Genomic DNA, 57,671 nt, shown 5'->3' on the forward strand with positions numbered 1-57,671 from the left:
GAAAGCGCGCAGGCCAGCAAGGGCTATCTTGCCCCCTCGGTGCCGGGCACGGTTGCGGGGCTGTTCAAGGCCCATCAGCGCTTCGGCAAGCTGCCCTGGGCCAAAGTTGTCACCCCCGCAATTGCGCTTGCCCGCAGCGGTGTGGCGTTGTCCCCGGACGAAGCCTTTGTGTTCAGCTGGGGCCAGGAACGCCTGTCGAGCAATGTCTCGGCGCGGGCAACCTACTACAAGGCTGACGGATCACTCTACCGCGCGGGCGAAGTGATGAAACTGCCCGATCTGGCCTGGACTCTGACCCAGATCGCGCAGCGCGGCGCTGACGGGTTCTACAAAGGGCCGGTGGCGCAGCGCTTTGCCGCAGACATGAAAGCTAACGGCGGGCTGATCACGCTTGAGGATCTGGCCGCCTACCGCGCGGTTGAACGCCAGCCGCTGAAGGGCAGCTATCGCGGGCTGGAAGTGGTGACTGCACCCCCGGCCAGCGCGGGCGGCGCAACCTTGCTCAACATGCTCAACATCCTTGAGAATTTTGACCTCAAGGCCAGCGGCTTGGGCTCGGCCAAGAGTCTGCATCTGATGGCCGAGACGATGAAACTGGGCTATGCTGATCGCTACAAGGTGCTGGGCGATACCGATTTTGCGAAAGTCCCGCTCAACGGTTTCATCGCCAAACCCTATGCCGCAGAGCGTGCGCGGCTGATCGATCCGGACAAGGCCAAGCCGGCGGAAGCTCTGGGCACGGGCGATCCGTGGCGGTTCGAAAGTCCTTCCACCACCCATTTTTCGGTCGCCGATGCGCAGGGCAATGTTGTGTCCACCACCTATACCCTGGGGGCGGACTTCGGGTCGGGGGTGATGATCAAGGGCACCGGGATACTGCTCAACAACCAGATGAACAATTTCGATCATGGCGGCGCGGCCCGCGCGCTGCGGGACGGGCTTGCCCCGCCGCCCAATGCCATGGCTCCTGGCAAGCGAATGCTGTCTACCATGATGCCGACGATCGTGATGAAACAGGGCAAGCCGTGGCTGATCACCGGATCACCGGGCGGCAGCACGATTATCGACACGGTCTTGCAGGTCGTAGTCAACGTGGTGGACTTCAAACTCAATGTCGAGGAAGCAACCCACCAACCGCGGATTTTCCAGGATGCTGGCGACAAGTTGCGGGTCGAGCCCAATTTCAACCCCGATACGGTGCGATTGCTTGGCACTATGGGTCACCCGATTACATCGGACGAGACCATGGGCAGTGCTCAGTCGATCATGATCGATGGCGGGCATTTTCTGGGCGCAGCGGACCCGCGACGGCCCGGCGCTTTGGCCGTGGCGCCATAACGAGCGAAGCTACTCTGCGCGGCAAATGCCCGCTGTCATAAGCAACCCCGAACCACTGGGCGCCTGCCGGTCACAGTGCGGCGCGCTTCACGGGCATCGTTGCCGGGCACAATGTCAGCAACCCCAGAATCCGCGATGCTCGGCCCGGAACCATTGGCACGCACCAGCAACACTTGGCGGGGTGAATCGCGCTCCCTTGACCAAGTGAACGTTATCATTTAGGTGAACGTTCACATCGGCCTGATCACGGCGCGAATCGTATAGGTAAAACGGGAGGAGTTTTGGGATGAAGGGATTGCGCGGGCCTGCGTTTGGCCGTTTCATGCTTGGGGCATCGGCAATTGCCATCGGCTGCGGGGCGCAACCCGCCCTGGCGCAGAATGCGGCTCCGGAGAGCGTCGACAGCCAGGAAATCGTGGTCTCCGGCATCCGAGCCAGTCTGCGTGCTTCGATGGACATCAAGCGTGATGCCCTGGGTGTCGTGGACGCAATCACCGCGGAAGACATCGGGAAATTCCCTGACACCAATCTGGCCGAATCGCTGCAGCGCATCACGGGCGTATCAATCGACCGGCAAAGTGGCGAAGGTTCGAAGGTTACGGTTCGCGGCTTTGGGCCCGACTACAACCTGGTCTTGCTCAACGGACGGCAGATGCCCGCGTCGGGCGTGGGTGATTGCTGTTCGGCCCCTGCTTCGCGCAGCTTTGACTTCGCAAACCTTGCGGCCGAAGGGATCGCCGGGGTCGAAGTTTACAAGTCAGGCCGTGCCACCCTGCCGACCGGCGGGATCGGTTCGGTTATCAACATCAAGACCCCGCGTCCGCTCGATCGGCCCGGCTTCAAGGCCAGCATCGGTGTAAAGGGCGTGATCGATCACACCTTTGAAGGTACCGAAGTGACCCCCGAGGTGTCTGGCATTGTCAGTCAGACCTTTGCTGATGACACGATCGGGATCCTGGTCAGCGGTTCTTACCAGAAGCGCCGGGCCAGCATGGCGCAGTTCAGCGCTGGTTGGCGCGAAGGTTATCTGGGGAACGAAAACAACTGGGGCTCGCTCCCGGTCGATGCCAATGACTGGCGCGTCCAGTTCGTCAATCCGAACCTGCTCAACCAGATCCAGAACAAGCCTGATGCGACCGATGTGTATCAAGTGACGCAGAACGCCGGTTACGATTTCACCGACATGGAACGTGAGCGCATCAACGGCCAACTGGTGCTTCAGTTCAAGCCGAGCGACTCGCTTTCTGCGGTGGTCGATTACACCTATTCGCAGAACACCATCGATGCGCGCACGAACAGCATCGGTGTGTGGTTCAACCACACCAACACCTCAAGCAGCTGGACCGATGGTCCGGCGGCGGGCCCGAACTTCTATGCTGAAGCATTCGGTGCCGGTGAAGGCAAGGATCTGGCAATCACCGGGGCCCTGGCGAAGAATCGCAACATCAACCAGTCGATTGGCGGCAACATTCGCTGGGATGGGCCGGGCGGACTGCGGCTTGAACTGGATGCCCATCACTCCACCGCTGAAAGCAAGCCGACTTCGCCCTATGGCAGCAACATCGCCGTTGGCAACGCGATCTTTGGCGTAGCCAGCCAGCGCACTGATTTTACCACCGAAATGCCGGTAATCTCGGTTGCGATGCATCCCGGTGCCGGGATTGCTGCGTCGAACATTCGCCCGGCCGGCAACGCTTTCCGCAACGGCTATATGAAGGATGAAATCAACCAGTACGCGCTGCGCGGCGGTTGGGATTTCGACACCTCGCTTATCGAAAGTCTCGACTTCGGGGTGACCTACACCGAAAACAAGGTTCGTTCGGCCTTTGGTGTGATCCAGAATGACAGCTGGGGTGGTACGCTGACCGCGGCGCAGACCCCGGATGATCTTTACGCGATCACTCCGCTCTCGGCTGATCTGGCAGGCATGAACGGGGCAGCGGATGCTGCGATCATCCCGAACTACTTCCGGATCAACACCAACGGATTGATCAATCTGCTGCAGTCGCAGCTTGGCATCTGCAACGGTGCGGCTGTTTCGGGCACCTGCCTCGCCAGTTTCACGACCGATCGTCGGATCAGCGAAAAGACCTTGTCACCGTATCTCCAGTCCACCCATGCCTTTGATCTCGGCGATGTCAGCGCCAAGCTGCGGCTGGGTCTGCGCTATGAGAAGACCAAGATCGATTCATCGGCGCTGGTGCCGATCCCGACCGGCACAAAGTGGGTGGCGGACAACGAGGTCACGGCGGTGTTCGGTACCGCTCAGGACTTTACCACGCTCAAAGGTGAATACGAAAACTGGCTGCCGGCCTTCGATCTTGACATCACGCCGATGGCGGACGTGAAGCTGCGCGCATCCTACAGCCACACGATCACCCGGCCCGACTATGGCCGGATGCAAGGCGGTATCACCATTGGTCAGCCGCTGCGTCCCAATGGCGGCAGCACTGCTAGCAGCGGTAACCCAGGGTTGCTTCCTTACCTGTCGAAGAACATCGATGTCTCGGCTGAGTGGTACTATGGCAGGGAAAGCTACATTTCGGTGGGCTTCTTCCACAAGCGGGTCAGCAACTACATTGCTGATGCCACCACGCAGGGCCCCTTGTTCAACCTGACCAATCCGGCGCAAGGCGCGGCCGTGCAAGCGGCTCGTGCGGCTTTGGGGGGCAATCCGTCCTTCGCGCAAATCCGCGATTGGGTCATGGTCAATCGCCCCGCGTTGTATGTTCCGGGTTCTCCGGCTGGCATATCCGGTGCAGCAAGTGACCCGGCCATGGTCTTCACCATCACCGCGCCAAGCAACAGCAATCAGGTTGCCAACCTGCATGGCTGGGAATTCGCCTTGCAGCACAGCTTCTGGGATACTGGTTTCGGCGCCCAACTGAACTATACGGTTGTGCGTAGCAATACGGATTACGACAACACACTGCGCTATACCGCAACGCAGTTCGCGGTTACCGGGATCAGCGACAGCGCCAATGCGGTGCTGTTCTATGACAAGAACGGTGTGCAGGCGCGCGTGGCCTATAACTGGCGTGACGGTTTCCTTTCGGGCTATGGCTTCGACCCGTTCTACATCAAGCCTTATGGCCAGTGGGATCTGAGCGCGAGCTATGAGTTCCGCAAGGGAATGACCCTGTTTGTCGAAGGCATCAACGTGACCAAGGCGGACCGCAAGGGTCATATGCGCAATGAACAGACCGTCTTCTTTGCGGCTCCTGGCTATGCCCGCTATTCGGCAGGTTTGCGCTGGAACTTCTGACGAACGGCTTGATCGTCGCAGCGTCGGGTGGAAAGGTCGCTCCGCAAGGGGCGGCTTTTTCCGCTTTAGGACAATGATGGATGCGCGGGATGCATGACGGGCAGATCAGGTCGGTCGTGGTGCTGGGCGGCGGGACGGCCGGCTGGCTTGCGGCAGCCTATCTGGCGGCAAGCGCGCGTGCGTCCGGGTCCGAAATTACCATCACTGTAATCGAGGCACCTGATATTCCCACCGTCGGTGTGGGTGAAGGGACCTGGCCGACGCTGCGCGCCACGCTGCAGGCGATTGGCATCGCTGAGGCCGATTTCATTCGCGCCTGCGATGCCACGTTCAAGCAGGGGTCGCGGTTCGACGGCTGGGTCGATGGCACAGTGGGGGATAGCTACCTCCATCCGTTTTCTCCGCCGCCGCAGGGTGATGCTTCCGGTTTGCTGGCCGCCTGGCGGTCTGGCGACCTGTCGTTCGGCGCAGCCATGACCCCGCAGCATGCGGTCTGCGCCGCCGGTTTGGCACCGCGCCAGCCTGGCATGCCTGACTATGCCGGGGCCTTGAACTATGCCTACCATTTCGATGCCACGAAGTTCGCTGTCTTGCTCGCGAGTCATGCGTCCGATTGCCTTGGCGTTCGCCATATTGCTGACCGGGTAACGGCCGTGATCCCGGCAGAATGCGGGGATATTGCAGCACTAGTCACCGCAGAGCATGGCGAGATTACCGGGGATATGTTCATCGATTGCTCTGGCCAATCGGCGCTGCTGATCGGTCAGCACTATGGGGTCCAATGGGTTGATCGGTCGGATGTGTTGTTCAATGATCGAGCCTTGGCGCTGCAGGTTCGAACCCTGCCGGGTTGCGAGATCGCATCCCAGACGGTCGGCACTGCTCACCGCGCGGGCTGGATCTGGGACATTGCCCTGCCTGAACGGCGGGGAATCGGTTGTGTCTATTCCTCGCGGTTTCTGGATGACGATGCCGCCCGGGCGATCCTGATCGATCATATCGCCAAGGCAGTTCCCGGCGTCGATCCGGCATTGCTTGAGCCGCGCCGTCTGTTGTTCCCGACCGGCTACCGCGGTGAATTGTGGCACCGCAATTGCCTGGCGATCGGGCAGGCTGCGGGGTTTATCGAGCCACTTGAAGCTTCGGCAATCGTGATGATCGAACTGTCGCTGCGTGCTCTTGCCGAGAATTTCCCGCGGAGACGTTCGACCGTGCCGTTTCTGGCAGAACGGTTCAACACGCTGTTCCATTATCGCTGGGAACGTGTCATCGAATTTCTCAAGTTGCACTATGTGTTGAGCCAACGGTCCGAACCATACTGGCAAGCGCACCGCGATCCGGCGACCGTCCCGGCACGTCTGGCAGCGCAGCTGGGCCTGTGGCGCGATCAGCCGCCCTCGATCTGGGATTTCATGCAGATTGACGAAGTGTTTCCCGCAGCCAGCCAGCAATTTGTGCTTTACGGCATGGGTTTTGCCGTTCCACCCGGCCTGCAACCAAGGCCGGATACGCAACACCAGCTGGCAGAGATAGCGCGGCGCGGGCGTGCGCTGACCACGTCTTTACCCACCAATCGCGCCTATGCGGACCGCCTGCGCGCCGTCACCCCTTGCCAAGGACAGGCCTGACATGAGCAATCACCAGATCGTCAACAATACCCAGCACCGTGACCTGCGGGTCCGCGCCGATCACGGCGTGGAGCTGGGGGATGGGGTAATGGCCTGTCTGACCGTGCCTTATGAATTTCGCAGAGTTCAGGCGGAATTCCCGATCGTGTTCCGGCGCGATCTGGAAAGCGGGACTTTTTCCGCCTTGGCCCTGTTCGGCTTTGAAGAAGGCGAAAACCTCTTCCTTGAAGGGGATCACTGGGACGCCACCTACAAGCCGCTGGCGCTCAGTATCCAGCCTTTCCTGGTCGGCCATGGTCCCGGGCCCGGTGCGCAGGTTCATGTTGATTTGGACCACCCCCGCGTAACCCGCGCGGGCAACGACGGCATTCTGTTGTTCGGCGCTGATGGTCAGCCCAGCCCCTATGTCGAAGCCGTGGCTGAACAGCTCGGTGATCTCGATCAAGGCTACCGCGCCGCCGGGGCCTTTTTTGCCACGCTGGAAAGCCATGCCCTGCTTGAGCCCTTTGCGCTCGAAGTGCCGCTGGCCGACGGTTCGCGGCATTCGCTGGTGGGGTTCCATACGATCGATGAGGCACGGTTGCAGTCGCTCGGGGGGGAGGCGCTGGATGAATTGCACCGTGCTGGACACCTGATGCCATTGTTCATGGCGCTGGCTTCACTTTCGAACTTCAGCGAACTGGTGGCGCGCCGCAACCGCAAGACCGGGCATGGCTGAACGGCCCAGCCCTTCTCTCGTGGCTGAAGCCACGCCGGCCGATCTGGCCGGGCTCGACGCACGGCTGCAGGGCGCCGTCACGCCTTTCGTGATACGCAGGCTGGCTGCGCACTGGCCGCTGGTCAATGCCGGGCTTGCGGGCCGGGAGGAAGCCTTTGCCTATCTGCGCGGGCATGCCCGGGACCGCGAATTTATCTATTCAGTCGGGGCCGCGGGCAGCGGTGCTTCATTGTTCTACGACGAAGCGATGGTGGTTAATTTTCGTACGGAAAGAGCCCGCGCGGGAGCGATGCTGGATGAGATCGCGGCAGCCGCGCAAGCGGGCGATGGACAGGTGGTCTATGCCGGATCGATCGACATTCCGGACTATTTCCCGACACTAGGCCAGACCAATGCAATCGATCTTGGCCTGCGGGAGCCCCTGGCCAGCATCTGGATCGGTACTGCTACCACGGTTGCCGCGCACAGTGATTTTCCGGACAACCTTGCGATCTGCGCGGTTGGCCGACGGCGGTTTACCCTGTTTCCACCCGATCAGTTCGCCAACCTCTATCTTGGGCCGCTTGACAACACGCCAGCTGGACGCGCGGTCAGCATGGTCGATCACCAGAATCCGGACTTTGTACGGCACCCCGGCTATCGGGAAGCTCTGGCAGCGGCCCAGATTGCCGATCTTGAACCTGGCGATGCTCTGTTTGTGCCATCGGGCTGGTATCACCGGGTTGAAGCGCAGGCGCCGCTCAATGTGTTGGTCAATTACTGGTGGCGTACCAGCCCGCGCTGGATGGGTGAACCGCAGGAAGCCATGCTCCACGCGCTGCTCTCGATCCGTGACCTGCCTGAACATCAGCGCGACGTTTGGCGCAAGATGTTCGAGCATTACGTTTTTTCGGGCGGCGCCAAGGCTGCTGAACATCTGCCCGAACCGGCCCGCGGCGTGCTGGCCCGATTGCGGACCGAAACCGCGGGCCGCTTGCGCTCGTTCCTTTTGCGGAGTCTCTCGCGATGAATGTCCCCATGCCACCTGCAACACCGCGCCGGATAGTGATCGCGGGCGGCGGCACCGCTGGTTGGATGACTGCAGCGGCGCTGGCGCGCACGCTTGGTGAAGTTATCCAACTGACACTGATCGAATCTGACGCGATCGGCACGATCGGAGTGGGAGAAAGCACGATCCCGCCGCTGGTGCTCTACAACCGCCTGCTTGGAATCGCCGAGGCTGATTTCATGCGGGCCACTCAGGCCACCTTCAAGCTCGGCATCAAGTTCGAAAACTGGAAGGATCTGGGCGAGACCTATTTTCATTCATTCGGCGCTGCGGGCAAGGACCATTGGTCGGCGGGATTTCAGCACTTCTGGCTCCATGGACTGGCCCAGGGGCATAGTCACAGCTACGATGACTATTGCCTTGAACTGAAGGCGGCACTGGAGAGCAAGTTTGCGCACCTTCCCGAAGAGCGGATGAACTATGCCTATCAGCTTGATGCCGGGCTCTATGCCGCATTCCTGCGCCGCATGGCTGAAGGCGATGGGGCGACGCGGATCGAAGGCAAGATTGGCGAAGTCGAACTTGACGGCGAAAGTGGCAACATCGCAGCGTTGCGCCTTGAAGACGGGCGGCGGATCGAAGGTGACCTGTTCATTGATTGCACCGGGTTTCGGGCACTAATGATTGAAGGCGCGCTCAAGGCAGGGTTCGACGACTGGCGATCATTCCTTGCCTGTGACAGTGCGATTGCGATCCAGACGTCCAGCGTTCGCCCGCCTGTGCCCTATACGCGCGCCATTGCACACGATGCCGGGTGGCAGTGGCGCATCCCGTTGCAACACCGTCAGGGCAACGGAATCGTCTATTGCAGTCGCTTCCTGGACCGCGATGCCGCGCTGCAGCGCCTGTTCGACTCGATCGAGGGTGAGCGCCTGGTGGTGCCCAATTTCATCAGTTATGTCACCGGCGTGCGGCGCAAGCAGTGGCATCGCAATTGCATTGCAGTAGGGCTTTCTGGTGGGTTCCTTGAGCCGCTTGAGTCAACCGCGATACATCTGATCCAGCGCGCGGTCCTCAGGATCATCCGGATGCTTCCAGCGGGCGCGATCAGCGAACGTGACATTGCTGAATTCAACGATCAGCAACTGACGGACATGGAGCAGATCCGGGACTTCCTGATCCTCCACTATAAGGTAACCAATCGCCGTGACAGCCCGTTCTGGCGTGAATGCGCCGATCGGGAAATCCCGCCAAGTCTTGAGCAGAAGATCGAACTGTTCCGCGAAACCGGGCGAGTGTTTCGCAAGAACGAAGAACTGTTTTCGGAAAACAGCTGGGCTCAGGTGATGATGGGGCAGGGCATCATCCCGCAAAGTTATCACCCGGTTGCGGCCAAGCTGCGTGCCGGAGAACTCGACAAATTTCTCTCATCCTTGCGCCACGGCATTGCCGATACTGTGGCCTCTTTGCCGGCGCATCACGATTATGTTGCCCGCTATTGCGGAGCCGTTCGCAGGTGAGGCCGGTGCTGCCCTTGATCCGGTTCGGACTTTTGGTCGGGCTATTACAGGCGGCAGTGCCGATTGCAGCCGCACCGCAAGATGACTGGAAGCTGGTTTGGTCGGATGAGTTTAATGCTGCGCGAATCGACCGGCGCAAGTGGCGGTTCGACGTGGATTGCTGGGGCGGGGGCAATGACGAGCGCCAGTGTTATACCAAGAGTGCGCGCAATGCCGGGATCGAAAACGGCAAGCTGGTGATCACGGCGCGGCATGAACGATCGTCTGGCCATGCCCTGCCCAAGCATTTGCGCGCAGCCTCCGCGGCATCCGGCGCACAGGCAACCCGGCAATTCTCCTCGGCACGGTTGAGCACCAGGGGCAAGGCTGCCTGGCGCTATGGCAAGATCGAAGTCCGGGCCAGATTGCCGCAAGGACAGGGCACCTGGCCAGCGATCTGGATGCTGCCACGCGCCGATACCTATGGCGCCTGGGCGGCATCCGGCGAAATCGATGTGCTTGAGACCGTGAACCTTGGGGTGGCGTGCCAATCCTGCTCAACCGGCCGCGAAGACACCATCCTGGGCACTCTTCATTTCGGGGATCGCTGGCCCAGGAATACTCTTAGGAGTGAAGAATTTCACGCTGCCGCGGTGCTTGAAGGTTTTCATACCTTTGCGGTTGAGTGGGAGCCTGGCCAGATCACCTGGCAACTGGACGGCCAGACCTATGCGAGGCGCGTGGCAAGTGAGTGGTGGTCAGCGGGCACGAAGAAGCCTGGGGCACCATTTGACCGTGAATTCTATCTGATCCTCAATCTGGCAATCGGCGGCAAGCTGGCCGAAGGGCGCGGGCTGGGCGGCGTGCACGCAGATGGCTATCCAAAGCGCTTCGAGATCGACTGGGTTCGGGTCTGGCAAAAACCCGCGCACGGCGTTACGCCACGGCGCAAAGGGGGAAACTGATCCATGGCGAGACGCCGCCAGGCCGTTACGATCAAGCATGTCGCTGCCGATGCCGGCGTCTCGTTGCAGACGGTCAGCCGGGTGATCAACAACGAACCCAGTGTCAGTTCGGATATGCAGCGGCGGGTCCAGGCCTCGATCGACAAGTTGGGCTACGTCCCTTCGATCGCAGCCCAGCGGATGAGCGGATCGCGCTCCTACCTGATTCTGGCGATCAACGACCGGGACCGCACGATCGCTGATTGGCGCGCGCGGCTGGGTACCGACTGGGTTGACCAGATGTTGCTGGGCGGCATGCTCAAATGTGCCGAACATGGCTATCGCATGATCTTCGAACTGGTCGATACCCATTCCGACCATGTTGAGCGTGAACTTTCCGCCGCAATCGCGGCGCTGCAACCAGACGGGATCATCCTCACCCCGCCACATTCCGACAACCCGCAGATTGTCCAGTTTCTGTCAGGCCAGAACATCCCCTTCGTGCGGATTGGCTCGATCCAGAACGGTGCCGGCATTTCTATTTCCATGGATGATGAAGGATCGGCGCGCACTGCAACCCGGCATTTGCTTGAGCTAGGCCATCGGCGGATCGGATTCATCGCTGGTGCATCGGAATATGAACTGAGTGGCTGGCGCGTCGATGGCTGGAGGCAGGCGATGGACGCGGCAGGGGCTGTCTGTGACGGCCTGCTGGAATACGGCAACTTCAGTTACGCATCGGGCGAAGCGGCGGCGCGGCGTTTGCTGATGGCGCCCGAACGCCCCAGCGCGATCATTGCCAGCAATGACCAGATGGCGCTTGCGACGCTGGAAGTCGCGCGCGAGCTTGGTCTGAACGTGCCAGTCGGCCTGTCGATCATCAGCTTTGACAATACCCCGATTGTGCGTTTCACCCAGCCTGCACTGACCGCAGTTGACCAACCGATCGCCGCAACCGCGTCGAAAGCGGTTGAATTGATCATTGCAGCGCAAAAGGGCGATCCTGCCCCAACCAGCCTGACTACGATCAGTGCACCGCTGATCGAGCGGGGATCGGTCGCCAAGCCTTCAGGCCGCTTTGGTGGCTGAACCGTCAGTCGGTGGGTCGCGGGCTCCACGGGCCTTTCTGATCGCCTATGCGCTCGCCTGGTGCGGGGGGGCCATTGCCTATGTTCCTTTCCTCACCATCCTGCTGCCGGTCCGGGTTGAGCTGCTTGCGGGGGCGCAGCATTCGATAACCTGGCTTGCCTATCTGGCTTTTGCCGGCGCGATCGCAGCCAGCCTGGGTCATATCGGGTTTGGATACCTCAGCGACATTACCCGCGTCAGGCGCCCCTGGATTGGTGCGGGCTTGATCTTGTCCAGCCTGCTCCTGGTTCTGGTCGGCAAGGCCGGCTCTCTTGCAGGATTGCTGACGGTGATTATCCTGTGGCAGCTTGCGCTTAACATGATGCTGGCACCGCTTGCCGCCTGGGCGGGCGATTGCGTGCCCGATGCGCAGAAGGGGCTGCTCGGCGGCCTGCTCGCCTTTGCTCCGGCACTTGGCGCTCTGTCGGGAGCTGCGGTGACATGGTCGGATCTTGCAACGGCTGACATCCGGCTTGGGGCCATCGCGGTCCTGGTCTGCCTGTGTGTCGCCCCGGTGCTGTTGATGAGGGGTGGATCACAACCTGCCGGAATTGCCGCGGCCGATGGCAAGTCAGCGGATGGCGGCAAATGGTTCCTTGCCAATCCACTCGTCCGCCGGATGTGGCTGGCGCGGCTAGCAGTGCAGATCGCTGAAGCCGCCCTGTTCGCCTATCTATATCTCTGGTTTCGCTCGATCGATCCGGCGATGGGCGATCATCGCACTGCCAGGGTATTCAGCACCGTCCTGCTGCTTTCTGCACCGCTGGCCCTGATGATCGGGCATTGGGCGGACCGCCATGCCAAGCCGATTTGGCCGCTGGCAATAGCCGCGATGGTCTCATCGCTAGGGCTGGTGACCATGGCCCTGGCAAGCGATCTTTTCTGGGCGATCGGCACTTACGCGTTGTTTGGACTTGCCAGTTCGGTCTTTCTGGCCTTGCATTCCGCGCAGACTCTGCGGGTTCTGCCCAGGCCCGACCGGCGCGGACGTGATCTGGGGCTGTTCAACCTTACCAACACGGTCCCGTCGCTTGTCATGCCTTGGCTGGTGCTGGCGATGGTGCCGCAGTTCGGTTTCGCTGGAGTGTTCGTGCTGCTTGCGGCCCTGGCCCTGAGCGCCGGACTGGTACTCATCCGGCTGCCTTCACATATCTGACAAGCCCGCTTGATCTTGATCGTTTCCCGTGCAAATGAAAGATTGAGAACGTTCACAATGCCAAGTTAGGAAGTGGGATCGATGCGGGTGCGGCGGTTTATTTTTGCGGCAGGAGTGGTGGTAGCGGCTCTGCCTGTTGCCGGGTTTGCCAGGCAGGTGCCGGTTTCGATTCCCCAGGAAGCGCGCGCCAATCCGGCCAACTGGCCGGACGCCCGCAGCCCTGCGGCGCTCAGCAGTGCGCGCGATGAAACACGGATCGACGCTATTCTGGCCGGAATGACGATCGAACAAAAGGTCGGTCAGATGATCCAGGCCGATATTGCATCGATCACGCCGGAAGATCTGGCCCGTTACCCGCTGGGTTCGATTCTGGCAGGCGGCAATTCCGGTCCCTATGGCGATGAGCGTGCAGATGCCGCAAAATGGGCGCGCCTGGTAGGAGAGTTCCGCCAGGCCTCGATCCGGTCTGGCGCTCGTATTCCGATTATTTTCGGGGTTGATGCGGTTCACGGCCACTCGAACTTGCCGGGGGCAACAATTTTTCCCCATAACATCGGGCTGGGCGCGGCGCGCGATCCTGACCTGATCCGCCGGATCGGGATGGCCACCGCCATGGAAGTTGCGGGCAGCGGGATCGAATGGACGTTTGCTCCAACCCTTGCGGTACCAAAGGATCTGCGCTGGGGCCGCAGCTACGAAGGCTATTCTTCAGACCCGGCGCTGGTAGCGCGCTATTCGCAAGCGATGACCGAAGGACTGCAGGGCACCTTGCGTCAAGGCAAGCGGCTGCCCGGTGATCGGGTTGCGGCAACGGCCAAGCACTTTCTGGCCGACGGCGGCACCCAGGGCGGAAAGGATCAGGGCGATGCCCGAATTTCCGAAGCCGAACTGATCGCCAGCCACGCCCGGGGTTATCCGGCCGCGATCAATGCCGGGGCGCTAACCGTGATGGCCAGCTTTTCCAGCTGGAATGGGGTCAAGAATCACGGCAATCCCACTTTGCTGACGGATGTGCTCAAAGGTCGGATGGGCTTTGCCGGGCTGGTGGTCGGCGATTGGAACGGTCATGGTCAAGTGCCCGGCTGCACCGTGACCGATTGTGCCGCAACCTTCAACGCGGGCCTCGATCTCGCCATGGCTTCGGACAGCTGGAAAGGGCTGTTTGAATCAACAGTTCGTGATGCGCGCGATGGGACAATTTCCCAGTCCCGGATTGATGATGCCGTTCGGCGGGTCCTGCGGGTCAAGCTCAAGCTTGGTCTGCTTGATGCCACGCCGGTGCTGCGGGGCAACCCGGGCGTGATTGGCGCTGCAAGCCACCTTGCGCTGGCCCGCGAAGCCGTGGCCAAATCGCTCGTACTGCTCAAGAACAACGGATCGGTCCTGCCGATCAAGGCCGGCGCAAAGGTTCTTGTGACCGGGCCGGGTGCCGATAATATGGCGATGCAGAACGGCGGCTGGACCATTACCTGGCAAGGCACCGACACGGGATCGGCTGATTTCCCCAACGGACAAACCATCGGCCGGGCGATTGCCAGCGCAGTGGAAGAAGCGGGCGGATCAGCAAGCATTTCCACTGGCGGAACCTGGACCGACAAGCCCGACGTGGCCGTGGTGGTCTTTGGCGAACAGCCCTATGCCGAGTTTCAAGGCGACGTGCCCGATCTGGCCTTTCGGGCCCTGCGCGGTGAAGAGGCGCTGGTTGCGCGCCTTAAGCAGGCCGGGGTTCCCGTTGTCTCGGTTTTCCTTTCAGGCCGGCCGCTGTTTGCCGGTTCACTGATCAACCAGTCGGATGCCTTTGTCGCGGCCTGGCTGCCAGGCACACAGGGGCGCGGTGTGGCCGACGTCCTGGTCGCAGGGCGCAATGGCAAATCGCCGCGCGGCTTCGTCGGGCGCTTGCCATTTGCCTGGCCCAATGATGCCCGCTCACCGGTTACTGAGCCCTTGTTTGCTGCCGGGTATGGCCTTGACTATCGCAAGGCAGCGATGCTCGCTCCGATCAACGAAGACCCGAAGGTCGAACTCGCGGCGACGGCCAGCGAGGAGAGGTACCTTTCGCTTGGCAAGACCGTCGGACCTTGGCGACTGGGGTTTGACAGCGTGGTCACTGCGCGGCCGGTCGATCTTGGTGCACAGGAAGATTCCCAGCAGTTCCGCTGGGAACAGAACGGCGCCATTGCGCTGGATGGTCCCGCCGTCAGCCTGCGGCGCCAGCTTGGAGGGAGCTTTGCCCTGGTGCTTGACTGGCGGATCGATGCCTTGCCAGCAGGCCCCATCCGGCTTGCCATGGCCGGCGGTGACGTTGACATTACGGCCCTGGTCCGCGCGCTGCCGATGGGTAAAGCCGTGCAGTCTCGTATCCCGCTAAGCTGCTTTGCTGCGAGTGGTGGGAATTTCGATCAGGTCGGCTCGCCGCTGCGATTGACGGGGGGGCAGGGCCTTGCCCTGACTCTGCGCAATGTCCTGATTGAATCGTCGTCGACCGCATTCGATTGCCCGGCCAAGCCATAAAAGCAGCATGGCTGGTCGCAGATTGGCTGGTATCCGGCTAAAGAATACCTCGCAGGATGATTGGGCGCAGAGGTGAGGCCTTGCAAGGCTTCCCGTCCTCCTCCGGTCAATCGATCACACCAAATCCGTAGGTCTCGTCAAAGCCGTTCCCGCCCAGATCGCGCGCCGATCGGCGCAATCGTTCACTGCATGTCGCAGCCGTTTCGCCCGAGGAACGGCAGCGCGCCAGCCAGCCGGTCACATGCGGCGTCGCGAATGAGGTGCCGGTGAAGCGGGCGTAGCCGCCTGGCGCATTGGCGGCGACAACATCAACACCCTGTGCCGCCACGGTGATGTAGCGGCCGCGGTTGGCATAGCGGTAAATCCGCAGGTTCTTGTCGACGGCCGTCACGGCCACCACGCCGGGCACGGCGGCAGGATAGGCAGGAGGCGCAGTGGGGCCGCCATTTCCCGCAGCAGCGACGATCGTGTGACCGCTGGCCAAGGCATCGCGGATCAGTCGGTCGAGTATCGCATTGCGCGGTCCGGCCAGGCTCATGTTGATGGTCGGCGCGCCTTGGGCCAGCGTCCATTCCAGCGCTTGTGCGATGACGTCGGCGGAAGTGAACGGTCGGCTGGCGGGGCCGCGAAAGATATTGGCTGAATAGATTGTCGCATTGCCTTCACCGGCGATCAACGAGGCGACCGCAGTCCCATGCGCCACCGGGGCACCAGGCTGGTTCCCGTCCCGCCAGGCAACCAGCCGCGAATTTCCCAAACCGGGGTGAGGGTGAACAGCCGTATCGATGACCCCAACGGCAAGCGCACCGGAATTGCGCCGAGCAGGCGCCCCTCCCTTGATCCGTTTGCCGTGGGCACCGGCAGTAAGGTTGAGGCCATAGTAGTGAACAAGATCAATCACCGCTTCGGGATCGATCGCACGCATCACTTCGCGGGCATCGCGCGAGGTCATTCCGGCCGGAGCCGATATCCTGATCACTTCACGCCTCAGGGACTCCAGCCGTTGACGCTCGATCACTCGAAAGCCCCGCGCTTGGGCAGCTTCGACGGTCGCCGGATTAAGATCAACGCCAACCAGTTCGCCGTGCCGCACCGGGAATCCGTGCTCATCATGTTCGGCGCCCTCGCTTTGCCCGAGATCGCGAAGCAGGTGGCTGGATCCGCTCGATCCGCCAGTATCACCTCGTTCGGCCAGTTCGGCGACCTCTTCCGCTGCGTCTTCCGCTGCGTCTTCGGCTTCCTTGGTAGACTCTTTGGCAAAGTCTTCCTGGATCTTGCCCAGATCTTCGGCTGACTTTTGCTGCTCTTTGGCGAAATCCGCATCGAGTTTGGCAAGATCTTCAGCAGCCTTGTCTGGTTCACGCACGGCGCTCTGTTCGATCCGGGCGCGCTCTTCAGCATAGCGGGTCGACGTTTCGTCGGAACGTTGCGCGGCGCGGGAAAGATCGCGGTCCAACCGGCCCTGCGCACGCGAACCGGTCTCCGGATCGCGTTCATGCGCGGCGAGCATCGCCGAGGCGCAGGATACGGCCAGAACCGCCGCGAGGGCCAGAACGCGCTTGGCTGTCATATCATTATCCTATCACACGGACGCACCCCGCGAAACCGGAGTGCGATCTGGCGGGAAAACGTTAGTCCCGGCGTAATATTCCCCGGGACTTGCATTTGTCGGCTGCAGGCTCGACAGAAAAGCGCCGGTACGCTGGAATAATACGGCAAACAGATCGTTATCGCGGGGAACTGATGGCTGCTGCAAGCGCCGACGAAGCCGATTTCAGGAACGCGGTGATTGCCGCGCTGCCTCGGCTGCGCCGGTTTTGCCAAGGCCTTGCGGGCAATGCCCAGGATGGAGACGATCTGATGCAAGCGACTGTGGAACGCGCGCTTTCCCGTGCGGACCAGTTTGAAACGGGCACCCGGATTGACAGCTGGATGTTTCGCATTGCGCAGAATCTGCGGATTGACGCAGCCCGTTCCACGCAGCGCCGCGGACAGCAGGTGCCGATTGAGGATCTGCCTGACACGATCGGAGAAGATGGGCGCACAACACTGGAGAACCGTTCGGATCTGGTCGCTGCCAACCGTGCCCTGCAGGCGGTGCCCGATGAGCAGCGCGCGGCCTTCCTGCTCGTGGTGGTCGAAGGGCTAAGCTATCGGGAGGCGGCCGAAGTGCTCGAAGTTCCGGTCGGTACGATCATGAGCCGCCTGGCCCGCGCACGCGGACGGATCGAGCATGCCATCGGGCGCGGCCCGGGAGGAATGCAATGAGTGACGTAAACGACGATCAGCTGGCTGCCTGGATCGACGGCGCGCTTTCGGCAAAGGAGGCTGCGGCTTTCGAAGCAGAGCTGGCGCGCGATCCCGTACTGGCGGCAAGAGCCGAAAAATGGAAAGCCAACGATGCCTTCATCGCGGGGGCGCTGCGGCCGATCGCGGATATGCCGATCGACGATGCCATGCTCGCCCGGCTAGGCCTCACCGAGGTCGCGCCGCTGCGGCTTGCCGCCAATGACAATCCGCCTTGGTGGCGCCGTCATGCCCTGCCACTGGGCGGAGCGATCGCGGCCAGCCTTGTTGCCGCTTTGCTGCTGACTGTGCCGCAGGCGTCGCCGCGTGACGGACTCAGCCTCGCGCTGGATACCACGCCTTCGCTGCAATCGGCCCGGCTTGCGGATGGACGGGTGATCGAACCCACGCTTACCGTGCGTGCCAGTGACGGGCGCTGGTGCCGTGAATTCCGGTCGGCGGGAGAAACCAGTCTGGCCTGCCGCGACAACAAGGCCTGGCAAGTCGAGGCGACCGGGAAGGGCAGCGGTCCGGCCGATAGTGGCGAGATCGGCCTTGCGGCCGGTGCGGACAGCGCGGCGCTGGAAGGCACCTATCGCCGGATCGGAGCAACCGATCCGGTCGGGGCTGATCAGGAAGCAAAGCTTATTGCTAACGGCTGGGATCAGCGCTGAAGCCACCTGCAAATGCTGCCGCGCAACTGCAGCGCCTCTAGAAATTCACCTGCATCCGTGCCACGCCAACATTGCTGGCGCGGTCCGGGGTCAGGCCGGAGAAATCCACCTTGGTGTGGGTGAAATCAGTCATCAGGCGCAAGTTCTTGCCGAAATAGAGGTTTGCGCCGCCGGTGATCGCTTGCCCGATCCCGCGATCAAAGGCCCCGTCGCGCAAATCGAGCCGGCTATAGCGCACCGCCAATTCAGCCGCGAACCTGCCTTTCCTCAGCTCCGCTCCGGAAAAGTTCCCGGTGCCGCGGGCATAGTCATAGCCTCGGCCAGTAACCAGCCAGCTGGCTTGCACGGTCTGGCCGTTGAAATGCAGGCTTGGCGCAAGATCGCGTGATACGGCGGTTCCCAGGGTTTGAGCCTGAACCAGCAGCGGTCCGTGCGAGATGCCCAGTTCCGCGCTCCAGCCGCTCAGGTGCCTGAGATTGCGCAAGGTTCCGCTTGCCATGACCGCTGGGGCAAGCGCGCTGCCCGGATCGGCAGACAGGCGCCAGGTCTCGCCGCTGCTGAATGTCCGGCGTTCTCCGGCCAGGCCAAGGTGCAGCCGCGTGCGGCCCTGACTGACCGGCAGGGCCGTGACCCGCCCGACAAAGCCGCGCCCGCGCTCGGCCGCGCGTCCGTCCTCGTCATCGAGGGCATCAGTGAACCAGCCTGCAGCCGCGGTCCAGCGCTTGCCACTGACGATCGCCATGCCGCCCAGCCCATAGCCCGGGGCCAGGCTTGAAGCGAGCGAGCGTTCGGCGAACGGAATCGAATTGGAGCTTTGCAGGTCCTCGGCGGAGAACGGCACCAGCATGTTTCCGCCGCGCAGTTCGATCTGGTCGGTCGGTGCGATACCCAGCCAGACATTGCGCCAGCCCTTTGATCCGCCAGCGAACTCGCGGTCGATCCGAAAGCGTACGGCATCGCCGGCCCTGCCAGACAGTTCCAGCCGGGCGCGGCGGAAAGCGGCATCGCTGATGCTGGTGGGTACTGCCGCCGGGTCATCGAACACGACGGCATCAAAGTGGAGCCGCCCACCCAGCTTGAGCGTCAGGTCGCCCTGCGCAAGAGTCAATCCGCGTTCATCCGCGTCAAGGCCATCGGCCAGGGCCGGGGTGGATGCGGCGCAAAGCAGCAGCGCTGCCAGTGGGATGGATTTCACTGGTTGGTTCCTTCGTATCCAAGCAATCGAAAAACGGTTTGAGTCAGCCCCTGACGGTGGGCGCTGGTGAAATTGTGCCTGGTGCGCGGCAGGATGGTCAGGCTGCTCGCTTCACACCAACCAGCCTTTCGCAAGGCGCGGTGCCATGCTTTGGCACGCGAACGGCGATCCCGGCCCTGGATTCGGTCAAGTTCGGGACTGTGCCGCAGGGCAGGATCGTCATGCCGGTCCCGCTGACCGACGATCAGATGAAAAGGCACGCGGCGCGCAGCCGGATCAAGCGGGCCATCGGGCAAGCCCGCCAGGCCCAGCGGCCAGAGCTGCTCTGGATCGGGCATGGTATACCACCCTGCCGAAGCCGGTATGCAAACGCGGACGCGGTTGGGATGGATCAGGCTGAACCGGTGGGCAAACTGGGCTCCGCCGGAAAAACCGAACAGCGCGATGCTGAGCGTAGCAAGGCCAAAGCGCCGCGCCGCGTCATCCAGCACTGTACACAGCGCCAGATCGCTGCGGATCCTGCACTTCGGATCGACTGCCTGTTGGTACTGACCAAAGCTTTCCTGCCGGAACAGCGGTGCGATCAGCGGCACTCCCGTGCGGTCGGCCTGCTCTGCAAAACGCAGCACGAGTTCGGCGGCGTTGCGCGATATGCCGTGAACCAGAACCAGCGGCTCTGCCCCTGCCTGCAGGCTTTCCGGCAGATAGACATAGTATTCAAGGCCGGGGGTTCCTGGTGCTTGCACGAAATGCGGGCGGGCAGTCCCCCCTGCTTGCAAGGGAACCATGGCAAGGGCAGCGGTCATGCGCCGCGATCCTTTGGGCAGGGTGTTTGGGAAAGTTCGGGCCAGACCCGATCGATCAGGCCGGCAGCAGTCAGGTGCCAGTGGCGCGTTGCCCGGTTTGTCAGCAAGGGGTGCCGCGTGGCCAGCAGGACTACCCCCGGCCAGCAGCCAATCGCATCGGCGAGGCGGGCGGCGTCGGCTGGTGCCAGGGTGCGATCATCGGGTGCCAGCAGCAGCAATGGCGGCTTGCCCAGCAGGGCGCGAACCAGTGCCAGCCGGTGGGGCTTTTCATCAGCGCCCAGCGGATCGATCCCCCAGGCCTGGGCCAGCTCCGCCAGTTCCTGCGGTGAAGCATCCGGGGCCCGGAACCGCAAGTTCAGACCGTTCCCACCGGGCAAGACCGGCAGATCCGCACCGGCTAGGCCGACTATCGTGCGCCGCTGTACGGGGCGCAGAGAGAACAGATCGTTACCGTTCCAGCGGCCCGTTCCGCCAAGCGGACTGGCCAGACCTGCAAGGGCCTTGAACAATGCGCTGGCCAGTTCCGCCTCGCCATCGATCAGGATCACTTCGCCCTTGCGGGTCGCTGCTGTAATCGGTGCCGCATTGGCCGCAATGACCAGCTGATCCAGCACCAGCTGCCGCGCCTCGCTGCGCACCCGCGGGGCTGGGGCAGGCTGGCGCAGGCGCGGCAAGGCCAGCAGCCTCGTAATACGCCGCCGTGAAATACGGCCGGGGACCGCAAGCTCTGCCGCGCGGGCCAGATCGCGCAAGGCCAGGCCGATTATTCCGATCACCAGCACCAGTCCAGCCATGCCGCCGCGCTGGGTGGCTTGGTCCACCAGCACCGCCGTAATCACCATTGCCGTGGCCGCCAGATGCGGCAAGGCCCGCAACAGACCGGTTAGCCACGCCCGCCGCAACGACGCGGCATTCAGGCGTTCCACCCGGCGGCCCAACCGGCGCGCCTCTGATCCGGTGCGGGCGCAGGCCAGCACTGCCGCGCTGGCGGCGAGCCGTTCGGAAGCAAAGGCCGAAACGCGCCCCCGCTCGCGCCGGACTTGCCGGACCGCGCGGGCCAGTGGGGTCAGCACGGCCGCTCCGCTTGCTCCGGCCAGTGCCACGATGGCAAGCGCCGCCATGCCAAGGCCCGGTGCGGCGAAGCACAACCAGATCAGCAGGCCGCTCAGCGCGATCACAGCCAGGATTGCCCGCATGATCCCTTCGGCCACCCATTGGCGCAGCGCGGTAAGATCACCGACGAAACTTTGCAGCATGGCACCGTGCCGCCGCCGCTCGATCACCGCCGGATCGATCGCCATAAGGTGCCGGAACAGGCCTTCCCGCACCGCCGTAACATAATCGAGGCCCAGCCCTTCGCTCAGGCGGCGCAGCAGTGCTTCGCAAGCGAAGCCCAGCACGGCAGCCGTGGCTGCCAAAGTCCAAGCAGACGGGCCCGGACCATGCAGCGCATGGGCCACGGCCACGGTCGCGCCAAGCTGGACCAGAGCAACCGCGATCACCCCGGCCAGCAGCCGGGTGCGCCGGGGGTTGAACAGGGCAATCATGCCTCGGCCGCGGCGGCTCCGGTGGCAAAACACAACTGCGGCGCACGGACCGGATCGCGCAGTTGATCGAGTGTGAGAACCGGCATCCCCATCGCAGCCTCGGCTTCGCGGGTTGCCAGCGGCGAAGCGCTGACCAGACCCGAAACGCCCGCTATCCGGTGCCCCTGAGCCACCAGCCAATCGCGCCCGCCCAGCGCCCCCAGCGCGTCGCCAGCTGCAAACAGGACCCCGTCAATCGCCGCGCGGAACACTGGTGAGGAAAGCAGATGAGCGGTTTCACGCTGCAGCACGCCATCGGCCACTTCAACTACGATCACATCCGGCGCATCGGCGGCGCAGTGAGCAATCAGCGACAGTGCGGTGCGCTCGATCAGGTCTAGGGGCAGGCCCGCAGTCGAAGCGTGGCCCATATCGGTGAAATCGATCACCCGGGCCGCTCCTGCATCGACCATTGACCAGACATCGCCGCCCGATCCTGTGCCTGTCACCTTGGTCGCCACGACCTTGAGTTCTGCCCGGCTGAGACCGTGAATCAGTCCGGCGGCGGTTGTGGTCTTGCCGGCGTTCATGGATGTTCCGGCAACCGCGATTACCTGGGGACGGCGTTCGCGCAGGGCGCGCTGGGGCAGCGCGTGGCGCGACAGGTTGACCGGGTGCCCAAAGCTGTCGGCAATCAGGCCGATCGGCTGGATACGGGTCGCGCGCTTCATCTTTGCATGGCGGCTCAGCACCTTGCCAGCTACGCCGCCACCGGCAACCAGATCGCACGGACCAAGATCGGCGGGAACTACGGCCTCGAACTGATCTGGGGCATAGCGTTCGCCAAAGGCAACGATGATCTCATCACTTTCATAAAGCTGGGCGCGGCGGCCATGGGGGGATTCCAGGCGCTGATGCTGGCCAAGCGTCTCGATCCGCGCCAACACCAGATCACCCGCGCAAGGCCGCGCGCTGCGCAGCAGCCGCATGCCCGACTGGAATTCCACCCGCCGCGTGGTGAATGCGCGCTTGGCTGCTTCTAGCCGGACAAGGGCGATCGGTTCGCCGCGATCACGCGGTTCGACATCGATCAGGCGCAGTTTGGTTTCGAAGGCATTCGGGTCCTGGTACACGGTTTCATCCTCCCCTTGCGGTGGTCTTGTGAGGAGAACGAAACCTGCGTGAACCTATTCCCTGGGTTTGAAAATTTTTCCGCGGCGCTTGGGCACTGGCCCTAGTTCAGCCGATAGCTGAGTGACAGGCCACCGGCAAAATCGGTGCTGTTGGTGTTGAAGCCGGTGGATGCGAACACCTGCATCCGCAGCCGCCGGTTGAGCGCGAAATTGACCCAGCCGGTCACTTCGCTGCTGGCCGTGCGGCCCGGGGTCGAGCTTTGCTGCCAGTCATAGTCGGCGCCAATAAAAGTCCCGCCAGGCAGACGATAGCTCGCACCTGCGCCCATCCCCCAGGTGTTGCGCAGGGTGGTGGCGGCGGGCTTGCCCAGGATCTTGTAGCGCGCGCCAGCGTAAAGGCTGGCGTTGCCGACATCCTGCACCAGATCCCCGCCAAAGGTGACATCGACCTTGCCCGTGCCGAGGCGCTTGGCAGTCGATGCGGTCGGCAACTTTACCCGACCGCTTAGATCGAAGTAGGTCGCCTGGCCCAGCGTGAACGAATAGGCCATGGTCACGGATACGTCGCCGATCCCGCTGCGCCGCCCGCCCGCCGCGCCGCCGCCAGCACCGCCCGTGACGGGCACGAAAGTGCTGCTGCTGGCCGAACTGAAATCGTCGGCCCCGCCGCCGCCTGACGAACCGGAAGAGCCTGAGGATCCAGAGGAACCCGAACCGGATGAACCCGAGCCGGATGAGCCCGAACCGGATGAGCCGGAGGAACCGGAGCCGGATGAGCCCGANTCCCGACGAGCCTGAACCTGATGACCCCGAACCCGAAGAACCCGAAGAGCCTGACGATCCGGAGCCGGAAGAGCCGGAACCGGAAGAGCCGGAACCGGAAGAGCCGGAATTCGACCCTGATGAATCGGAGCCTGAATTGCTGGTCGAGCCGGAATTGTCGGCAAATCCGCCATCGTCGCCAAAGCCTGCATCGCGGCCCTGCGGCGTGTCGAGCAAGCTGCCCGGACCATCAATGCTGACATATGGCACCGAAAACCGCACTGAAAATCCGCCTTTGCGATATTTCAACGAGACTGGCGCAGAAACCACTTTGGTTTTTTGCGGATCGCCATAATCGCCTTCGGAATAATTGATCCCCGCGCCCAGCCGCCAGACGCCCGGATCCTCTTCGGGCTGGTTGGGCCGGTCCTCGGCATAGGCAAAGGCCGGGATGGCCGCCATGGCGATAGCCCCCAGCAGGCAGGCTTTGCGGTTGGTTCTCATCTGTCCCCCTTGATCTTGGCAGGTTGGTTCAAGCATTAACGGGAATGGCCGGTTTCGCAAATTCCCATTGTCCCACAACGGCTGAACTGCACCGATATTCCCCAGGCCGGAATTTTTTCGAAGCGCGGGAATAGTCTGTCCACCGCAGCGTTATGGCCACGCTCGCGCACTTCATGCCGCGAGTTCAATCGGGAGAATACCCATGCGAAACAGCACACGCATTGCCCTTGCGCTTTCAGCATTGGCCGCCACTGTCACGCTGGCCCAGCCCGCCGCCGCCCGGCGCGGGGCTGACGATCCGGCGGGCCATGTTCGCCAGTGTCGCGGTTGCGATGATCCCCCGGGTCACATCCGCCAGGCGCGCGGGGCTGATGATCCGGCCGGCCATGTGCGGCGCGGCCGCGGCGCTGACGATGCCCCCGGCGATGATCGTGGCCGTGGCCGCGGCCGCGGGACGGACGACGGCCCAGGCCACACCTGACGTTATTGGCCCCCGGCAGGGTCGCACGAGCCCCGGTCACGGCAAAAGCCGGGCCGGGGTTTTGCGTGGGGCAAGCCGCAAGGCATTTTGGCAATCCATGTGGCCAATTGCCGGGTGCGCCAAAGGTTTGGCACCTATGCCGGTGCGAGGTCGGTCCGGCCTTGCGCGGGCTGGTTGCAACTTTCCTACATGTCCCGAATCTGCGATAAGCGGCGCGCTCTTTGACATTGTTGATCCCGCATCCAGGTCACTTTTGCGCCGCATCGCGCAAATTGACACTTGGAATCATCAATCTGTCACCTTTTTTGGCAGCAAGTTTCTGAAATAACACCTGAAATACAGGGTTACACTTTTGCCGGACTGTCACCTTTGTGACTCTCTGCGGCGAACCGGATGGCTCGCGGTTTCGCCGTTCGGCAAGAGCTTGATCAGCTGCCGAAAGTGAATTTGAACCGATTAATGCAATCGATTGTTGTTGTGTTTCGCAGATTGTGGCATGAGAGGCGAACCGGCCTGGCGAGGGCTGGCGGGGAGAGTGCAATGGAATCTGGCAAACCACACCTTTCGCTGCCGCGAATTTTGCAGATGAACCTGGGTTTTCTGGGCCTGCAGTTCAGCTTTGGGTTGCAGCAGGCCAATCCGATCTTCGCCTATCTCGGGGCCGATGAAAAAGACTTTCCCTGGCTGGGTATCGCCGGGCCGCTGACCGGCCTGATTGTCCAGCCGATCATCGGAGTGATGAGTGACCGCACGATGTCGCGGATGGGGCGGCGCACCCCCTATTTTCTGATTGGCGCGCTGATGTGCAGCGCCGGACTGTTTCTGATGCCCTTCGCGCAAAGCCTGTTGATGGCCTTTTCGATCCTGTTCCTGCTTGATGTTGGCAACAATGTGACGATGGAGCCTTACCGCGCCTATGTGAGCGATCGCCTGCGCGAAGAGCAGCGCGGGTTCGGTTTCCTCTCGCAAAGCGGCTTCACCGGGCTGGCACAGTGCCTGGCCTATGCCAGCCCGTTCCTGTTGGTCAGCCTGTTCGGAGTTTCGAAGGTGGCCGAACCGGGTGTGATCCCGGATTATACACGGCTGGCTTTCTTTATCGGCGCGGTCCTTTCGATCACCACGATCTTGTGGTCGATTCTGCGGGTGCCCGAACTGCCGCTGACTGAAGCGGAAAAGGTCAGGATCGCGGCGCTGCCCAAAGGCTTTGCTCCCACTTTTGCCGAGATTTTCTCTGCCATCCGGGAGATGCCCAATGCCATGCGGACCATGGCCTGGATGAGCCTGTTCCAGTGGTATGCGATGTGCTGCTATTGGGCCTACCGGGTACCGTCGATTTCCATGGCGCTGTTCGGCACGTCAGATGGCAGTACCGCGCAGTTCCGTGAAGCGGACTTGCTGTCGGGCCCGATGGGCGCCTTTTACAACGCGGTGGCCTTTGTGGCGGCCTTCTCGATGGCGCCGATTTCACGCCGATTTGGCGCGGGCCGGGTTCACGCGACCTGCCTGATGCTGACTGGCCTGGCGATGATTGCCATGCCCGCCATGAACAGCGAGCCACCGATGTGGCTGCTCATGGGGGTCATGGGTCTGGGCTGGGGCTCGATCATGGGCAACCCCTATATCATCCTGGCCAATGCGATCCCGGCCGAACGGACAGGCGTTTACATGGGCATCTTCAACATGATGATCTGTGCCCCAATGCTGGTTTTCGCCGGGACGATGACTTTCATCTATGAACCGGTATTGGGCGGCGACCCGCGCAACGCGTTGGCCTTTGGCGGTGTGCTGATGCTCTGCGCCGCGATGGCGGTAGTGCGGATGACGGGCAAGGGTGGCTCGGATTCGAAGCAGGTGGTTGCTGCCGTCTGATGGCGGGCTCGTTCGCCTTCTTGCACAGCGACCAGGCCAGCCTGGTGCTCGAATGCCGCGCTGACGGTCCGCCGCTTTGGCGGCACCTTGGTGCGCGGTTGGATCCGGGCATGCTCACTCCGCTGGCCTTGAGCAGGACCGCGGCTTCGTTCTCGCTCGACCGCGACGAGCCTGTGTCAACCGCACCGCGCGCTGGGCTCGGCTGGTTTGGTTCAGAGGCGCTGCGGCTGCGCCAAGCAGGATCGGCCCTGATCCCTGCGTTCGAAACTGCTGACGTGACGCAGAGCGATACGGCCATCCATATCGTCCTGAACGATCACCAGACTGGTATCGAATTGCGGCAATCGATCGAACTGCTTGCCGGCGGTGCATTCCGCTTCACTGCGGAACTGGTCAATGCCGCAAGCCACCCGGTCGAGGTCGATTGGCTGGCAAGCGCGCTGATACCACTGCCGCCGTATAGCGCAGCGTTGCTCTCGTGGCGCGGCCGCCACAATGCCGAACTGGTCGAGCAGGTCGAACCGATGCCGCAGCAGGCCTGGCTGCGGGAAGGGCGGCGTGGAATTTCCGGCCATGGCGGGCCGCCGGGCGTGGTCGTGCTGGGCGAAGGAGCCGGGCATCACAGCGGGTTGGTCCACGCACTGCAACTCGCCTGGTCGGGCGACAGCAGCATCGCGGTAGAACGTGACGATGAAGGGTTCTGGATACTGAACGCCGGGGCCCGCTTTGATCCGGGCGAAATCGTGCTTGGCCCTGGTGAACGGATCGCAACGCCTGCGGCGATCCTGGCGGTCTCCACCGCAGGCCGCAATGGCGCGCTGGCTCAGCACCATGCTGCCATCCGCGCGGCGGTGGATTGGCCGGGCGGCACGATGCGCCGGCGCCCGGTGCATCTCAATTCGTGGGAAGCCTGCTATTTCGATCACGATGAAACGCGGATCGGTGCCCTGGCAGAAGCAGCGGCGGCGATTGGGGTGGAACGGTTCATTCTTGACGACGGCTGGTTCCGCGGCCGCAACAATGATGACGCCGGATTGGGTGACTGGACTGCCGATCCGGTCAAATATCCGGCTGGTCTGACCCCCCTGGCTCAGCGGGTCCGCGCGATGGGAATGGAATTTGGGCTGTGGGTCGAACCCGAAATGGTCAATCCCGACAGCGACCTTTACCGCGCGCATCCCGATTGGGCGCTGCACCTGCCCGGCCGCGACCAGCCGACCGCGCGCAACCAGCTGGTGCTGAATCTGGCCCTGCCGGAAGTTCAGGAATACCTGTTCGGCGCGCTGGACGCGCTGCTGCGCGAAGTGCCGATTTCCTACCTCAAATGGGATCACAACCGTGATCTGGCTCCTGCCGGGGGCGCAGCCCAGGTGCTGGGTACCTATCGACTGCTGGCCCGTCTGCGCGCGGCTCATCCATCGGTCGAGATCGAAGGCTGTGCTGGCGGCGGCGGGCGATCTGACGCTGGCCTTGTTCCCTTCGTCCATCGGTTCTGGACAAGCGACAACATCGACGCGGTCAGCCGGGTTCGGGTTCAGCGCGGATTTCTCTCGTTTCTGGCACCGGAACTGATGGGCGCGCACATTGGCGCGAGCCCGGCCCATGCAACGGGGCGCAGTCAGTCGCTCGGCTTTCGCGCAGCGGTTGCCATGCCGGGACACTTTGGTGTCGAGCTTGACCCGCGCCAGCTTGACGAAGCCGACCGCATCGAGCTGGCCGGATGGATTGCGTTCCACAAGCAGTGGCGACACTTGCTGCATGGGACGATGACCTGGCTTGGCGAAGGGGCGGATGGTCTGGTCTGGCAGGCCGCCGGAACCGCAGCGGAATTCCTGTTGTTTGCTATCCGCACCGCCCCCGCGCTCGACCGCCGACCGCAGCCGCTATGCCTGCCGTTCCTGGCGAAGTCAGGTTCCTGCACGATTGAATTGCTTCGAATTGCGGGCGCAGAAGGCGGGCACGCAGCGCACCTTCCGGCGCTGTTCGATGCGCCGGTTCCGTTCACTGGATCATGGCTGGCCAATAGCGGGCTGCCCCTGCCGCCGCTGAAGTCCGAAAGCGTGGCGATCTTTCACGGAACGGTGGCACCATGAATCTGGCGGACCATCCGCATCGCCGCCGAAACCTGTTGACCGGGGAATGGCTGCTGGTTTCCCCGCACCGGGCCAAGCGGCCGTGGCAAGGCGAATTGGCTCCACCGTCGTCCGCGCAGCTCGCGGCGCACGATCCTGATTGCTACCTGTGTGCAGGCAACCATCGGGTAACCGGCGAAGTCAATCCAGCCTATGATGGCACGTTCGTGTTTGCCAATGATTTTGCCGCACTGCTCCCCGAGCAGGGGCAAGTCGAGCGTCACACCGTGTTCGAGGCGGTTCCAGCCAGCGGCGAAGCGCGGGTTATCTGTTTTTCCCCCGATCACGGTGCAACTCTGGCCCGATTGCCGATCCCGGCTATCCTGAATGTGGTAGATGCCTGGTGCGATCTTTCGGCCGAACTTGGCGCGCACTGGGCGCATGTTCAGCTGTTTGAGAACAAGGGTGCGATGATGGGGGCGTCCAGTCCGCATCCCCATGGTCAGGCCTGGGCCAGTGATTTCGTCCCCGAACTGCCCGCGCGTGAGGATCAGCGTCAGCGCGCCTGGCTGGCCGACAGGGGAGTGGTCCTGCTTGAGGAAGTGGCCCAGGCCGAACTGGCTGCCGCCGAACGGATTGTCGAAGCGAACGACCACTGGCTGGCAATCGTCCCACACTGGGCCGGCTGGCCGTTCGAAACGCTGCTGATTGCGCGCGATCCGGTCGCACGGCTCGAAGCCTTGTCGCCCGTGGCCCGAAGCGCACTGGCAGAGATCTTGTCGCGCTTGCTGCGCCGCTGCGATGGGCTGTTCGGCTGCGATTTCCCTTATTCGATGGGTTGGCATGGCGCGCCGCATGCGCTGGGCGCAGACACCGCGCACTGGCGGCTGCATGCGCACTTCTTGCCGCCACTGCTGCGTTCGGCCTCCGTCCGCAAGCACATGGTTGGATTTGAACTGCTGGGCGAGACGCAGCGTGACCTGACCCCGGAAGCAGCCGCACGACAGCTGCGTGCGGTGGAGATCGGCGCATGAGCCTGATCGAACGGACCCGCGCCGGTTACGTTGCCGCCTATGGCCGTGAGCCGGATGGCATCGCCTTTGCTCCGGGCCGGGTCAACCTGATTGGCGAGCATGTCGACTACAATGAAGGGCTGGTCCTGCCTTTGCCGATTTCTATCGGGACTGCTGCCGCCTGGGGGCGCGCAGCAGGCCAGGTCATCGAAACAGTGGCGCTTGATTTCGGTGCAGATCGTGATCGCTATATTCTGGGCGCAGCGCCGCCGCATCATCCGGTCGACTGGCGGTCCTATGTTCGCGGCATGGCCGAGGCGATGGCGGCGCGTGGGGCAAATTGCGGAGGGCTGAATCTCGCCATTGGTGGTTCCAATCCGCGCGGCGCGGGGCTGTCGTCGTCGGCATCGCTGTGTGTGGCAATCGGCCGGGCCTGGGCGGCCGCTGCCGGGCTTGCGCCCGATCCGCGCGAACTGGCCCTTGCGGCGCAATCGGCTGAACACAACTGGGCGGGCGTCAATTGCGGGATCATGGATCAGATGGCGATCGCCGCTGGCAAGCCGGGGCATGCACTCCTGCTCGATTGCCGCGACCTGACGACAAGGCATGTCGCCCTGCCAGAGGATTGGGCGGTGGTGATCATCCAATCGGGAGTGACCCGAGGGCTGGTCGATGGTCACTACAATGCTCGCCGCCAGGATTGCGAGCGGGCCGCACAGGCCCTTGGTGTCTCCAGCTTGCGGGCCGCCAGCTCCGATCTAATCGAGGCCGCGAACCTCGATCTGCGCATCCGCAACCGCGCCCGTCACGTGATCCGGGAAATCGCGCGGACCGAGGCCGCGGTGGCGGCGATCGAAGCGCGCGATCTGGTCGGCCTCGGCCAACTGCTCCGCGATGGTCACGCATCCTTGCGAGACCTGTTTGAGGTAAGTGTACCGGCAGTCGACCGGCTCGTTGATCTCGCCAATGCCGCGATCGGTGCAGGCGGCGGGGCGCGGATGACCGGAGGCGGATTTGGCGGGGCAATCGCGGCGGTTCTTGAGGCGCAGGCAGTGCCCGCTTTCCTCGCCAACCTCACGGACACCTTTTCAGCGCCGGATGGCCGGCAACTCACGTATCTGATCGAAAGGACCGGCGGGGCTGCCGCCGGGGCAAGGCTATGAACCTGACAACCTGCAATTCCGCCGAGACCTTTTCGGCGTTGACCCGCTGGCGGCCCACTGCATTTGCTGGCGGGGCAGAAATCGGACTGATTGCTGCTGGCGATGCGGTGCCGATCCTGCCGGAACTTGACCTGTGGGATAGCTGGCCGCTGGCGCGTGAGGATGGCAGCACTGCCGAGATCGAGGGTCGCCAGTTCTGGTTCTTCCTGTCAGCGCCGCGTTTCGCTGATCCTGGCAAGCGCCATGATGCGGCCCGGATTCGCATGGCCTCGCGCGGGGCGGATGGCTGGCGCGACCATGGTGATTGCCTGCCTCCGGCGCTCAGCCCCGGTTCCCGCGAATGGGCTGGCAGCGCGGTACTCCACGCAGACGGACGTAGCGTCACGCTGTTCTTCACCGCCGCCGGTCGGCGCGGCGAGGGCCACAGCTTTGAACAGCGTCTGTTCGGGGCGCACGGACAGCTTGGGGCTGAAGGACCGGGCGAATGGTCTGACTGTGCGGAACTGGTCCGTCCTGATGGCCACCGCTATTTCATCGCGAATGAGGGGGCCGGCACTCCAGGCATGATCAAGGCCTTTCGCGATCCGTCATGGCTGCGCGATCCGGCCACCGGCAAGGCCCATCTGCTATTCACCGCCAGTGCCGGCTGGGACAACGCAGCGTTCAACGGTGTGATCGGGCTTGCCACCAAGGATGGCAGTGGTGTCTGGCAACTGGAAGACCCGTTGATCGATGCCGTCGGCGTCAACAATGAACTGGAACGCCCGCATGTGCTGGTCCGGGGCGGGCGCTATTACCTGTTCTGGTCAACCCAGCGCCGTACCTTCGATCCGGCCAGCCCCAGCGGGCCGAACGGACTATACGCGATGGTCGCGGACCGGCTGACCGGCCCCTATCGTCCGGTCAACGGCAACGGCCTGGTTGTCGGCAATCCTGCTGGAGAGCCAACGCAGGGGTACAGCTGGTGGGTAACCGGCGCAGGAGAGGTCTGGAGCTTTATCGATCACTGGGGGATGCAAGGCCGCAGTTTCGACCAGGATCCGCAATTGCTGCGCAGCCAGTTCGGCGGAACGCCTGCTCCGGTGTTCCAGCTGACCTTTGCCGGCGATACCGTTGCCGTCGCTTGATCCCGGAAATCATCGTGCGACCAAATTATCACTATGCTCCCGCCGCCAACTGGCTGAGCGACCCCAATGGCCTCGTCTACCACGGCGGCGAATGGCATTTGTTTTATCAATACAATCCGCAAGGTGAAGACTGGGGCCACATGTCCTGGGGCCACGCGATCAGCGCGGATCTGGCGGATTGGCAAGAATTGTCGGTGGCAATTGCAGAGGATGCGCGGGACATGATCTTCTCGGGCTCGGCTGTGGCTGATCCGCGCGGGCTGGCTGGTTTCGGATGCGATGCCCTGATCGCGATCTACACCGCGGCGGCGGCACACGGGCCAGCGCATCAGAGCCAGGCTTTGGCCTGGAGCGGAGACGATGGCCGCAGTTGGCACAAATTCAGCGGCAATCCGGTGCTCGATCTTGGGATTGCCGACTTCCGCGATCCCAATGTCTTCTGGCACGCTGGAACGCAGCGCTGGATCATGGTGGTCGCGCTTTCGGCCGAAAATCGCGCGCTGCTCTATGCCTCGCAAGATCTGAAGCACTGGGATCAGCTGTCGGAAATACCGGGAACGGGCGCGCCGGGGCGGATTTGGGAATGCCCGCTCCTGATCGAACTGCCGGTCGAAAGTACTGGCGAAACCCGCTGGCTGTTCAAGATCGACGTGCTGCACGACGGGCCGGGATCGGGCGCGATCTATCAGACTGGCACATTTGACGGGACACGCTTTCAACCCGATGGCCCCGCGCACAAGCCCTTGTGGCAGATCGCTGATCATGGCCGCGATTTCTATGCTGCTGTGGCCTGGCACGAACCGCGTGATGCCGCCGGCCGGCCGGTATGGATCGGCTGGATGGGCAATCACGCCTATCAGGGGCAGCTGCCTCGCCAGGGCTGGCGCGGAGCGATGAGCCTGCCCCGCCGGATCTCGCTGCTGCGCCAGGGCGATCGGTATGTGCTGCGGCAAGCGCCCGAACCGGCAAGCGTTGCTGCGGTGGCGCGGGTGGCGCCAGATGCCGGCGTTTGCGGGCAGGCGGCGCGGATCGATCTTGCGGCACACCAGGATCGCGTTCTGACTCTGGCCGATAGCGAAGGCCGCTTGCTGGTGATTGAACGGCGAGGTGATCTGCTGGTCTGCACCCGCCGTGATCGCCAGTCGCCCTTTCTTGATGCAGTGTGTTCGGCCCGGCTTGATCCGGCTGCCGGGCTGGTGCTGTGGCTTGATGGCGGCAGTGCAGAATTGCTTTCCGACGACGGGCTGACCGCATTGACAGTGCAGCACCGACTGGCCGGGGAGGCGCTGTCACTGCGCCACGCCGTGGCAGCGGCGGCCAGAACCTAGGCAGTATCGCGCCGGATCAGCAAAGGTTCCATTTCGATCGATGGCGCATCCACCCCGGCGATGCGTTCATACAGCGCCCCGACCATCGCCCGCGCGCCGATGGCGATGTTCTGGCTGATCGTGGTCAGGCGCGGGATGGTCTGTTCGGCCAGGGGCAGATCATCGAATCCGGTCACCGAAATGTCACGCGGGACCATCAATCCGCGATCGGCGAGCGCGCGGACGGTGTGCATCGCGATCAGGTCAGATCCAGCGGCGATGCCGTCCACCTGTCTGGCCAGGGTCTGGACATGAGCGCCGATCTCGTCGGCCATCACGTCCGAGGCAAGATGGGTATCCAGTTTTACGGGTTCGGCCAGGCCGGCCGCTTTCGCCGCGTCGCACAGACCCAGATAGCGTTCGTACAATTCCGGTGCCACCGTTTCACCCAGGAACGCCAGCCGCTTGCGACCTGCGGCGATCAGGCATTCGCCTGCCAGCCGCCCGCCCTTGCGGTTGTCTACCCCGACCGTGCAATGGATCTGGCCGGGATGGCGGCTGCCCCAGACCACCAGCGGCTTGTACCAGGCGGCAACACGCTCAATCGTTTCCAGCTGGTTCGATTGCCCGATCAGCAACACGCCATCAAGCATGCCTGAATCCACGATCCGTTCCAGCCAGTCATCAGCGTCGGGGATCACCCGGCTCAACATGATGTCATAGCCGTTTTCGGTCAAAGCATCGGCGAGATGCCCCAGGATCGACATGAAGAACGGGTCCGACAGGTGCTGGCGCTTTTCATGGCCCAGCGGCACCACCACGCCAATCACCCGGGTTTCCTGAATTCGCAGCCGCCGCGCCATCTGGTTGGGGCGGTAACCGTGTTCCCGCGCGAGCGCCTGGATCCGTTCGCGGGTTTCCTGCTTGACCAGCGGATTGTTGGCCAGCGCGCGCGAGACCGTGCCAGCGTTGACCCCTGCCAGGGCGGCCAGTTCGGCAATGTTGCGAATGCGGGGAGGGGAGGAGCCGGTCATCTTGCTGTCAACTTCACCCGAAAGCGGCGCGCTCGTCCACCCCTGACTGTCCGGGCAGCGATCGATGTGGCGCGAATGCCACAGAGAGGGCGTTTTCGCAATCGATTGTCAAAAGGCATTGCAATCGATTGTTGTATATGCGACTCGACACTCGGACTTGCCCTAGGCAAGCGATTCTGACCCGAGGGGAGAGGAAATGAAGAAGTTCACGTTGAAGAGCTGTGTCTCGGCCGCGTCGCTCGCGGTGATGAGCCTGTCGGCTATGCCTGCCATGGCTCAGGATGCACCAGTCGATGACAGTGCCGGGGCGCTCGACGAAATCGTCGTTACCGCTTCGGGCAAAGACAAGACCCAGCTCAATTCGTCCATTTCGGTGACCAGCGTCGGCGCCGATCTGATCGAAGCCATGAAGCCCAGCAGCGAAGCAGAAGTGTTCCGCATGATCCCCGGCATCCAGGTGCCCGGCACCTCAGGCCCGGGCGGCAACTCGAACATCGCGGTGCGCGGCCTCCCCGTCGCAACCGGTGGTTCGCCCTTCGTCCAGATCCAGGAAGATGGTCTGCCGACCGTGCTGTTCGGCGATATGCAGTTCGGCAACAATGACTACTGGACCCATTTCGACAGCACGGTTGCGCGCGTGGAATCGGTGCGCGGCGGCGGTTCGACCACCTATGCCTCGCAGGCGCCGGGTGCGGTAATCAACTACATTTCGAACACCGGCGAGAAGGAAGGCGGCGCGGTCGCGCTCAGCACCGGGATCGGCTATAACGAAACCAAGGTCGATTTCCGCTATGGCGGTCCGATCAACGATACGCTGCGTTTCCATCTGGGCGGCTATTTCAAGTCGGGCCGTGGTCCGCTCAAAGCGGATTTCAACGTCTCGAAATCGTTCCAGATGAAAGGCAACCTGACCAAGACCTTTGACGATGAAAAGGGCTTCTTCCGCCTGCTCGTCAAGGTCGCTGACACGCGTGAGCCGAACTATACTGGCGCTCCGGCGCTGGCCAGCTTCTCTGGCGGCAAGTTCACTGATGTGCAGCCGTTCCCCGGCTTTGATGGCCGCAACAGCTCGAACTATTCGATCTACAATCAGGACTTCACGATCCTGAACCGCAACGGCACGCTGGAACGCACGCCGATGAGCGGGATCAGCACCAAGGCGACGGCGCTTGGCGGTCAGTTCCACTACGAAACCGACGGCGGCATCACTATCGATGACAATATGCGCTGGACCAAGATGAGCGGCAGCTTTGCCTCGCCGTTCAGCAACATCAGCCGCGCGACCGGGATCGTCGGTTCGACCCTCGCGCTCAACGGGGTGAACTATGCCACGGTGGGCTCGATCCGCTATGCCAACGGCCCCAAGGCCGGGCAGGTGTTCACCGGCACTTATGTCGATAACAACACCAATGTCCGCACCAACATCCGCGATGTTGGCAGCCTGGCCAATGACCTGAACCTGTCGGCCAAGTTCAACGCCGATTTTGCCAAGATCACGGCGCGTGCCGGTTTCTTCTACATGAACCAGGACATCGCGATGGACTGGCACACCAACAAGAGCCTGCGCGAAGCATCGGGTGATAATCCGGCGCAGCTTGATCTGTACAGCACCACCGGAGCCAAGCTGACCCAGGATGGCATTTCGGGCTATAACAACAATTGGGGCAACTGCTGCGCCCGTGATTACGATCTGTCCTATACCAACACGGCTCCCTATGCCGCGCTGGATCTGGATGCAGATCATTTCGCGATCGACGGTTCGGTCCGGTTCGAACGGGTTAAGGCATCAGGCGGCGGTAGCCAGGGCGGCAATGAGTTCCTGGTCAATTCGAACGGGGTCAACATCCCGGCGATCACCAGCAACGGTGCCCGTGAAGTGCTCAACTACAGCCGCAGCTACACCTCGTGGACCGCGGGCGCGCTGTGGAAGGCCAACGCCAACACCTCGTTGTTCGTCCGTGCTTCGCGTGGGGGCCGCTTCAACTCGGATCGCCAGACCTTCGGCGGCAAGATCGCCTCTGATGGTTCGCTCTGCACAGGGACGATGGCAAAGGCGGGTACGCTGGGCTGCGCGGCAGATGGCGTCACCCCGTCGGTTGACTTCGTCAAGCAGTACGAACTGGGCCTCAAGAACCGTGGCGATCTGGCTGGCGGGCGCTATTCGGTTGAAGCTACCCTGCTCAAGGGCAACTTCAAGCAGAGCACGTTTGAACTGTCGGCCACCCGTTGTCCGGGCGGCGCGGGCGGCTGCGTGATCGATGCGCGCTACAAGTCGTGGGGGCTGGAATTCTATGGCACCTACAACAACGGCGGGTTCAACCTGGTCGGCAATGCCACTTTCACCAAGGCGACCCGATCGGGTGCGGATGCCACCGGCAAGCCGACTCCCTTCGTTCGCGCCCAGTACATGCCTGACCTGGTCTACACCGTGCAGGCCAACTATGATTTCAACGATCTGGTCACTTTCGGGATCAACACCACCGGCCAGTCTGGGGTCATTGACGATGCGGGACGGTCCTATCCGGGCGGAGCCGTGTTCGGTGCCAACCTGCGGGTTTCTCCGATCAAGCAGCTGGAACTGGGGATGCAGGTCTACAACCTGTTCAACCGTTATGATCTGCGCGGCAGTGGCGGTGTGGCCGATCTTTCGGTCAACCCGGCGGTGATCGGCACCGGCCCGGCGCTGGGCCGGACCTGGACCGCTTCAGTCAAGTACAGCTTCTAAGCCAGTCGGCTTGGCCCGGATGGTTGCCTCCCAGCCATCCGGGCCAATCCAGTCAGCTTACGGGGGCAACCGCAAGGTTGCCCCCGATTTGCGTCCGTGACACCTGTTTGATCATGACCCCGGAACAGACCGAACTGGAGCAAAGCCTTGCGGCCGAACTCAGCCTGGCCCTGCGCGGGCCTGATCCGCAGGCACGCGGGCGCCAGCTGGCTTTGGCGCGCAAGGCCTTGCCTCTTGGGCTGGCTGCAAAGGCGATTGCCCTGCTCTCTGTCATGGCGCGGACCGAGCCAGGCGACGGTGAACTTGCACTGCTGCACGGCGTTGCGCTTCGCCAAGCACAGCGCCTGACCGACGCGTTGGAAGTGTTCACGGCTGCCCGTGCTGCCGGGGCGCAGGATCCCGCGCTGGTCCAGGGAATTGCCCAGACCCGCTATGAATTGGGCTTGCCGGCCGCCAGTCTGTTCGCCGAAGCACAAAGACTCCAGCCAGCCAACCGTGACTTGCTGCGATTGCGCGCTGCGGCACTTGCTACCGAAGGCGAACCTGCCCAGGCGGAGGCCATGCTTGAGGCCGAACTGGCTCGCCGTCCGGGGTGGCTCGAAGGGCACAAGGCGTTGTCCGTGTTGCGCTGGACGACCGGCGACCAGGCGCGCCATGCAGACAGCTATGCTGCGGCCGTCGCAGCAGAACCGGACAACCCCGGGCTGTGGCTTGCCTGGTTCCACGCCCTGGCCCAGACCCGCGATTGGCCCGCAACGCTGGCGGTGCTCGGCCGCGCCCAGGCCGTACTGGGGGACAGTCAGGCGCTGCGCGTTGCCCGGTTGTTCGTTGATAGCGAAAGCGGTGACCTTGCAGCGACCGAAGCTGGTCTTGCCGCTTGCGCCGCGTTCCAAGGCCAGACGCTTGACCTGATTCGAGTGCGCCATTTTCTGCGTCAGCGCCGCTTGCAAGACGCTGAAAGCATCTGCCTTGCGCAGCTTTTAACGCCCAGCGCGCCGGTATTCTGGCCCTATCTCTCGCTGGTCTGGCGCATGGCTGAAGACGCACGCTGGCATTGGATTGACCGGCCCGAGCAATTTATCAAGCCGATCCGGATCGATCTGAGTCCTGCCGAACTGTCAGATCTGTCCGAACTCTTGCGCAGCCTGCATGTCATGGATCGGCCTTATGTCGAACAGTCGGTGCGGGGCGGCACCCAGACTGACCGGTCGGTGATCCAGCGGCACGAGCCATTGATCCGCCTAGCCAAGGCGCGTTGGCTTGATGGCCTGCGTGAATATGTTGCAGGTCTGCCACCGCATGAACAGGGGCATCCGCTACTCGGTTTGCCGCGCGGCGAACTGCTGGTTGAAGGCAGTTGGTCGGTGCGGCTGCAGAGCCAGGGTTACAACGTGCCGCATAATCACCCGGTTGGCTGGATCAGCACGGCGTTCTATGTCGCCTTGCCTGATGCCGCATCAATGGGCCCGCCGCCCGCCGGGCATATTGCTTTTGGCACTCCCCCTGAAGAGCTGGGGCTTGATCTGCCCGCCTATGCGACGATTGCTCCTGAACCCGGACTTTGCGCGGTGTTCCCCGCTACGATGTGGCACCGAACAATGCCCTTTGATGACGGCGAACGGCTGGTGTTGGCGCTTGATCTCAAACGGCCGCGATGGTGATTTCAATCGATTGTCCAGCATGCTTGATCGCGGTGCGGTGATGCGGGATGAAGACTGCAAGGAGATTGCGTGATGCAGCAAAGCGATTCCATCCAGTCGATTGTGATTGTGGGCGGCGGCACAGCCGGATGGATGACAGCCGCAGCGCTGGCCAATGCGATCCGCACCGGCTGTTCGATTACGCTGATCGAAAGCGAAGAGATCGGCACAGTCGGCGTGGGTGAAGCCACGATTCCCCCGATCCGCACTTTCAACGAGACACTCGGAATTGCCGAAAATGACTTTGTCAGGGCGACACAAGGTTCGTTCAAGCTTGGGATCCAGTTCGAAGGCTGGGGCAGTGAGAAGAGCCGATACTTCCACCCTTTCGGCACCCATGGCCGCAATTTAGATTTCGTACCTTTGCACCAATACTGGATCGCCGCGCAGCGTGAGGGCCGGGCGCCCGAACTGGACGAGCTGTGCATGGCCTGGGCCGCGGCCAAGCGCGGCCGCTTTGCGCACCCCTCGCCAGAACCGCGCAATGTCCTTTCGACCTTTGACTATGCCTATCACTTTGATGCCGGGCTCTATGCCCGGTTCCTGCGCAGCTATGCGGAGCAGCGCGGCGTAGTACGGGTCGAAGGCAAGGTTGGGGAAGCCGGACTGGACGGGCAGACCGGCCATGTCAGCCATGTGCAGATGGAGGACGGGCGGAGGATCGAGGGGCAACTCTTCATCGATTGCTCCGGCTTTCGCGGGTTGCTGATCGAGGGCGCGCTGCAGACCGGGTATCAGGACTGGCGGCACTGGTTGCCCTGCGACAGCGCCATGGCCGTGCCGTGCGAGCGCGCCGGTGAGTTTACGCCCTATACGCGCTCAACCGCGCGCGCAGCCGGTTGGCAATGGCGCATCCCGCTCCAGCATCGCACCGGTAACGGGCATGTCTATTGCAGCCAGTTCATCTCGGATGAAGAAGCCGCTGCGGTGCTGATGGCCAACCTCGATGGCAAGGCGCAGGGCGAACCGCGCAAGCTTTCCTTCGTGACGGGGCGGCGCAATCTGTTCTGGAACAGGAACGTGGTTGCGGTTGGGCTATCGGGCGGGTTTATGGAGCCATTGGAGTCGACGTCTATTCACCTCATCCAGGCGGCGATTTCAAAACTGATTGCGCTGTTTCCCGACCGGACATTCGATCCGCTGGTGATCGACGAGTACAACCGCATCGCGATCAACGAGTTCGAGCGGATCCGCGATTTCATCATCCTGCACTACAAGCTCACCTCCCGCACGGACAGCGAACTGTGGCGCTATTGCGCGGCGATGGATGTGCCCGAAACGGTCACCTGGAAAATCGAACATTTCCGTCGCAATGGCCGTCTGGTCCAGCGTGACGCAGATCTGTTCGGCCCGCCCAGCTGGTTGGCGGTGCATGTTGGGCAAGGCAATATGCCAGAAGGAACGGACCCACTGTTGCCACTGCGTGGGGTCGATCACGCCGATTACCTGCGGAAACTGGAAGCGGCTCTGGCGCGCGCGGCCGAGGCCATGCCCGGCCACGCAGACTACATCGCCCGGAACTGTGCAGCTTAGCTCGCCGGACCGGTATGCAGTCATGCCAGCAAGTCAGGCTTCAACAGCAAATCGCAAGGCAATTTCAGATCAGACCGCTGCACCGCCGCGGACACACCGCACGCGCGAACAACAGATCGCGGCGCGACGCAAAGTAGCACAGCTGGGATAGATCCAGCTGTCAGTAGACCCAGCAGGGAAGCTGGACTGTGCAGAAAATGGCGGAGACGGAGGGATTCGCATTTTTGAACTAATCTATTGTAATTATAAACTATTTCGAGCGACAGCTCCTTTGAATGTCCCCGCCCGTGCCCCCAGAATCGAATCAGAGCTTGGGGTCAAATTATTGTTTGCGACCTCGCGCCATAACAGAGGTCCGACGCGCCTCGACATCCTTGGCTTTGACTTCGCCGTTGGCGGAAGTCGAAGTATTGTGTTCAAAGGCAAGGGCATCAGCGAAAGAGCGTCGATAGCCTTGATCGATCAAATGCTTGTACGCCTCGATCATGCCGGGGTTGACTGAGGCGATGTCCGCAGCAAGCGCCAGCGCAGTTGGCATCAGCGCCTCAGGTGCCACCACGCGGTTGACCAGCCCCCAGGCACACGCTGTTTCCGCATCGAGGAAATTGCCGGTGAAGGCCAGTTCCTTTGCCCGTGAAATGCCAATAGTTCGCGATAGCTTCTGTGACAGACCCCACCCCGGCAAAATGCCGACCCGGGCATGGGTATCGGCGAAGCGTGCATTGGATGATGCGATCAATATGTCACAGGCCAGCGCCACTTCGAACCCGCCAGTGATCGCCACGCCGTTAATTGCGCCGATCACTGGTTTGCGACAATCCTCGATCGCCTTGACCGGGTTTTCTTCGGCACGTTCGGCATTGGCGGCGCCCAGGTTGCTGGTATCAGCTCCAAGCTCTTTGAGATCAAGCCCGGCGGTGAAAGCGCGCTCGCCAGCACCGGTCAACACAATCACTCGAACGGCCTCATCAGAGTCAACGGCGCGCATTGCCTCGGCCAATTGAGCGCGCAGCGCGGCGGACAAGGCGTTCATGGCCTCAGGGCGATTGAGCGTGACGATGGCGATTCCATCGGCGATCTCAGTAGTGACGAGCGCCCGCGTCATGCCGCTTGCCTGGAATTTGCCGCTCTCGCCCGCGCAAAGTCGACGGTTTGCGCTGCGAGAAGCTCTAACTGATCGGCGATACATTGGGACAGGCAGGTGCCATCGCTGGCAAAAGCAGGCTCGGTTGAGTTGATGCAGACCCCCAGCGGCGTCGGCCAGCCGCGCAGGGCGTGGACAATGCTGCGCAAGGCAGAAAGCGTCGTTGTCGTCCCCTGCCAACCAGCGGCCGTGACAATGCAGCCGACACTGCAACCGTCAAAGTAGACGCGTTCATCGCCGCGCATATCCTCGGTATAGTCGAGCGCGTTCTTGACCAGCCCGGAGACCCCGCCATGGTAGCCTGGCGAGGCGATGATGATACCATCGGCCCGCCGCAGTTCAGCGACAAGCCGGGTCGCCTCAGGGGTCCGCTCGGGGCGCTCGGGCGCATAGGGCGGAAGATCAATATCGGCTGCTCCCAGCAGGACAGTTTCGGCGCCCAGCGCTGCCGCCGCATCAAGCGCGAAGCGCAGCGCCTTTTCGGTGGAGGAACCGGACCGAGTGGTCCCACCGATTCCGACGATGACAGGTCTGGATGACATAGGGATTTTGCTTTCTGTCTTGGTCAGGTGCGTTGCTCGGGTGAACAGGCCCAGAAAATCGCGTTGCGGACCAGTTGGCGGTAGTGCGGATTGGAGCAGGTTTCCGGTCCGCGCCCCGGCTGAAGGTAGACAACCGGAGCGTTGCGGGACCGTTTGGTCCAGCCGATCAGGTCCGAACCGGGTTCGTGCTGCCAGCCCGCACTGGAGAACATCCTGCCAGCCAGGGCCTCCGCGGTCGAATAGAACCCTGCGCTATCGAAGCTATGGTTGGCGCGCAGCAAGGGGGTCACGGCATCCTCGAACACCTCATAGAGGAACAGCGTGTCCTTGAACGGGATCTGTTCGGGCAGGCCAGCCAGAATGGGATGACCTGCCGATGCGGCTTGTGCCGTATAGACCGCATCGGTCAGATAGCCGGAATCGGGACAGTGGTGCCCACGCACGTTGGCCGGCTTGTAAAGAAACCGTCCCCCCAGGGCCTCGGCATATTCCGGCCAGGTCTGCCAGCCGGCGATAGCGTGATGCAGCGCGATGACCGGGATCCCGGCATCGAGAATCGCCATAAAACCAGCCTGCTCTGCGGGTGTAGGATCGACGAAAGCAGGCCCGCCCCTGGCCAGGAAATCGGTACCAGGCATGTCGTAAAGCACCACGGCATCGAAACCCGCCATACCCTCGGGTGTCATCAATCTGGCCGAGGCGGGTTGATCGACAATGGCCGCCGCGACCCCAGGCATTTCATCGAACAGGTCGCCGAACGCTGTTCGATCGAACCTGTGCCCCTTGACCGAGACCAGAATGTTGAGCCGCTGGCCGTAGCGCAGGATCGTCATGCCAGGCTATTTCAGGTCAATCACGACTTTACCAAGGCCGCCCGTGAAGCGGAACGGGACGTCGTAGGTCATGTCGACTGGGGTTCCCGTGTCCTCACCGAAATCAAGCGTTTCCTCAGTCGAGAAGCGGAACGGGATCGTCTTTTCGACCCGGCCGGTGGCATAGAGCTGGCCATCCACCCGCACGGTTACCGTGCCGCCCTTGGCAACCCCGCCGCCATCATAAACGAAGTCCACCACGACCTTGTGCGCGCCCTTCGGCACGGCTTTGCGCGCCGCAATCCGGTAGCTTGAACCATCGGCAAACATGTAGCTGAAGACCGGTTTGCCCTGGGCGAAATAGAATGACCATCCGCCCGAAAGCCCGCCCTGAGTGGCAATCACGCCAGAATCCCTGCCGCTGCTGGTCAGGTCGGCGGTGAGCGACCAGGAGCGGTTCTTGATATCGGGCGCGGCGCCCTCGGGAATGCGCTTGATCCCGCTACGATAGGCAAAGCTTGTGCGCCCGGCCGTAAGGCTTGGCCGGTTGAACGAACCGAACCGCTCAATTGCGGAGGTATCCAGCGGCAAGACATTGTACTTCTTCGCTTCAACCAGGAAGACTTCCTGCATTTCCTTGAGCTTGGCAGGGTTCTTCGCTGCCAGGTCGTCGGCTTCGGAAAAGTCCTGGTCGATGTTGTAGAGTTCCCACGGGGTGGTGAAAAAGTCCATGTCGGCGCTTTTCGGGCTCCATGGCACGCGCAGCGGAGTGGTCATTGCCACCCAGCCGTTGTGGTAGATCGCGACATTGCCGAAAATCTCGAAATACTGGGTTTTGCGGCGATCGGGTGCACTGGCAGCGTTGAAGCTGTAAGCCATGCTAACGCCTTCGATGGGCTTTTGCGCCGCTCCGTTGACCGAGTTTGGTTCGGGTAAGTGAGCAGCCTCCAGGATCGTGGGCACGATGTCGATGACATGATGAAACTGCGATCGGACCTCACCGCGGGCCTTGATCCCGTTAGGCCAGGAAACAACCATGGCGTTGCGGGTTCCACCAAAATGGCTGGCAAACTTTTTGACCCATGGGAACGGTGTATTCAGCGCCCAGCCCCACTGTGCAGGATAGAGGTTGGATGATTTCCAGCTGCCCAGTTCGGCCTTGCGCTGTTCAAGATACTTGGGATCTTCGGTGGCACCGCTGATGATCGACATATCGTTGAAGGCACCTTGCAAAGTGCCTTCGGCCGCGCCGCCATTGTCGCCCACCACATACATGACCAAGGTGTTGTCGAGCTCGCCCTTGGCCTCGATCTCGTCGAGGACACGGCCGATGTTGTAGTCGGCTTGCTCAAGGTAGCCGGCTGCCAGCTCCATGAAATGGGCGGACATCGCCTTCTGCTGCGGTGTCAGCGTGTCCCAGGCTGGCATCGAAGCCGGGCGCGGTGTCAGCTTGGCATTGGCGGGTATGACGCCCAGTTGCTTCTGACGCGCGAATATTTCCTCGCGGATCTTGTCATAGCCCTGATCAAACTTGCCCTTGTACTTGGCCGCCCATTCCGGCTTGGCCTGCTGCGGGGCGTGCATCGCGGTGGCGGCGTAGTAGATGAAGAACGGCTTGTCTGGGGTGACCGCCTTTTGCATGTCGATCCACTTGATCGCCTGATCAGCCATGTCGTAGTCGAAGTGGTAGTCCTTCTTGCCGATGTAGGGTTCGATCGGGGTGGTTCCGTCGTAGACAGCCGGTCGATAGTGGTTGGTCTCCCCGCCAATGAAGCCGTAGAACTTTTCGAAACCCAGCCCTGTCGGCCAGCGATCGAACGGACCCGAGGCGCTCGATTCCCAATCGGACACGTTGTGATTCTTGCCGAACCAGGCGGTGTTGTAGCCGTTGAGCTTCAGCATTTCGCCGATCGAGGCGGTGTCCTTGCCGATCTCCGAATCGTAGCCCGGATAGCCGGTGGCCATTTCTGTCACTACGCCTGAATGGACCGAATGATGGTTGCGTCCGGTCAGCAGGGCCGCCCTGGTCGGGCTGCACAGCGCGGCGGTGTGGAAGCGGTTGTACTTCAAACCGGCGTCAGCCAGCCTCTGCAGGTTGGGGGTATTGATCGGTCCACCAAACGTGCTCGACGCACCAAACCCGACATCGTCGAGCAGGATTACCACGACATTCGGGGCGCCCGCAGGAGCTTTGACGGGAGGCGCATAGGATGGAACCGAATCTTTGGCGGAGAGCCCAATCTTGCCCTTGAACGGCCCCTTCACGATGGGCAGCACGGTCCGGTCTGGCGAGGGGACTGCTTCCTGAGCACTAATGCCCGCACCGGTGAAGGCAATCAGCACTACCAAAGAGACCGTAACCGATTTGCGCATCTTCAGTATCCTCACCCCGTGAACGACTATGCCGATTGTCTACTGACCAAAGGGGCGAACAGACAGGCGGAAACTTATTGTGCCGCTACAGCGGATGCTTGCTTTGCCCGTGCAGCGGCACTGAACGGGTTGCGGAACAGCCGCCCGGGCCGCGCCCCGGTGTCCATGTCGTCGCGGCGGGTGACGACTCCTTTGACGATCGTCATGACATAGCCTTGCGCATCTTGCAGGAAGCGTTCCGCCCCAGTCGGGAAATCGCCAACCAGATGCGGCAAGCCGATCGACAGGCGCTCGAAGTCGATCACGTTGATATCCGCGCGCATGCCTTCCCTGATCACTCCGCGATCGGTAAAGCCGAACACCTTGGCGGGCAGCTGCGTGATGCGATTGACCAGCATTTCGATTGGGAAGCGCGGGCCGCGGGTGCGGTTCTTCCCCCAGTGGGCGAGGAAGCTGGTCTGGAAGCTGCCATCGACGATCAGCTTGGCATGGGCCCCGCCGTCGCTGAGCCCCATGACAAAGCTGGGTTCGGGCACATATTCCTGTTTCAGCCGGAGATCACCGTCGCGGTAGTCGGCAAACCAAACCAGCAGGTTGCGGCCTTCATCGGCGATCAGCAGATCGTAATAGAGTTCGACCGGATCGCGGCTCTGTGCCGTCGCCAGAGCATGGACCGACTGAGAAGGGGCCTGTTCATAGTCCATGTTGTCTTCGGAGAAGAGGTACACGGCCTTGAGGTTGTTGCGGAAAGTGATCGCCATTGACTGCAAGGGATCGTGGGTTTCCGGTTCGACATCGTCCTCGGACAGGATAGCCGCCTTTATTGCGGGATCTGCCATTTTCCGCGCCCGCTCAGTGCGCGGAAGGTGCGCAAGCGAGCGATAGGTGGGCCGTCCGGTAAAGATGTGCTGGACATCAAGATTGCCAAACGCCGTCAACGGGCGCGGCGCGTACTGCGGGAATATCTTCTCGCCGGCCGCATGGGCTTCGGCAAGTTGCTCGCGGCTGCGGGCATAGTCGTCGCCCATCTTCGGCGATGACGGGAAAGAGAAAGTGCAGGTCACGCCTGTCTTCTGGTGCAGTCGGCGCATTCGCTTGATCTCGTCCGACAGCAAGTGCGGATCGGGCAGCATGCCGGCGATTTCGTTCTTCACGCCATTGTCTTGCCCGGCGACCACCCCGGTCAGCCCCGAAGGGATCAACTGGTAGACGCCGCCGCCGGCTTCGCTGACAGCCTCGACCAACGAGTCGATTTCCTCGTCGCTGGCCATGGTTCCGGGCAGCGGACCGTGCTCAGTCTGATGGATCGAGCAGCGCGAGGTGGAAAAGCCCATTGCACCTGCTTCGACCGCTTCGCGGACCAGTCGGCGCATTTCGGCGACTTCGTCCTCATTCGGGGTTTCATCGCGATCTGCGCGATCACCCATCACATACTTCCGTAAGGCGGTATGGGTAACCTGGGTGGCGATATCGAGCGCGTAGGAATTGCGGTCCATCGCATCGAGATATTCGCTGAAGCTTTCCCAGTCCCACTTCATCCCAGCCTTCATCACCGCAACCGGAACGTCCTCGATAACCTGCATCACCTGCATCAGCCATTCCTGGTCCTGCTTGCGCACCGGCGCAAAGCCGACGCCGCAATTGCTGATGACTACGCTGGTGACGCCATGGGCGGATGATGGCAGCAGTTCGCTGTCCCAGGCGACCTGAGCGTCGTAATGCGTATGGATATCGACAAAGCCCGGAGTGACCAACAAGCCCTTGGCATCGACCACTTCGCTGGCTTCGCCCGAAATGCCTGGCCCTACGGCAACAATCAGCCCATCCTTGATCGCAACGTCCTGAACCGATGGCTCACATCCAGTCCCGTCGACGACGGTGCCGCCCTTGATCAGTAAGTCAAACATCGCGTTTCATCCCGTTTCGCCGGGGTGAAGGTAAGCCCTTTGCCCGGTCTGACCGCACCTCTTAGTCAAGCCCATGAGCTCTCAGGCGACTTTGGCTTCCTGCTCAGCCTTGGCGGCAACTTCGGCTTTGTGCTTGGTAATGGTCGCAGAAATCGCCTTGTTGGCCTGGGCCACAAATTCAGGCGAATTGTTGACCGCCCAGTCATAGCTGTCTTGCCGGGCAGTGTTCATGCCATTGATCACCGGCGAGACATAGCGGCGCCACATTTCATAGCTTTTCTTGGTGTTATCGAAGTCAGCCCAATTGTGCGCCAGTTGCAGGAAAGTGCCGAACTCGCCTTGCTTGGCCTGTAGGCGGCGGATCTGGGCGATCGCATCGTCAGGTGTTCCGACGACGGCTGAACCATCTTCAACCAGTTTTTCGATCGGCTTGTCACCTTCGTCAAGGGACTTCCCGGGCCGCTTCATCTGCCGCAGGTACTCGGCATATTTGAGCCCGCCGAACTTTACGTTCTCCCAAGCCTTTTCGCGGGTTTCGGCGATATGAACCGGACCGACCAGGCGCAGTTGTGCAGGATCCATGACGTGGCCGTTCTCCGCCGCCGTCTCGTTGGCGATCCGCCAGTTATTGCCGAGAGCATCATATCCGCCCTCCTGGGTCGCCGCGACGCAGAGCATGCCAAAGCCATGCTTGCCGGCCAGCTTGGCGCCCGACGGGGTCATCGACGATGCTACTGCGATTTCCGGGTGCGGCCAGGAGTAAGGCTTGATCTGGCAGCTGGCATTGACAAGCGTGAACCAGTCAGACTTGTGTGTCACTCGCTCGCCCTTGAACAAGCGCAGGATGACTTCGATTGCTTCAACCATCCGGTCGCGCTGGGTCGAAGGGTCGATCCCCATCTGCATCGCATCGGACGGCAGCAGCCCGGGGCCGACACCGAATATCACACGGCCACGGGTCTGATGATCAAGCTGGAGAATTCGATCAGCGGTGGTCAGCGGATGGTGGTAAGGAAGCGAGACCACGCCGGTCCCAAGCTTGATCCGCTTGGTGCGTTCTGCTGCTGCGGCGATGAACAACTCCGGGCTGGCGATGATCTCAAAGCCCGCCGAATGGTGCTCACCGACCCAAGCCTCCTCATAGCCCAGCTTCTCGACGAACTCGATCAGCTCGAGATCGCGGTGGATGCACAGGGTCGGATCTTCGTCCAACGAATGAAAGGGTGCAATGAAAATGCCGTCCTGCAGTCGCATAGCCATCTTGGTCTATCCTCTGTTCGTCGTTCCTGCGCGGCACTAACTGCCGCCGAATTGGCCGAGCCATGCGGGCATGCCTGGCTCCCCGGTCAATTTGTGGCGAGGTGCCGCCGCATCTCTGCGGCAGCAGAGTCGCCTGACCGGGTTTAGATCGAACTTCGATCAAGATGCGGCAATTGTCAACAATCTACGCACATTTTGTTTTGGCGGGTCGAAGATCACCCAGGCAATGGGGAAATTCTCCACATCTTGTTTCAGGCAAGGCTGACCGGTGATGCCGCCTGAGGCTGGGTTACCTGCACAGGGCGATTCAGGCATTCAGGTGGGGTACGGCGTTCGCCAGTTGATTGCGCGAGCAGCATCAAGCAGCTGCACTGGCCTTTGCCTTTTTTGAAACCCGCTTGACCTTGGCTGTAGCTTCCGCGCGTTCGGCTATGTGGCGCTCCCATCCGCGGCGGTGCATTTCGCGGGAGATATCCAGATAGATCGCCGCACTCCTGGTCGAGTCGCCATTGGCCCCGGCGGTGGCAAAAGCCCTAATGGCCTCAGCTGCCTGCATTCGGTCCTGCTTTTCCAGCAGTCCCGCAGCAGTATATCGCAGCGTCTGCCGAAACATCATCCGGGTTATTCGCTCCAGCTTGGGACCAACCCCTGCCCGATTGCACCACAGGCTGTGAATCGCCATATTCAGCGCCATCGTGGCTCCATCGGACTCTCCGGCTCCGGCGGCAATTCTGATGGCGGCCTGCAAATAGGCATCCCTGACACTCTCGCTCCATCCTTCGACAAGCACCCGGACCGACGGTTCAACGAGTGCTTCCGAAATGAACCCGACTTGCCAGATGTCGCTGCGGGATAGTCGGCTGACCATCGCGCCGCGATTGGCGTGCAGTTCAAGCAAGTCATCGCTTTCCAGCAAGCGAAACGCCTCGCGGATCGGCGCACGGCTGACGGTGAACCGTTCGGCCAAGCTTACTTCACGCAGCCAGGAGCCCTCGTGAATCTCGTTCCGGATGATCCCGTCTGCAAGCCGATCGGCAATTTGCTCGGCAATCGAAAGCGGGCGATCGGGGCTTGTCAGGCGCAAGTCTGCTACGGTCGGCGTGCGGCGTCCGATCCAGCCAAAGCCCTCAACGATCTCATTTTGTTCAGCTCTCATCACCTGAAAGCTACAATATTCACGGCAATCTGACTATCCGTAATGCAGGAAAATCAGGCCGACGATCTGAAATCAGGAAATTGTTGACAATCGCCGTATTGTCCGCAAGTCTGAGACTGTGACCGGATGACGACTCATGCCGCACGGCCACCATCAGGAGTGGGTCCGCGCTGATAGCCTGCGTTGACGAGAGTTACTTGGGAGGGAAAAATGAACGGTTTCAAGATCACCGGCCTGCTGCTGTGCAGCGCATCAATGCTCACAATGATGCCAACGACGGCATTTGCCCAGGAAGCTGCCGACGACGCAGAGGCCAATAGCAACGATATTATCGTCACGGCCAGCAAGCGCCCGGAAAACATCCAGGACGTGCCGATGTCGGTCAGTGCCCTGAGTGGGGATGCGCTTGAGCAGCGCGGTATCAACAATATTGCCCAGCTCCAGAGCTATGTCCCCAGCTTGCGCTTCGTCACATCCAATACGGCACGCAATTCGGGCGTGTTCGTGCGCGGCATTGGCCAGAACGGGACCAACCAGGGGATCGAACCGAGCGTCGGCGTGTTTCTCGATGGCGTTTATCTGCCCATTCCGGGGCCGCTCCAGAGCAATCTGCGCGACATCAGCACGGTGGAAGTTCTGCGTGGACCCCAAGGCACCCTCTATGGCCGCAACACGCCGGTTGGTGCAATCAACATCAATACCCGCGCGCCCTCACAGGACACGGAGGCTTCGGTCACCGCATCCTACGGCAACTACAACGACATGCAGCTAAGCGGCTATCTCGGTGGCGGGCTTGGTGAGAACCTGGCTGGCCGCGTTTCGCTCTGGTTCAGTGACCGCGATGGCTACGAGCTCAATCTCGCCACCGGCAAAGACATCAACTCCGCCAAGCAATGGGGCGTTCGCACCCGGTTGAAGTGGGACCCAAGCAGCAACCTTACGGTCAATCTAATTGGCTACTACACCAAGATGGACTTTCGTTGTTGTTCGCCAGAGCAATTGGATCTGGCAGCCACCGCCACTCCGGGATTCATTGCTGGTTCGGCAGCATTGGGCACGCCTTTGCTCAACCTAGTAACCGGCGACCACAAGGTTGAGGAGTTCGAGACGGGGCGGACGGCCATGCAAATTGCTGGAGGCTCGGCCACTATCGATGTCGATTTGGGCAGTGCTGGCACGCTTACTTCGATAACCGCTTATAGCTGGATCAGAGATGACGCTCCTAATGCAGCCTTTGCCGGTCTTCAGCGCCAAACGCTTACGCGCTCTGGTTCAGATCTGTGGCGCAAAGGATGGACGCAAGAGTTGCGTCTTGCTTCGCCCACCGACCAGAAGATAAGCTATCTTGCCGGGCTCTACTACCTTAACGAAGATGTCGACTACACCACCGAATTGGCTCTCGGACCGGGATCAGATCGGTTTTTCCTGTTCGGAGCGCGTCTGGGCGACGGCTATGTCTCGACCTACCATCAGAATACCGAAAGCATTGCTGCGTTCGGTCAATTGCGGCTCAATGTTTCCGATCAGTTTCGCCTGATTGGCGGTCTTCGTTATACCAATGACAAGAAAAATGCGGATTCAGCTGTTGTTACACTTCCTGGAACTTCTGGCACTTTCAAGGCGTTAATTCAAAATGACACCAATCGGCCGGGGCTCAAACGTTCTGAGGATCGGGTCACATACTCGATGACCGCACAACTTGATTTCACACCGGAAATCATGGGGTACATCACATACGGTACCGGCTCAAAGGCTGGTGGTTTTAACGGTGGCCCGGTGGGCCAGACCATTCCGATCGAATTCAACGAAGAAACGTCGGACACGATCGAAGCCGGGTTTAAATCGAGCTTCTTGAATGGTCGAATCGTCCTAAATTTCGACGTTTACCGCATGAACATCAAGGGCATACAGAGCGCGACTGTAAACCCTGCCGGGTCAGGATTCGTAGTCGGCAATTCGGGGGATCGTCGCTCGCAAGGGCTTGAGGTTGAATTGACCGTACGGCCGACTGACAGCCTGACACTACGCGGCTCATTCGCTTATCTAGACGCCAAGTACACGAACTTCACCGGCGGCCAATGTCCGGTCGTTAATCCCGGCATTCCCCCAGGTGTCCGGCCAGGATCATGCAACTTTACCGGTCTACGCCCGTATCAAAGCCCACCGATTACAGCTAGCCTGGCCTTCGACTATCGCCGGCCCTTGGGTAGCGGCGGCATCACTGGCTTCATCAGCGGCGATGTTGCTTTCACTGACGACGTGAATCTGATCGAAACGCTGGACCCCCGGGGCAATCAGGCTGGCTTTGCCAATCTGGGCGCCCGGATCGGGGTCGAAGGGCCGGACGGCCAGTGGCGCGTATCCGTGTTTGGCAAGAACCTGACCGACCACGTCTATTACACCGCGACAACCAACCTGATCCTCAATGCGGTGATGAGCGCTGGTGGTGCCAGCGCACCAGGCGGCTTTGTCGGATGGTACGCACCGCCGCGCACCTATGGCGTCGAAGCCTCGTTCAAGTTCTAGGCACCATGGCGGCCGGGTAGCGTCCAGGACCGGTTTTCCGGGGACGCTACCCGGCCGCATCCCCTCTGCGGCGGCGGAATGTGAAGGATAGCACCATGTTCCAAAGCCGCAGCCCTGGGTTGGCTGTCGCGTGGACTGCCGCGCTGCTGCTCAGCGCACTTTACATCATATCCTACCTCGACCGGCTGATCTTCTCGCTGCTGATGGATCCGATCAAGGCCGAGTTGGGCGCCAGCGATACCCAGATGGGCCTGCTGGTCGGAACTTCTTTCGCAGTGTTCTATGTCCTGTTCGCCTTGCCGATGGCGCGTCATGCCGATCGGGGGAACCGCCGCTGGTTGATCTTCCTGGGCGCGCTGATCTGGAACGGGATGACGGCGGCGTCAGCCTTTGCGTCCAGTTACGGCATGCTGGTGGTATTCCGGATCGGGGTCGCGCTCGGTGAAGCCGCGCTGGTGCCCGCCGCCATGTCGATCATTGGCGATCTGTTCACCCGCGAGCGGCGAACTATGCCGCTGGCCATTTTCGTAGGGGCCGGATCGATCGGCGCTGCCAGCGCAATGATCCTGGGCGCGGCGAGCATCCAGCTTGTGTCTTCGCCTTGGGTGACCGGCTTGCCGGTGGTCGGCGGTATGGCGACATGGCGGCTCACCCTGTTGTTTGTTGCCGTGCCGGGCTTGCTGCTTACCTTGCTGTTCGCGTTGCTGGTCAGGGAGCCTGTGCGGCAATCCGATCAGGGCTCGGGCCAGACCGATCTGGCCTCGGTAACCGCGCATGTCCGAGCCAACCTGAAGTCCTATCTGATGCTTTATTGGACTGCCGGGCTCAACGGAATGATCGCTCTGGCGCTGCTGACCTGGTACCCGGCGATGCTGAGCCGGAAGTTTGGCATGCCGCCGTCCGAGGCGGGTTATCTGTTTGGGGTGATCTGCCTGGCGGTGATCCCGGTTGCGGCTCTGGCTGGGCCTGCTCTGCTCGCAAGGATCAACCGGCGTGGTCGGAACGACGGTTACGTTTGGGTCGCCTTACTGTGCCTGGCCTTGCTTCTGCCCTTCCTGATTGCCAGCCTGCTCGCCCCTTCGGCCATTCTATCCCTTGCCTTCGCCGCGCCAGCATATGCTTTGCTGCTTTGCCTCAGCAATCTCAGCGTGGTGATCATGCCGCTGATGCCGCCAGGGGCGATGCGTGGTCAGATATCAGCGCTCTACATGTTCGTGGTCAATCTGATTGCACTTGGGGCAGGACCGCTGGTCGTGGCGCTGTTTTCCGATCAGATCTTCCCGGGATCGGACGGGCTGGGCAAATCGTTGATTGCGATTGCCTGCGTTGCGGCACCGCTGGCTGCAGCCGGGCTGCTGTTGGCGCGCAGGCACTTTGCTGAGACCATGCGCTCGGCAGCATTGGTAGAAATAGAATCTGTAGATCACAGGAGCGCCTGATGAGCGACGATCTGACTTGCGATATCGCCACCATCCATCCCGCCCGCCCCGATCGCTTTGCCGATGGCTCGGTTCACGCAGTGATGGCCCGGCTGCGCCGCGAAGCGCCGGTACATTACACTAGCGAAAGCCCATTCGGCGCCTATTGGTCGATCGCGAGCTACAAGGATATCGTCGAGATCGAAGCCCTGCCGAACCGCTATTCCTCGGAAATGGCGCGCGGCGGCATTTCGCTGATCGACGAGGATTTCCTTGGCAAGCCCGACACAGTCGATTCCAACCCGCAAGAAATGTTTATCGCGATGGATCCGCCGCGCCACACTGAAAAGCGCCGGGTGGTGACACCAGCCTTCACTCCCTCCGAAATCGCGAGGCTGGGCGACAGCATCCGCGAGCGCACTGCGCACCGGCTGGATTCACTCCCGCGCGGCGAGGTGTTCGACTGGACGCGTGAGGTCGCGATCGATTTGACCACCGACATGCTGGCGATCCTGTTCGATTTTCCATGGGAAGAACGCCACAAGCTGCCAATCTGGTCTGACGCGATCACTTCGCTCGATATGATGCAGAACCATCCCGAGGAACGGCAAGCGGCGCTGGTTGAAATGGGCACCCGGTTCTTCCAGTTGTGGCAGGAACGCGCTGACGCGCCGCCCGCTCCGAACCTGCTCTCGATGATGATCCACTCTAGCGCCTTGGGCAAAATGGAGCCGGCAGAATTTGTCGGCAATATGGCGTTGCTGGTGGTCGGCGGCAACGACACCACCCGCAACACCATGTCTGGGCTGGCCGACGCGTTGACCCGTTGGCCCGAGCAGTGGGACCGGATCGTTGCGGACGAAAGCCTGATCCTCAACGCTACCAGCGAAATCATCCGCTGGCAGTGCCCGGTCGCCCATATGCGGCGGACCGTCACCGAAGACCACGATTTCCGTGGCCATGCCTTCAAGGAAGGCGACAAGGTGGTGATGTGGTACATCTCGGGCAATCGCGATGAAACCATGTTCGAGAACGGCGAGCTGTTCCTGCCTGATCGCGAGAACGCCCGGCGTCACCTGTCGTTCGGCTACGGGGTGCATCGCTGCCTGGGCGCGCGGCTGGCCGAACTGCAGATCACGACGCTGATATCGGAAATGGCCAGGCGCAAGATGCGGCTTGAAGTGGCTGGCGAGATCGTCCGCGACGCCCATCCGTTCATCAACATGATCAAATCAGCCCCTGTGCGGATCGTCGCGGGCTGATCGACCTGCCCTAATTTTCAAGAATCGAGAATTATCATGCACCCTTGCGTCCACGCCAAGGCGACCCCCGACAAGCCCGCGATCATTGTGGCTGAAACCGGCGAAACACGCAGTTACAAGCAGCTCGACGATGCGTCGAACCAGGTTGCCCAATTCTTCCGTTCGCGCGGGCTAGGTCATGACGATGTCGTCGCCTTCATGCTCGAGAACACGCCGGACTATTTCAGCCTGACCTGGGGGGCGCAGCGAGCCGGGCTACGTTATGTATGCTTTTCATCGCGCCTTACGGCAGACGAAGCTGACTATATCCTCGAGAATTCGGGAGCGAAGCTGTTCATCGTTTCGGGTAGCCTGGCAGATGTCACGGCCCAGCTTCAGACCAGTCTGGAACGCTATTCGCTCGGCGGACCGGTTGCAGGTTACGCTGCTCTCGAAAGTGCGCTAGCGCCCATGCCGACAACTCCGGTTGCGGATGAACGCGCCGGGGTTGATATGCTCTATTCTTCGGGTACCACAGGCCGCCCGAAAGGCGTGCGCCACCCGTTGCCTGAAGATCCGGCAATCGACGCCTCGAACAGCCTGACCGAACTGGCGTTGACCGTGTTCCGTTTCACGCCGGACAGTATCTATCTGTCGCCCGCCCCGCTCTATCACGCCGCGCCGCTTCGCTTTTCGATGACCGTCCACAAGATCGGCGGCACTGTGGTGATGCTCAAGAAGTTCGATACCGAGGGCGCGCTGGCGGCGATCGAGAAGTATCGCGTAACCTGCAGCCAGTGGGTCCCGACCCATTTCGTGCGGATGCTCAAGCTGCCCGAAGAAGTGCGCCGCAAGTACGACCTCTCCTCGCTCAATTGCGCCGTCCATGCAGCCGCACCTTGCCCGATGCCGGTCAAGCGGGCGATGATTGATTGGTGGGGGCCGATCCTGGAAGAGTACTACTCCGGTTCCGAAGGCAATGGCTTTACCTATATCGGCTCGGCCGACTGGTTGAGACTGGCGGACAAGGAAGAAGCAGGCTCGGTCGGAAAGTCGGTGATGGGTACGATCCACATCATGGGCGAAGACAACGAAACAGTGCTTCCGCCGTGCAACGAAGGCACGGTCTATTTTGAAAGCGACAATGTCTTCGAATATCATGGCGACAGCGAGAAGACGCAGGGAAGCCGCAATTCAAAGGGCTGGACCACGTTGGGCGATGTCGGCTGGCTCGACGAGGACGGCTACCTGTTCCTGACCGACCGCAAGAGCTTCATGATCATTTCCGGCGGGGTGAACATCTATCCACAAGAGATCGAAAGTCACCTTGTCACCCACCCCAAGGTCCAGGATGTCGCGGTGATTGGCGGGCCACATGAAGAAATGGGCGAGGAAGTGATCGCGGTGGTCCAGCCAGTCGATATGGCGGACGCCACCGACCAGTTCCGCGCGGAATTGGCGGCTTTTGCGCGTGAAAAACTGTCGGGCGTGAAGATACCGCGTCGCATAGATTTTCTCGCCGAACTGCCGCGCCATGATACCGGGAAGCTCTACAAGCGGCTGCTGCGCGATCAGTACTGGGAGGCGGCCAAGGTGCAATGAGCGACGCGGATACGGCAATGCAGCAAGCCCTGGCGGCGGCGCAGGCCTATGCCGACGCCGCGCAAGCAGCCGTGCGCGAGCGAGTGGCTGCGTCGTCGATCGATGCCCTGCAACATATCGCCCACGGTTATGCCTGGATCGAAACCAGCGTTGAGGCGTTGCGGGCGCTGATCGTCTGGGGCGCTGTGCAGGGCGGCGAGGCCGAGCGACTGGTGGTGGCGATCGGGATTGGCGAGACGCTGGCGCAACTGGCCGGCGGGTTGCCCATGGGCCAGAACGAATTCATTCGCCCCGGCGATTTCGGCCTGGCGAATCACGTGCCGATCTTGCTGTCCCATGCTGACGGCAACAGCCCCGAAAACCGGGCGGCCCTGATCAGCCTGATCCGCCAGGGTGCGCAGGTCTCTGATCGGCTCGGCGACGAGTTGCTCGATACGATCCGCGATCAATACCGCCGTTTCACCGATGATCGCATCCTGCCGCACGCCCACGGCTGGCACCTGACAAACGCCTTGATCCCTGATGAAGCGGTTGCCGAAATGGCCGCGCTGGGCACTTTTGGTGTATGCATTCCCGAAGACCATGGCGGGCTCGGGTTGGGCAAGCTGGTGATGTGCATCGTCACCGAAGAACTGTCGCGTGGCTGGATCGGCGCGGGCTCGCTCGGCACCCGCAGCGAGATTGCCGGTGAACTGATAATGCTTGGCGGAACGGCCGAACAGAAAGCGCATTGGCTGCCCAGGATCGCCAGCGGCGAAGTGCTGCCCACCGCAGTTTTTACGGAACCTGACACCGGCTCGGACATGGCAAGCCTGGCGACGCGGGCTGTGCGTACAGCTCAAGGCTGGGAGATTACCGGCGCGAAGAACTGGATCACCCACGCTGCGCGCACCGATCTGATGACCCTGATGGCGCGCTCCCTGCCCGACGTGAAGGGCTACGCGGGACTCTCGATGCTGCTTGTTCCCAAGCCGCGCGGGAGCGAGGAGGACCCATTCCCCGCCGAGGGGATGACCGGCAGCGAGATCGAGGTCCTTGGTTACCGCGGAATGCGCGAATATGCGCTGCAGTTCGATGGCATGAAGACTCCTGCTGACGCACTGCTTGGCGGCGAAGAGGGACAGGGCTTCAAACAATTGATGCGAACCTTCGAAGGCGCCCGCATCCAGACGGCAGCGCGCGCCGTGGGTGTGGCGCGCCGGGCGTTCGAACTCGGCTTCCAATACGCCTGCGACCGCAAGCAATTCGGCCAGCCGATCATCGAATTTCCCCGCGTGTCGGACAAGCTGGCAATGATGTTGGTCGACATGACCATGGCGCGCGAGCTGACCTATTTCGCGGCGCGGACCAAGGACAGTGGCAAGCGCTGCGATATCGAGGCGGGAATGGCCAAGCTGCATGCCGCACGAATTGCCTGGAGCAATGCTGATGCTTCGCTCCAGATCCATGGCGGCAATGGCTATGCGCTGGAATATGAAATCAGCCGCGTGCTGTGTGACGCGCGGATCCTCAATATTTTTGAAGGTGCGGCGGAAATCCAGGCGCAAGTGATTGCCCGCGGCAAGCTGCAGGTTCGAAACTGAGAAAGGAGCCGGAATGACACCA

Annotated in this window: 42 protein-coding genes (2 of these 42 running past the window's edge); 27 read left to right on the plus strand and 15 right to left on the minus strand. The window is 61.9% G+C overall.

Annotation, left to right across the window (positions count from 1 at the left end; all coding sequences use genetic code 11):
* From ggt to MNBBLIKP_RS06365, 10 genes are all read left to right on the plus strand, one after another.
* A protein-coding gene (ggt, locus tag MNBBLIKP_RS06320) for a gamma-glutamyltransferase (protein WP_176399681.1) crosses the window boundary here: on the plus strand, nucleotides 1-1,338 show its 3' portion. Its footprint begins 396 nt before the window's first position; the window shows 1,338 of its 1,734 coding nt (coding positions 397-1,734); the start codon falls outside the window, past its left edge; its stop codon occupies nucleotides 1,336-1,338.
* Nucleotides 1,339-1,624: 286 nt separating this feature from the next.
* Nucleotides 1,625-4,603, plus strand: coding sequence for a TonB-dependent receptor (locus MNBBLIKP_RS06325; RefSeq protein WP_088308592.1), 2,979 nt, complete (start codon nucleotides 1,625-1,627; stop codon nucleotides 4,601-4,603).
* Between the two features lie 80 nt (nucleotides 4,604-4,683).
* Nucleotides 4,684-6,231, plus strand: coding sequence for a tryptophan halogenase family protein (locus MNBBLIKP_RS06330; RefSeq protein ID WP_254912933.1), 1,548 nt, complete (start codon nucleotides 4,684-4,686; stop codon nucleotides 6,229-6,231).
* Nucleotide 6,232: 1 nt separating this feature from the next.
* The gene (locus MNBBLIKP_RS06335; RefSeq protein WP_088308594.1) at nucleotides 6,233-6,949 is read left to right on the plus strand and encodes a SapC family protein; all 717 of its coding nucleotides are present in this window, start codon (nucleotides 6,233-6,235) and stop codon (nucleotides 6,947-6,949) included.
* 19 nt (nucleotides 6,950-6,968) lie between these two features.
* Complete coding sequence (locus MNBBLIKP_RS06340; protein ID WP_254912934.1) at nucleotides 6,969-7,958, plus strand: cupin-like domain-containing protein; 990 nt, start codon at nucleotides 6,969-6,971, stop codon at nucleotides 7,956-7,958.
* 8 nt (nucleotides 7,959-7,966) lie between these two features.
* A complete protein-coding gene (locus MNBBLIKP_RS06345; protein ID WP_088308598.1) occupies nucleotides 7,967-9,457 on the plus strand; it encodes a tryptophan halogenase family protein in 1,491 nt (496 codons plus the stop codon).
* Nucleotides 9,458-9,462: 5 nt separating this feature from the next.
* Nucleotides 9,463-10,401, plus strand: coding sequence for a glycoside hydrolase family 16 protein (locus tag MNBBLIKP_RS06350; protein ID WP_254912935.1), 939 nt, complete (start codon nucleotides 9,463-9,465; stop codon nucleotides 10,399-10,401).
* Between the two features lie 3 nt (nucleotides 10,402-10,404).
* Entirely contained in the window at nucleotides 10,405-11,469 is a 1,065-nt protein-coding gene (locus MNBBLIKP_RS06355; RefSeq protein ID WP_088308600.1) for a LacI family DNA-binding transcriptional regulator, read from the plus strand.
* Complete coding sequence (locus MNBBLIKP_RS06360) at nucleotides 11,462-12,664, plus strand: MFS transporter (protein WP_088308602.1); 1,203 nt, start codon at nucleotides 11,462-11,464, stop codon at nucleotides 12,662-12,664. Before MNBBLIKP_RS06355 ends, MNBBLIKP_RS06360 begins: the two co-directional genes overlap by 8 nt.
* Before the next feature lie 81 nt (nucleotides 12,665-12,745).
* Nucleotides 12,746-15,175, plus strand: coding sequence for a glycoside hydrolase family 3 protein (locus MNBBLIKP_RS06365; protein ID WP_088308604.1), 2,430 nt, complete (start codon nucleotides 12,746-12,748; stop codon nucleotides 15,173-15,175).
* A gap of 106 nt (nucleotides 15,176-15,281) precedes the next feature.
* Here the strand turns inward: MNBBLIKP_RS06365 and MNBBLIKP_RS06370 are convergent, their stop codons facing one another.
* Nucleotides 15,282-16,745 carry a S8 family serine peptidase gene (locus MNBBLIKP_RS06370; RefSeq protein ID WP_254912936.1) on the minus strand — a complete coding sequence of 488 codons (1,464 nt, stop codon included), beginning with the start codon at nucleotides 16,743-16,745 and terminating at the stop codon, nucleotides 15,282-15,284.
* Nucleotides 16,746-16,918: 173 nt separating this feature from the next.
* Between MNBBLIKP_RS06370 and MNBBLIKP_RS06375 the strand changes: the two genes are divergently transcribed.
* Together MNBBLIKP_RS06375 and MNBBLIKP_RS06380 are read left to right on the plus strand one after the other, a co-directional pair.
* Nucleotides 16,919-17,443: an RNA polymerase sigma factor gene (locus MNBBLIKP_RS06375; protein WP_088308606.1), complete on the plus strand. Its 525-nt coding sequence runs from the start codon at nucleotides 16,919-16,921 to the stop codon at nucleotides 17,441-17,443.
* Nucleotides 17,440-18,135, plus strand: a complete 696-nt coding sequence (locus MNBBLIKP_RS06380) for a hypothetical protein (protein WP_088308608.1) — start codon at nucleotides 17,440-17,442, stop codon at nucleotides 18,133-18,135. Before MNBBLIKP_RS06375 ends, MNBBLIKP_RS06380 begins: the two co-directional genes overlap by 4 nt.
* 37 nt (nucleotides 18,136-18,172) lie before the next feature.
* Here MNBBLIKP_RS06380 and MNBBLIKP_RS06385 read toward each other — a convergent pair whose 3' ends face one another.
* The 6 genes from MNBBLIKP_RS06385 to MNBBLIKP_RS06415 all read right to left on the minus strand — a co-directional run bounded on the left by MNBBLIKP_RS06385 (nucleotide 18,173) and on the right by MNBBLIKP_RS06415 (nucleotide 24,536).
* The gene (locus tag MNBBLIKP_RS06385) at nucleotides 18,173-19,330 is read right to left on the minus strand and encodes an OprO/OprP family phosphate-selective porin (RefSeq protein ID WP_176399682.1); all 1,158 of its coding nucleotides are present in this window, start codon (nucleotides 19,328-19,330) and stop codon (nucleotides 18,173-18,175) included.
* Entirely contained in the window at nucleotides 19,327-20,136 is an 810-nt protein-coding gene (locus MNBBLIKP_RS06390) for a hypothetical protein (protein WP_088308612.1), read from the minus strand. Before MNBBLIKP_RS06390 ends, MNBBLIKP_RS06385 begins: the two co-directional genes overlap by 4 nt.
* The gene (locus MNBBLIKP_RS06395; RefSeq protein ID WP_088308614.1) at nucleotides 20,133-21,683 is read right to left on the minus strand and encodes an ABC transporter transmembrane domain-containing protein; all 1,551 of its coding nucleotides are present in this window, start codon (nucleotides 21,681-21,683) and stop codon (nucleotides 20,133-20,135) included. Before MNBBLIKP_RS06395 ends, MNBBLIKP_RS06390 begins: the two co-directional genes overlap by 4 nt.
* Nucleotides 21,680-22,795, minus strand: coding sequence for a DUF1611 domain-containing protein (locus MNBBLIKP_RS06400; RefSeq protein WP_254912937.1), 1,116 nt, complete (start codon nucleotides 22,793-22,795; stop codon nucleotides 21,680-21,682). Before MNBBLIKP_RS06400 ends, MNBBLIKP_RS06395 begins: the two co-directional genes overlap by 4 nt.
* A gap of 101 nt (nucleotides 22,796-22,896) precedes the next feature.
* Nucleotides 22,897-23,421, minus strand: a complete 525-nt coding sequence (locus tag MNBBLIKP_RS17985; RefSeq protein WP_088308616.1) for a hypothetical protein — start codon at nucleotides 23,419-23,421, stop codon at nucleotides 22,897-22,899.
* An 875-nt stretch (nucleotides 23,422-24,296) separates the two neighbouring features.
* Nucleotides 24,297-24,536 carry a hypothetical protein gene (locus MNBBLIKP_RS06415; protein WP_088308618.1) on the minus strand — a complete coding sequence of 80 codons (240 nt, stop codon included), beginning with the start codon at nucleotides 24,534-24,536 and terminating at the stop codon, nucleotides 24,297-24,299.
* Nucleotides 24,537-25,127: 591 nt separating this feature from the next.
* Here MNBBLIKP_RS06415 and MNBBLIKP_RS06420 point away from each other — a divergent pair.
* From MNBBLIKP_RS06420 to MNBBLIKP_RS06445, 6 genes are read left to right on the plus strand one after another with little or no spacing between them, the layout of a single operon-like run.
* Nucleotides 25,128-26,411, plus strand: a complete 1,284-nt coding sequence (locus tag MNBBLIKP_RS06420) for an MFS transporter (RefSeq protein ID WP_254912938.1) — start codon at nucleotides 25,128-25,130, stop codon at nucleotides 26,409-26,411.
* Complete coding sequence (locus MNBBLIKP_RS06425) at nucleotides 26,411-28,504, plus strand: alpha-galactosidase (protein ID WP_088308622.1); 2,094 nt, start codon at nucleotides 26,411-26,413, stop codon at nucleotides 28,502-28,504. The genes MNBBLIKP_RS06420 and MNBBLIKP_RS06425 overlap by 1 nt, the downstream gene beginning before the upstream one ends.
* On the plus strand, nucleotides 28,501-29,517 hold the full coding sequence (locus MNBBLIKP_RS06430) for a UDP-glucose--hexose-1-phosphate uridylyltransferase (protein WP_088308624.1): 1,017 nt from the start codon (nucleotides 28,501-28,503) through the stop codon (nucleotides 29,515-29,517). The genes MNBBLIKP_RS06425 and MNBBLIKP_RS06430 overlap by 4 nt, the downstream gene beginning before the upstream one ends.
* Nucleotides 29,514-30,659 (plus strand): galactokinase, encoded by a 1,146-nt coding sequence (galK, locus tag MNBBLIKP_RS06435; protein ID WP_088308626.1) that lies wholly within the window; start codon nucleotides 29,514-29,516, stop codon nucleotides 30,657-30,659. The genes MNBBLIKP_RS06430 and galK overlap by 4 nt, the downstream gene beginning before the upstream one ends.
* Entirely contained in the window at nucleotides 30,656-31,786 is a 1,131-nt protein-coding gene (locus MNBBLIKP_RS06440; RefSeq protein ID WP_088308628.1) for a glycoside hydrolase family 68 protein, read from the plus strand. The genes galK and MNBBLIKP_RS06440 overlap by 4 nt, the downstream gene beginning before the upstream one ends.
* 14 nt (nucleotides 31,787-31,800) lie before the next feature.
* A complete protein-coding gene (locus MNBBLIKP_RS06445; protein ID WP_176399685.1) occupies nucleotides 31,801-33,114 on the plus strand; it encodes a glycoside hydrolase family 32 protein in 1,314 nt (437 codons plus the stop codon).
* On the opposite strand, the gene MNBBLIKP_RS06450 is transcribed toward MNBBLIKP_RS06445, so the two are convergent.
* Nucleotides 33,111-34,127 (minus strand): LacI family DNA-binding transcriptional regulator, encoded by a 1,017-nt coding sequence (locus tag MNBBLIKP_RS06450; protein ID WP_088308632.1) that lies wholly within the window; start codon nucleotides 34,125-34,127, stop codon nucleotides 33,111-33,113. The two genes, MNBBLIKP_RS06445 and MNBBLIKP_RS06450, sit on opposite strands and share 4 nt — an antisense overlap.
* A 196-nt stretch (nucleotides 34,128-34,323) precedes the next feature.
* Between MNBBLIKP_RS06450 and MNBBLIKP_RS06455 the strand changes: the two genes are divergently transcribed.
* The 3 genes from MNBBLIKP_RS06455 to MNBBLIKP_RS06465 all read left to right on the plus strand — a co-directional run bounded on the left by MNBBLIKP_RS06455 (nucleotide 34,324) and on the right by MNBBLIKP_RS06465 (nucleotide 40,085).
* Nucleotides 34,324-36,852, plus strand: a complete 2,529-nt coding sequence (locus tag MNBBLIKP_RS06455) for a TonB-dependent receptor (protein ID WP_088308634.1) — start codon at nucleotides 34,324-34,326, stop codon at nucleotides 36,850-36,852.
* A gap of 113 nt (nucleotides 36,853-36,965) precedes the next feature.
* A complete protein-coding gene (locus MNBBLIKP_RS06460; protein WP_088308636.1) occupies nucleotides 36,966-38,513 on the plus strand; it encodes a putative 2OG-Fe(II) oxygenase in 1,548 nt (515 codons plus the stop codon).
* A gap of 72 nt (nucleotides 38,514-38,585) precedes the next feature.
* Complete coding sequence (locus tag MNBBLIKP_RS06465) at nucleotides 38,586-40,085, plus strand: tryptophan halogenase family protein (protein WP_088308638.1); 1,500 nt, start codon at nucleotides 38,586-38,588, stop codon at nucleotides 40,083-40,085.
* 322 nt (nucleotides 40,086-40,407) lie between these two features.
* Here MNBBLIKP_RS06465 and MNBBLIKP_RS06470 read toward each other — a convergent pair whose 3' ends face one another.
* The 7 genes from MNBBLIKP_RS06470 to MNBBLIKP_RS06500 all read right to left on the minus strand — a co-directional run bounded on the left by MNBBLIKP_RS06470 (nucleotide 40,408) and on the right by MNBBLIKP_RS06500 (nucleotide 49,279).
* Nucleotides 40,408-41,190 (minus strand): enoyl-CoA hydratase, encoded by a 783-nt coding sequence (locus tag MNBBLIKP_RS06470; RefSeq protein WP_088308640.1) that lies wholly within the window; start codon nucleotides 41,188-41,190, stop codon nucleotides 40,408-40,410.
* The gene (locus MNBBLIKP_RS06475; RefSeq protein WP_088308642.1) at nucleotides 41,187-41,771 is read right to left on the minus strand and encodes an NADPH-dependent FMN reductase; all 585 of its coding nucleotides are present in this window, start codon (nucleotides 41,769-41,771) and stop codon (nucleotides 41,187-41,189) included. The genes MNBBLIKP_RS06470 and MNBBLIKP_RS06475 overlap by 4 nt, the downstream gene beginning before the upstream one ends.
* A gap of 23 nt (nucleotides 41,772-41,794) precedes the next feature.
* The gene (locus MNBBLIKP_RS06480; RefSeq protein WP_088308644.1) at nucleotides 41,795-42,604 is read right to left on the minus strand and encodes a ThuA domain-containing protein; all 810 of its coding nucleotides are present in this window, start codon (nucleotides 42,602-42,604) and stop codon (nucleotides 41,795-41,797) included.
* 6 nt (nucleotides 42,605-42,610) lie between these two features.
* Entirely contained in the window at nucleotides 42,611-44,956 is a 2,346-nt protein-coding gene (locus tag MNBBLIKP_RS06485; RefSeq protein WP_088308646.1) for an arylsulfatase, read from the minus strand.
* A gap of 74 nt (nucleotides 44,957-45,030) precedes the next feature.
* A complete protein-coding gene (locus MNBBLIKP_RS06490) occupies nucleotides 45,031-46,863 on the minus strand; it encodes an N-acyl-D-amino-acid deacylase family protein (RefSeq protein WP_088308648.1) in 1,833 nt (610 codons plus the stop codon).
* 81 nt (nucleotides 46,864-46,944) lie between these two features.
* Nucleotides 46,945-48,123 (minus strand): LLM class flavin-dependent oxidoreductase, encoded by a 1,179-nt coding sequence (locus MNBBLIKP_RS06495; protein ID WP_217896660.1) that lies wholly within the window; start codon nucleotides 48,121-48,123, stop codon nucleotides 46,945-46,947.
* Between the two features lie 358 nt (nucleotides 48,124-48,481).
* Nucleotides 48,482-49,279 (minus strand): GntR family transcriptional regulator, encoded by a 798-nt coding sequence (locus MNBBLIKP_RS06500; protein ID WP_088308650.1) that lies wholly within the window; start codon nucleotides 49,277-49,279, stop codon nucleotides 48,482-48,484.
* Between the two features lie 210 nt (nucleotides 49,280-49,489).
* Between MNBBLIKP_RS06500 and MNBBLIKP_RS06505 the strand changes: the two genes are divergently transcribed.
* From MNBBLIKP_RS06505 to MNBBLIKP_RS06530, 6 genes are all read left to right on the plus strand, one after another.
* On the plus strand, nucleotides 49,490-51,805 hold the full coding sequence (locus MNBBLIKP_RS06505; RefSeq protein ID WP_088308652.1) for a TonB-dependent receptor: 2,316 nt from the start codon (nucleotides 49,490-49,492) through the stop codon (nucleotides 51,803-51,805).
* 95 nt (nucleotides 51,806-51,900) lie between these two features.
* Nucleotides 51,901-53,244: an MFS transporter gene (locus MNBBLIKP_RS06510; protein ID WP_088308654.1), complete on the plus strand. Its 1,344-nt coding sequence runs from the start codon at nucleotides 51,901-51,903 to the stop codon at nucleotides 53,242-53,244.
* Nucleotides 53,244-54,485 carry a cytochrome P450 gene (locus MNBBLIKP_RS06515; protein ID WP_088308656.1) on the plus strand — a complete coding sequence of 414 codons (1,242 nt, stop codon included), beginning with the start codon at nucleotides 53,244-53,246 and terminating at the stop codon, nucleotides 54,483-54,485. Before MNBBLIKP_RS06510 ends, MNBBLIKP_RS06515 begins: the two co-directional genes overlap by 1 nt.
* A 36-nt stretch (nucleotides 54,486-54,521) precedes the next feature.
* A complete protein-coding gene (locus MNBBLIKP_RS06520; protein WP_088308658.1) occupies nucleotides 54,522-56,066 on the plus strand; it encodes an acyl-CoA synthetase in 1,545 nt (514 codons plus the stop codon).
* Nucleotides 56,063-57,649 (plus strand): acyl-CoA dehydrogenase family protein, encoded by a 1,587-nt coding sequence (locus MNBBLIKP_RS06525; RefSeq protein WP_217896661.1) that lies wholly within the window; start codon nucleotides 56,063-56,065, stop codon nucleotides 57,647-57,649. Before MNBBLIKP_RS06520 ends, MNBBLIKP_RS06525 begins: the two co-directional genes overlap by 4 nt.
* A 13-nt stretch (nucleotides 57,650-57,662) precedes the next feature.
* Nucleotides 57,663-57,671 carry the 5' portion of an SDR family NAD(P)-dependent oxidoreductase gene (locus MNBBLIKP_RS06530; RefSeq protein WP_088308660.1) on the plus strand. The gene runs 768 nt beyond the window's last position, so 9 of the gene's 777 nt are visible here — the first part of the coding sequence; the start codon lies at nucleotides 57,663-57,665; the stop codon falls past the right edge of the window.

The sequence above is a fragment of the Novosphingobium sp. B 225 genome (genome assembly GCF_002198665.1).
Taxonomy (GTDB): Bacteria; Pseudomonadota; Alphaproteobacteria; order Sphingomonadales; family Sphingomonadaceae; genus Novosphingobium.

Excerpts from the sequence above, each read along its gene's own strand:
- MNBBLIKP_RS06325 (WP_088308592.1), top strand. The coding sequence starts at position 1,625 with ATGAAGGGATTGCGCGGGCCTGCGTTTGGCCGTTTCATGCTTGGGGCA.
- MNBBLIKP_RS06330 (WP_254912933.1), top strand. The coding sequence starts at position 4,684 with ATGCGCGGGATGCATGACGGGCAGATCAGGTCGGTCGTGGTGCTGGGC.
- MNBBLIKP_RS06335 (WP_088308594.1), top strand. The coding sequence starts at position 6,233 with ATGAGCAATCACCAGATCGTCAACAATACCCAGCACCGTGACCTGCGG.
- MNBBLIKP_RS06345 (WP_088308598.1), top strand. The coding sequence starts at position 7,967 with ATGCCACCTGCAACACCGCGCCGGATAGTGATCGCGGGCGGCGGCACC.
- MNBBLIKP_RS06355 (WP_088308600.1), top strand. The coding sequence starts at position 10,405 with ATGGCGAGACGCCGCCAGGCCGTTACGATCAAGCATGTCGCTGCCGAT.
- MNBBLIKP_RS06365 (WP_088308604.1), top strand. The coding sequence starts at position 12,746 with ATGCGGGTGCGGCGGTTTATTTTTGCGGCAGGAGTGGTGGTAGCGGCT.
- MNBBLIKP_RS06370 (WP_254912936.1), bottom strand. The coding sequence starts at position 16,745 with ATGACAGCCAAGCGCGTTCTGGCCCTCGCGGCGGTTCTGGCCGTATCC.
- MNBBLIKP_RS06375 (WP_088308606.1), top strand. The coding sequence starts at position 16,919 with ATGGCTGCTGCAAGCGCCGACGAAGCCGATTTCAGGAACGCGGTGATT.
- MNBBLIKP_RS06380 (WP_088308608.1), top strand. The coding sequence starts at position 17,440 with ATGAGTGACGTAAACGACGATCAGCTGGCTGCCTGGATCGACGGCGCG.
- MNBBLIKP_RS06390 (WP_088308612.1), bottom strand. The coding sequence starts at position 20,136 with ATGACCGCTGCCCTTGCCATGGTTCCCTTGCAAGCAGGGGGGACTGCC.
- MNBBLIKP_RS06395 (WP_088308614.1), bottom strand. The coding sequence starts at position 21,683 with ATGATTGCCCTGTTCAACCCCCGGCGCACCCGGCTGCTGGCCGGGGTG.
- MNBBLIKP_RS06420 (WP_254912938.1), top strand. The coding sequence starts at position 25,128 with ATGAACCTGGGTTTTCTGGGCCTGCAGTTCAGCTTTGGGTTGCAGCAG.
- MNBBLIKP_RS06425 (WP_088308622.1), top strand. The coding sequence starts at position 26,411 with ATGGCGGGCTCGTTCGCCTTCTTGCACAGCGACCAGGCCAGCCTGGTG.
- MNBBLIKP_RS06430 (WP_088308624.1), top strand. The coding sequence starts at position 28,501 with ATGAATCTGGCGGACCATCCGCATCGCCGCCGAAACCTGTTGACCGGG.
- galK (WP_088308626.1), top strand. The coding sequence starts at position 29,514 with ATGAGCCTGATCGAACGGACCCGCGCCGGTTACGTTGCCGCCTATGGC.
- MNBBLIKP_RS06440 (WP_088308628.1), top strand. The coding sequence starts at position 30,656 with ATGAACCTGACAACCTGCAATTCCGCCGAGACCTTTTCGGCGTTGACC.
- MNBBLIKP_RS06450 (WP_088308632.1), bottom strand. The coding sequence starts at position 34,127 with ATGACCGGCTCCTCCCCTCCCCGCATTCGCAACATTGCCGAACTGGCC.
- MNBBLIKP_RS06455 (WP_088308634.1), top strand. The coding sequence starts at position 34,324 with ATGAAGAAGTTCACGTTGAAGAGCTGTGTCTCGGCCGCGTCGCTCGCG.
- MNBBLIKP_RS06460 (WP_088308636.1), top strand. The coding sequence starts at position 36,966 with ATGACCCCGGAACAGACCGAACTGGAGCAAAGCCTTGCGGCCGAACTC.
- MNBBLIKP_RS06465 (WP_088308638.1), top strand. The coding sequence starts at position 38,586 with ATGCAGCAAAGCGATTCCATCCAGTCGATTGTGATTGTGGGCGGCGGC.
- MNBBLIKP_RS06470 (WP_088308640.1), bottom strand. The coding sequence starts at position 41,190 with ATGACGCGGGCGCTCGTCACTACTGAGATCGCCGATGGAATCGCCATC.
- MNBBLIKP_RS06475 (WP_088308642.1), bottom strand. The coding sequence starts at position 41,771 with ATGTCATCCAGACCTGTCATCGTCGGAATCGGTGGGACCACTCGGTCC.
- MNBBLIKP_RS06480 (WP_088308644.1), bottom strand. The coding sequence starts at position 42,604 with ATGACGATCCTGCGCTACGGCCAGCGGCTCAACATTCTGGTCTCGGTC.
- MNBBLIKP_RS06485 (WP_088308646.1), bottom strand. The coding sequence starts at position 44,956 with ATGCGCAAATCGGTTACGGTCTCTTTGGTAGTGCTGATTGCCTTCACC.
- MNBBLIKP_RS06490 (WP_088308648.1), bottom strand. The coding sequence starts at position 46,863 with ATGTTTGACTTACTGATCAAGGGCGGCACCGTCGTCGACGGGACTGGA.
- MNBBLIKP_RS06495 (WP_217896660.1), bottom strand. The coding sequence starts at position 48,123 with ATGGCTATGCGACTGCAGGACGGCATTTTCATTGCACCCTTTCATTCG.
- MNBBLIKP_RS06500 (WP_088308650.1), bottom strand. The coding sequence starts at position 49,279 with ATGAGAGCTGAACAAAATGAGATCGTTGAGGGCTTTGGCTGGATCGGA.
- MNBBLIKP_RS06505 (WP_088308652.1), top strand. The coding sequence starts at position 49,490 with ATGAACGGTTTCAAGATCACCGGCCTGCTGCTGTGCAGCGCATCAATG.
- MNBBLIKP_RS06510 (WP_088308654.1), top strand. The coding sequence starts at position 51,901 with ATGTTCCAAAGCCGCAGCCCTGGGTTGGCTGTCGCGTGGACTGCCGCG.
- MNBBLIKP_RS06515 (WP_088308656.1), top strand. The coding sequence starts at position 53,244 with ATGAGCGACGATCTGACTTGCGATATCGCCACCATCCATCCCGCCCGC.
- MNBBLIKP_RS06520 (WP_088308658.1), top strand. The coding sequence starts at position 54,522 with ATGCACCCTTGCGTCCACGCCAAGGCGACCCCCGACAAGCCCGCGATC.
- MNBBLIKP_RS06525 (WP_217896661.1), top strand. The coding sequence starts at position 56,063 with ATGAGCGACGCGGATACGGCAATGCAGCAAGCCCTGGCGGCGGCGCAG.